The sequence below is a fragment of the Nocardia sp. IFM 10818 genome, assembly GCF_054655275.1.
Map to the genome: position 1 here is coordinate 1651488 of NZ_BAAHJH010000001.1, position 55242 is coordinate 1706729.

Consider the following 55242-nt stretch of genomic DNA (forward strand, 5'->3'; position numbering starts at 1 on the left):
CTGATCGTGATGCGCGCGGTAGTGCAGGCGTTCGCGTAGCGCGCGCCGCTCGGAGATGTCCTCCACCAGGATCAGCGTGTACCGCGGCTCCCCGTGATCGTCGCGGATGAGCGAGACATTGATATTCGTCCACACCGTGCGCCCGTCGCGATGCGGATACGCCTTCTCCATCTGGGCATTGTCGACATCCCCGCGCAGCACCGCGGCGTACAGCGGCCACATGCCCGGATCGTCCTCGGGATGGGCGAGATCGGTGACCTCCAGGGCGCACATCTCGGCCGGGGTGTAGCCGAGCATTTCCGCGAAGGCGGCATTCACATCGATGATGCGACCGGACATATCGGATAATCCGGTCCCAATTCCGGCCTGTGCGAACACCGCTCGGAACCGCGCCTCACTTGCCCGCAGTTTTTCCTGCACCCGCATGCGTGCGGTGATTTCGGCGATTCGCACGCTTTCCTGCTCGGCCAGCAACCATTTCCGGAAGGCGCGCACATAGCCGGCGGTGAACGCGCCCAGCAGTTCCGCGAGCCGGTCGGCCGGTATTGCGCCATCCCGGGCGAAGCAGGATCCGAGGACGGTGACGCTGCGGCCCAGCACCTCGTTGCCGACGAAATGCGCACGCGCCAGTTCCGCGCCCAGTTCGGCGACCCGGTCCAGGGTTGCGCCATCCCGCGCGGCCGCCGCGAAACCCGCGGCGAGCCGGGTCAGCAGGGCATGGGCCTCGGCCCGGCTCATGGGCACCACGTGATCGCGGACTCCGCTGTCGAGCGCGGCTGCCCACTGTTCGACCAAGTCGGCGTGCGGGCCGCCATGCTCCGGCCCACCCCCGGGATCCGACGCCATGGGGGTTGATGGTAGCCCGACCAGTCTCCGGCCGCGAACGCCGCCCTGCCGGTCCGGGTTGCGATACCATTGCGGCGCTTCATGATTGGCCGTGAAGTAGCTTGGTGCAGAAGGGTTGCGAAGCGATGACCAGACCGAGTTGGGCTCCCGAGGGCATCGATTTGGATCGCCCCAGTGCCTCGCGAGTGTACGACTACTTCGTCGGTGGCATGCACAATTTCGAGATCGATCGCGAATTGGCGCACATGATCGAGAAGTTCACCCCGAATGTCGCGGAGACCATGCGCGCCAACCGGGATCTGCTGCGCCGCTGCGTCCGGCATCTGACCGATGCCGGAATCGACCAGTTCCTCGATCTGGGCTCCGGCATTCCGACGGTCGGCAATGTGCACGAGGTGGCGCAGGCCCGGAATCCCCGAGCCCGCGTGGTGTACGTGGATATCGACCCGGTCGCGGTCGCGCACAGCCAGGCCATCCTGGACGGCAATCCGAATGCCGCCGTCATTCATGCCGATGTGGCCGAACCGGATTCGATCCTGAGTGCGCCGGATGTGGCGCGGCTGCTGGATTTCTCCCGCCCGGTGGCCGTATTGCTGCTCGGCGTCCTGCATTTCGTGCCGGACGAGGCCGATCCGGCCGGGGCGGTGGCCCGGCTGCTGGAGGTGTGCGCGCCCGGCAGCTATGTGGCGATCACCCATGCCACCGCCGATGGGCAGCCGCAGGAGGTGCTGGATGCGCAGAAGCTGTCCGGGCGGACCTCCACCGAGATCACGCTGCGCAGCAAGGACGAGATCGCGACGTACTTCCACGACTGGACGCTGCTCGAGCCCGGCTTGGTGCTGCTGCCGCTGTGGCGGCCGGAGAATCCGGCCGATGTCGGCGAGCATCCGGAGGTCTCGGGCGCCTTCGGCGGGCTGGCCCGCAAGGACTGATCGGCCCCGCGAGAACCTGACTGATCGGCCCGCGAGAAGCTAGGGCGCGATCAGCGGGATGCTCAGCTGCCGCAGCGCGCCGCCGGGTTCCAGCACCACGCTGTCATCGATATTGCCGATGACGACCGGAACGAATCCAGTGGTCTTGACGAGTTCCGCGACGCGGCACAGCGCCGCGGGATGGTCCCCGGCCATGGGGGCGACGATCCGGCCCAGCGAGGTGAGCGGGCCGGAACGGTACATCGGCGTGGTGAAGTTGTTGAAGGCCTTGACCAGCTGGGCCTTCGGCACCAGCTCCGCGACGATCGCACTGGTCGGCCGGCTGTCGGTGTCGACGACGGTGACATTGCCGTAGGCATCGCGTTCGAACGGGTTGGCCGGGTCGATCCAGATCTTGCCGTCGAGCGGCGGCAATTCCGCGGCGAGCGCCGCCAGCTGGTTCCACTGCACCGCGCCGACGAGCAGCGACGCGGCGTCGGTCACCTCGTCCACCGGGGCGGCCCGGGTATGGCGTAGTCCCCTGTCTGCCAGGGTCGCCGTCAGTTCCTCCAGGTGGCGGTTGGCGATGTGCACGGTGTGCCCGGCACGGTCGAACAGTCCCGCCAGGCTCAGGCCGATGAGGCCCGCGCCGAAGATACCCACATCCATCCCGCACCATCCCTCGGATCGGCGCCGGTTCGGTCTATACCAGTAAATACCCGGCAACCCCGTGCGTGGCCCCATTCGGAAAATCTCCGCCGGGTCGTGTCACGGGGTTGCGGGCGACAGTGCTCAGGCGTTGACGCTCACCTCCTCGGCGGTGCGGGCCGGGCGGCGGAAGGTCGCCACGGCAGCGGCGGCGGCCAGCACGGCGATGACGGCGGCCGACTGGAAGGCGGCGGCGAAGCCATCGGTGAGAGCCACTGTGTCACCGAGCTTTTCGGCGCCCGCAGCGGAGGCGATGGCGGTCACCGCGGCCAGGCCGAGCGCGGAGCCGATCTGGTAGCCGGTGTTCACGATGCCCGAGGCCAGCCCGCCCTCCTCCGGCGGCGCGGCGGAGATGGCGGTCTGCAGGGACGGGACGAACGCCAGGGACATGCCCAGGGCGGCGACCAGGGAACCGGGCAGCACGTCGATCCAGAAATTGCCGTCCGGGCGGATGAACGACAGCCAGGCCAGGCCGGCGGCCAGCACCAGCAGACCGGTAATGGTCATGGTGCGAGCGCCGAAGCGGGCGAACAACTTCGGGGACAGCGCGATCATGCCGGCCATGATGAGCGCGGTCATGGGCAGCAGCGCCGCGCCGGAGGGGAAGGCGGAGTAGCCGAGCACCTGCTGCAGGTAGAGGTTCAGGAAGAACCACATGGGCACCCACGCCGCGCCGAGCAGCACCTGGGCCAGATTGGCCGCGCCGAGGTTGGGGGAGCGGAAGATGGCCAGCGGCATGAGCGGATCCTTGCGGCGGATCTGAATGCCGACGAAGGCGATCAGCAGCAGGGCCGCCAGGCCCAGTACGCCCCAGGTCTCACCGGAGAGCCAGCCGGTCTGCGGCGCCCGGACCACCGCGAACACGGCCGCACCGAGGCCGAGGGTGGCCGTCGCCGCGCCGAGCAGGTCCACCGAGCCGTGCGGGGCCAGCGCGCCGCCGGGAACCAGGGCGGGGGCGGCGATCAGCGCCAGCAGGGCGATGGGGATGTTGATATAGAAAACCCAAGGCCACGAGGCGTATTCGGTAATGACCCCGCCCAGGAAGACACCGGCGGTGCCGCCCGCGGGCGCGGCCGCGCCGTATACCGCGAACGCCTTGGTCAGCTCGCGCGGATTGCCGCCGAACAGCATCATGAGCAGCGTCAGCGCCGAGGGCGCGATGAGCGCCGCGCCCGCGCCCTGGACGCCGCGCCCGATGAGCTCGACCGTCGCGGTGGAGGCGATGCCCGCCACCAGTGATCCGGCGCCGAGCACCGCCCAGCCGAGCTGGAAGATGCGCCGCGCGCCGAGAATGTCGGACAGCTTGCCGCCCAGCAGCAGCAGTCCGCCGAAGACGACCACGTAGGCATTGAAGACCCAGGACAGGTTCTCCTGCGAGAAGCCCAGGGCCGCCTGCATTTCCGGCAGCGCGACGCCGATGATCGAGGTGTCCATGATGACCATGAACTGGGCGAGGGCAATGAGGGAGAGGGCGATCCACCGTCGCGAGGACGGTGGCGCCGGGTTGGCGGTGGACATGTGAATCACTCCTTGGCAGAGGGAAATCCGGTCCCATTTGTATACCCATAGGGGGTATGTGGAAGGAATGCTCCTGCCCAGTGATTCATGTCATACCCTATGGGGGTATCTAAATCTCGGATGGTTCGGCGATGCTCGCATGTTCGGCCAGGGCGGCCGGTGTGGGCTGGTCGCCGGGTATGAAGGCGGGCAGCCCGACCGGTCCGTCGTACAGTCGCGCCTCGAGTTCCGGCGGCGCGAGGGCGGCGATGGTCCGCAGGGCGGCGGTATTCGTGGAGGTGTCGCGGGTGCTGCCCGAGATCAACAGGATTTGCCGAGGTGTGCTCACCCCGTGGGCAACATGCCGATGCAAGAGCGTATTTCACAGTGTTGTCTCAGTGAGTGAGAGTTACTGCAACACGAGGTGTCACTTTCTCTTGCTTTAGGTATGGTAACGATCATGCGCGCTGTCCCGGACAGTCGTTAACGCCCGGATTCGATTGCGCGACAACTGCATAAGGCGCGTTCGTGCAAGAAGGGCAGGCAATGATGACTGCGTACACCCACCGCATCGACGAAGCGGCGGCGGGAGCTCCGGGCCGGCTGCTGGCGGCATCGCCGATGGTCGCGCGGATGCTGCCCGGCCTGCGACTTCCCGCCCGCGCCTGGCGCATCACCTATACCTCCACCAATGGCGCGGGTGACCCGGTCGAGGTCACCGGCACCGTGCTGGTGCCGCGCGAACCCTGGCGGGGCGCGGGCCCGCGGCCGCTGATCGGCTTCGCCGTCGGCACCCAGGGCCTGGCCGACCGGATCGCCGCGTCCTCGTGGCAGCTGCGCTTCGGCGTGGAATACGAATCGCTGTTCATCCGGGCCGCCCTGCGCCGCGGCTGGGCGCTCGCCATCACCGACTATCCGGGACTGGGCAATCCGGGCACGCACCCCTATGTCATGGGCCGCTCACTGGGCCCGTCCGTACTGGACAGCATGCGCGCCGCGCGCCGCCTGCCCGCCGCCGGCCTGGACCCCGACGGTCCGCTCGGCATCTACGGCTACTCCGAGGGCGGCAATGCCGCGGGCTGGGCGCTGCAACTCCAGCCCGGCTATGCCCCCGAGCTCGAGCTCGCCGGTGGCGCGATCGGTTCCGTCCCCGCCGATCTGGAGGACATGATCGCCTTCCTGGACGGCACCCCCTACGCCTTCCTGCTGTTCTACGGTGTGCTCGGCCTCGACGCCGCCTATCCGGAACTCGATGTCCTGCAATACCTCAAGCCCCAGGGCCGCGCCCTGGCCGCACTCTTCCGCCGCACCCATGCCGCCGCGGCGGCGGTGCTCGGCATTGCCGGCGGCCTGGTGATCCCCACCCACGTCGACACCTTCTGCCACACACCGCCGTTCCAGGTCCCGGCCGTCAAGGCGCGCCTGCAGGAGAACAAACTGGGTGGAATCGCCCCGGCCGCACCGGTTCTGGTGGCCGGCGGCACCGCCGAGCAGATCATCCCGTTCCACCAGGCGGTGGCCCTGGCCGAGAGCTGGAAGGCCCTCGGCGCGGACGTCACCATGCACACCATGCACCGCCGCGAACACGTCACCGGCGCCTTCGCCTTCGCCGGACCCGCCCTGCGCTTCCTGAGCGAATGCCTGGAGCAGGCGCAGTCGAAGGATCTGCGCCGCCTCGCCTGACCGGAGCTCCCGCCCGGCCCCGCGTGGCGCCGAGCGGGAGAGTGGTTCAGGCGGCGCGGGTTTCGGCGAGCCGATCGTGGCGGCCGTAGCTGCGGTCGGGGCCGGTCGCCAGAACGGAGCGGGCCATCATGCGCTCGGTGGTGCGGCGGCCGAGGCGTTCGGCCAGGCGGGTCGCGCCGGGGATCAGGCGGCGGGGGATCTCGAGTGCGCCGTTCAGTGCGGCGGTGGCCAGGACGGCGGCGGTGAAGACGCGGCTGTAGGGCATGCCCAGGAAGTCGGAATTGGTGTGGCCCAGCAGGATTCGGCTGTAGGACACCGAGTACAGGGTGAAGGCGCGCCCGGCCAGCCGACCGGCCGGGCCGCCGCGGTCCAGGCCGTAGATGGCGGGCAGCGCGCCGACGAGCGCCTCGGACAGGGCGCGCGAATCCGCGTCCGGCTTGAATTCGTAGTCCGCCTGCAGCCACAGCAGCCGCCAGGTGTCGGTCTCGTCGGCGGGCAGGATCTCCGGGTCCAGGCCGATCACATGGCCGACACAGCGCCACAGATGGTAGACGGCGGCCTTCTCCTTGCGGGTGAACTGCAGCCCGAGCGCCTGGCAGCCGGCAATGGTGGCCAGCGAGAACAGCATGAGCGTACCCGCGGTGAGCGATTGGTTGATCGGGTGATCCCAGTTCGCGTAGTCCCAGTCCGCGCGGCGGTTCATGCCCGCGCGCACCTGGGCGTGCATGAGCCGCACCCGCACGGTGTTCTTGAAGCCGGGCTGGAAGCGGCCCATCCCGCCGGCCGCGGTCACGTCCATCCACCAGGTCGCGGTCTCGGCGACCCGGCGCGGGGCCATGTGCTCGGCGGACAGGCCGCCGGTGCCGATCAGCACTTTGTCCGCCCGTGAGGCCAGGTAGCCGCCATTGAGCGAGAACATGGACAGGGCCAGATTGGTCGCCCACGGGCTGACCCGGCCGCAGACCCGCGCGGCCAGGTCCAGCTTGGCCTGGTCGAGCCAGAAGGGCTGAGCATCGACGTGGGCGAAGAAGGCGCGCAGTTCGGTGGGTGCGTCCGGCACCGCGTCGATGCCGCGTTCCAGGGCGATCTCGAACAGTTTGCGGCCGTGGCCGGTGGGCAGGCGGCGGAACATGTCCACGACGGCGTCGGCGAGCGGATCGCCCAGTTCGGTGAACCGGCGATAGGCGTCGCGCTGTTCGGGCGTGGGCCGGATATCGCCGGGGGCCAGGATCTTCATGGCCAGCTTGAACATCGGCTCCTGGAAGACGACCGGTTCGGGCAACTGCTCGGTACGCGCCATTGCGTGCCTCCTGTTAGGCATCCCACTCTGGTGAATAGCTTCACCAGACTATTTGGTGATAGTCTTCACCAAAGTCGGCGGCATGGCAACAGGTGGTGGTGACATGGCATCGGACCGGGGCCGATATGCCGGACTGAGCGGCGATGAGCGGCGCGCCCAGCGGCGCGAGAAGCTGCGCGCGGCCGCCCGGGAGCTGATTGCCGAGCAGGGCCTGGCCGGACTCAAAGTGCGCGCGCTGTGTACCCGTGCGGGTTTGAACGATCGCTACTTCTACGAGAGCTACGCCGATACCGATCAGTTGTTGTTCGAGCTGGTGGACGCCCAGCTGGCCGAGCTCATGGCCGGACTGTTCGACGTCATCGCCAATGCCCCCGCCGATACCCGGATCCGCCTGCGCGCCGTCGTCGAGCACGGCGTCGCCGTCCTCGCCGACGATCCGGTGCGCCGGCGCTTGGTCGTCGAATTCCAGTCCGGTGACGAATTGCGCCGCCGGCGTACCGAATTGGTGGATCTGGCCGCCCAGACCATGCTCGCGCAAGGTCGTGAGCTCCTGGGCGACGAGGCCGTCACCGGCATGCATGCCGAACTGGCGGCCCGCACCATCGCGCACGGCGGGCTGGAGCTGATCACCGAATGGCTGCGCGGCGACCTCGCGATCGAGCGTGCCCAGTTGGTCGACTTCCTGGTCGCCATGATCATGACCGCCTCGGAGATCACCACCACCGTGCGCCGCGAAATGGCGGCCGACGGTTGCTGAGTCAGGCCTGTTCGGGGGCGGCGAGTTCGGCGAGCGCCGTCAGGGGTTCGTCGGGATCGAGTGTGAGCCCCCGGGATTCGGCCGTGGCGTAGAGCGCGCCCCAGGCGAACGCGGCCAGTTGATCGGCGAGTTCCTTGCCGCTGATCAACGGCTCGTTGAGCCAGCGCAGCACGCCGAGGCCGATCGCGCCGAGCAGTGCGTCCACGCTGTACTGGAGATGCTCCCCATCGGCGCCGCGGACCCGCAGAATGCCGGCGAGGAACTCGGAAACCGTATCGGACAGTGGGCGCCCGTCCTCGATGAAACGGGCCGCGCCATAGGCCGCGACCACGTGTGAGCTGACTATGAAGCGAAACAGGTTGGGGCGCTCGGAAACCAGATCGATATAGGCGGCCAGGGCCGTGTGGATGGCCTCGCGCGCGGAGGCGGCGGGGTCGAACAGCGGGGTGACGCGTTCGACGATCAGCTCCTGCACCCGGCCGCTCACCGCGGCCAGCAACTCGACCTTGTCGCCGAAGAAGCGATACAGCTTGGGGCGCGGTATACCAGCGGTTTTGACCACATCGTCGATGGAGAGATCGGGTCCGTGCTCGTCGATGGCGCGAATGGTGGCCTCGATGAGCTCGGCCCGCACCGAGGTGCGATGCGAATGCCAGCGGTCGTAGCGGGCATCACCCTTCGGGGCGGCCGGACGGTCGCGAGGGGGGTGGGAGGCCATGCGGCAGATTGTAATTCGATCCGATGCGGCGCACCCCTTGCCTATCTGTCTGGGACAATCCTACACTGGGACTCACATCGAACACGCAGTACTAGGTACTCAGTGTTGCATCAAGGATGGGCGAGATGGCCGGTACCGTTTTCAGCTACCCCAAGGCTCGGCGGATCAGATTCCGCTTCGAGCAACATGATTCGAACGACAAGTACTTCGTCGACGGCGATATGGTCTTCAGCCATTTCGTGGCCGGACTCTCGGGCGGTTTCCCACCCGGCGAGGAATCCTTCATCCGCTCGGTCCGCCGGGTGGCCGAGCAGATCACCGATCCGGACCTGAAGAAGCGGGTCAGCGGCTTCGTCGGCCAGGAGGCCATGCACGGGCAGGAGCACCGCCGGCTCAATCACAAACTGGTCGAAATGGGTTATCCCATCGAATGGATCGACACCGACAAGGCCAAGGACCGCGCCCGCTGGATCGAGAACCGGCTCTCACCGCTCGCGCATCTGGCGGCCACCGCGGCGGCCGAACACTACACCGCCGTGCTGGCGCAGCGAGTGCTCTCCAGCGACGAGATCCAGGCCATTCCGGCCTCGCCCGAATTCTGGAACCTGCTGAACTGGCACGCGCTCGAGGAACTCGAGCACAAGTCGGTGGCCTTCGACGTGTTCCGCGCCGTCGGCGGCACCGAGGGCACCCGGATCGGCGTGATGGCGGCGCTGTACGCGCTCACCATCCCGTTCACCTATGGCTCCCTGGCGATTTCGCTGGCCCGCGATCCGGTGGCGCGGCGGCGGCCGGTGCGGATCGCCCGCGAGGCGTATCAGCTGTTCACCGGCCCCATCTTCCGCGGGCTGATGGGTGAGCTGGCCCAGTACATGCGGCCCGGCTTCCACCCCGACGACATCGACACCACCGCGCTGCTCGAGCGCTGGCAGCGCGAGCTGTTCGGCGCGGACGGCGCGCTCGTCGACCACCTGAAGTAGGACAACTCCATCGAGAAAGGACCGACCAATGGCGATCGGTCAGGACACCGTGTCCCCCACCCCCTATCCGAAGGTGCGGCGCATGCGCTTCCGGTTCGGCCGGCCCGAACCCATGACCCACCACTTCGTCCAGGACGACATCCCGCTCACTCATCTGGTGGCGCTGCTCTCGGGCGCGTTCCCGCCGGGCGAGGAATCCTTCATCCGCTCGGTGCGCAAATTCTCCGGCGAGATCACCGATCCCGTGCTGAAGAAGCGGGTGGCGGGCTTCATCGGCCAGGAGGCCATGCACGGCAACCAGCATCGAGCCCTCAATGAGCAGCTCATCGAGATGGGCTTCCCGATCGTGCGCGTCTTCACCTTCGGCCCCGGCGCGCTGCGGGAGCGGGCGCTGATCATGGTCGAGAACCTGGTGCCGCGGCACGTGCACCTGGCCGTGACGGCGCTGGCGGAGCACTACACCTCGACACTGGCGAACCGGGTCCTCGGCAATCCGGATATCCAGGCCATCCCCGGCGACCCGGAGGTGTGGAACCTGTTGAACTGGCACGCTTTCGAGGAGCTCGAGCACAAGTCGGTGGCCTTCGACGTGTACCGCGCCACGGGCGGTTCGGAGGTCGTGCGGATCGTGCTCATGGCGGGCACCTACGCCTTCACCATCCCGGTCGTCTCGCTCGGCGTGGCCGCGTCGATCCTCAGTGATCCGCACAGCTGGCGGCCGATCCGGGTGCTGCGCGAATCGATCCGGCTGTATCGCGGCCCGATCGTGCGCGGGCTCATGAAGGAGATCCGGCCCTATATGCGCCCGGGCTTCCATCCCGACGACATCGACACCAACGCGCTGCTCGAGCACTGGCGGCGGGAGCTGTTCGGGGCGGACGGCGAGCTGCTCGATCGCATGGGTTGAGCGCGGCCGCAAACAGATTCGAGGAATGACATGAGCAGTGTCGTCGGCTGGGGTGCGCCCGCCGGGGGCCGGGCCGACCACGAGGTCATCGTGGTCGGCGCCGGATTCGGTGGCATCGGCACCGGTATCGCACTACAGCGCAAAGGCATCCACGACTTCGTGATCGTCGACAAATGGGATCGGGTGGGCGGCACCTGGCACGCCAATACCTATCCCGGTGTGGCGGTGGACATCCCGTCGTTCATCTACAGCTTCTCCTATGAGCAGCGCGGCGACTGGTCGCGAGTCTTTGCGCCCGGCACCGAACTTCGCGAATACGCCGAGAGCATGGTCGACAAGTACGGCCTGCGCGGCAAGCTGCGGATGAACACCACCATCGTGGCCGCGGACTTCGACGACCGGAACAGCCTGTGGCGGTTGACCACCGATGGCGGACGGGAGCTCACCGCGCGTTACGTGGTGCTGGCCGTCGGCGGGCTGGAGCGGCCGAAGATGCCGGATATCCCGGGTTTGCAGGACTTCGGCGGCGCGCTCGTGCACACCGCCCTCTGGGACCACGATGTGGTGCTGCGGGACAAGCGGGTGGCCGTCATCGGCACCGGCGCCACCGCCCTGCAGCTGATTCCGGCGATCGTGGCGGAGACCAGGCATCTCACCGTCTTCCAGCGCACCCCGATCTGGGTGTTCCCGAAGACCGACGCCGCCATCGGCCGGTTCGGGCGGCAGGTGCTGGGCAACAGGCGAATCCGATCGGTGCTGCGGCTGGCCGGGAACCTGGGCACCGAACTGGCCATGAGCGGAATGGTCGCCGGACCGCCCTGGCTCACCGAGACGGGCCGGAAGCTGGCGGAAATCCCGGTGCGGCAATGGATGCGGCGGCAGGTCGCCGATCCGGTGCTGCGCGAACGGCTCATGCCGAAATACGGTCTCGGCTGCAAGCGGCCCTCCATGTCCAATGACTACCTGAAGACGTTCAACCGCACCGACGTCAGCCTCGTCACCGAGTCCATCGAGCGCGTCACCGAGCGCGGCGTGGTCACCGCGGACGGGCGCGAGCACGAGATCGACGTGCTCATCTGCGCCACGGGCTTCAAGCTCTGGGAGCAGGGCGCGGTACCGCCGTTCCCGGTGCGCGGTCGCAATGGCAAGGACCTGCAACGGTTCTGGGACGAGCACCGCTACCAGTCGTATCAGGGCGTCTCGGTGCCGGGCTTCCCCAATGCCTTCACCATCACCGGACCCTACGGCTTCGTGCTCGGCTCCTATATCTGGATGATCGAGGCCACCGCCGCGCATCTGAGCCGGGTCATCGCCGAGTCGAAACGGCGGGGCGCCACCGAGACCGAGATCCGGCAGGAGGTCCACGACGAGTACTTCGCCGCCTGCCTGCAGCGGCAGCAGCGGAACTTCCTCTTCACGCCGGTGTGCGCGGGCTCCAATACCTACTACATCGACAATCACGGCGATTCCCCGTTCCGGCCGTCCACCCACGGCGAGATGTACTGGCAGAACCGTCATTTCGATCTCGACGTCTACCGCTACACCGTGGGCGCGCCCGTGCCCGCGCCCGCCGTGCTGTCGGAGGAAGCATCATGAAGGTCAATGACATCGAGCCGCGGCTGGTCGTGGTCACCGGGGCGGGCAGCGGTATCGGCCGCGCGGTCGCCCAGCGCTTCGCCCGGATGGGGGCGCAGGTCGTCGTCTCCGATATCGACAAGGACGCCGCCCTGGCGACGGTCGCCACCATCCAGGCCGACGGCCGGCGCGCCGTGGCCGCCCAGCTGGATGTGACCGATCCGGACGCGTGGGCGGCCTTCGCCCGGGACGTGCACGCCGACCACGGCGTCCCCGACATCCTGGTCAACAATGCCGGAATCCTGGTCAGCGGCGCCTTCCTGGATCTGGAGCCCGCGGATTGGGAGCTCCAGCTCAGCGTCAACCTGCTCGGTGTGGTCTACGGCTGCCGCACCTTCGCCCGGCTCATGATCGACGAGGGCCGCCGCGGCCACATCGTGAACATCGCCTCCGCGGCCGCCTTCACCCCGACTCCGGTCATGTCGGCCTACTCGGTGTCCAAGGCCGGGGTGAAGATGCTCACCGAGTGCCTGCGGTTGGAACTGGCGCCGAAAGGGGTTGGGGTGAGCGCCATCTGTCCCGGCGTGATCAATACCAATATCGGCGAGCACGCCGTCGCCGTCGGCGTCGATCCGGACCTGGTCGCCCGCGGCAAGGAGATCACCAGGGAGATCCAGGAATTCGCGGCCCGCCTGCCGTTCTCGCCGCTGAGCCCGGATCTGGTGGCCCGGGCCGTGGTGCGCGCGGTGCGCTACGACCTGGCCGTCGTCCCGGTGCGCGCCGAGGCCTGGCTGGGCTACTTCATGCTGCGCCTGGCGCCGGGCATCAATCGCCGTATGACACAACCCCTCTCGATGGAGCGCATCCAGGCGGCAGGTGAGTACCTACTCGGTAGGAGAGTGCCGGGATGAGCCGCGTCCACCAGATCAAGGTGCGCGAGGTCGTCGCGGAGACCGCCGATGCGGTCTCGCTGGTCTTCGACATTCCGGACGACCTCGTCCGCCGGTTCGCCTATGCGCCGGGGCAATACCTGACCCTGCGGGTGCCCAGCGAGCGCACCGGCTCGGTGGCGCGCTGCTATTCGCTGTCGAGCAGCCCGCACTGCGGCGACCGCCCCACCATCACCGTCAAGCGCACCGCCGGCGGCTATGCCTCGAACTGGATCTGCGACAACCTCGCGGCCGGCGCCCTGCTCACCGTGCTGGAGCCGGCCGGAAACTTCGTGCCGCGCAGCTGGAATCGCGATTTCCTGCTGTGCGCGGCAGGCAGCGGGATCACCCCTATTTTCTCGATTCTCAAGTCCGCGCTCGCTCTCGGCAATGGCAGGATCGTGCTGCTGTATGCCAATCGCGACCGGCAGTCGATCATCTTCGCCGCACAGCTGCGCGAGCTGATCCGCCGTCATCCGCGCAGGTTGACGGTGGTGCACTGGCTGGAATCCGAACGCGGCACTCCCACCGCGCGCGGCCTCGGGGCGCTCGCAAAACCATATCGTTGGTTTGATGTATACCTTTGTGGCCCACCGGGATTCGCTACTGCCCTCAAGAACGCACTGGCACAATTGCGGATACCCGAGCGTGCGGTCCGCGAGGAGGAATACCGCTCGCTCACCGACAATCCATTCGAGCACCACCAACCCGTGGCGGCTCCCGCGCCGGTCCCTGCGCGTCCGGCGGGCGACACCGCCACCGTGAAGGTCGAGATCGATGGCGAGACACACACGCTGCCCTGGCCGCGGCACCGGAAACTGCTCGATGTCCTGCTCGACCGCGGCATCGACGCACCCTATGTCTGCCGTGAATCCGCGTGCGGGACCTGCGTCTGCCGCGTCCGGCAGGGCCGCACTCGCATGATCATGAACGAGGCCCTGATCGACGAGGAGCTCGCCCGGGGCTACACCCTGGCCTGCCAGACCCTCCCGGAATCCGATGATCTGCACATAACCTTCGACGAATGAGCGCCGCGCCTGCGCGGCCGGACAACGAGGTTTGCCATGTTCACACTGCCCACCGGGATCAACGGCGCCGCCGATCCCGCCTTCGCTCCCGCCGTGCGCGCTTTCGCGCTGCTGTTCTCGCGCTATGTGCGCACCGGCGGCGCCCTCGCGGTCTACCTGCGCGGGGAACCGGTGGTGAACATCTGGACCGGCACGGCCGACGCCGCCGGCGAGATCCCCTGGGAGGCCGACACCGCTGCGCTGACGTTCTCCACCACCAAGGGCATCACGTCCATGGTCATCCACCGCCTGGCCGACCGCGGCCTGCTCGACTACGACGTGCCGGTCGCCGAGTACTGGCCCGAATTCGCCGACGGCGGAAAGCATTCCATCACCGTGCGCGACGTCCTGGCGCACCGCGCCGGACTGGGGGATCTGCGGCGGCTGCTCGACGATCCGGCCGATGTCCTCGATCACGCGCTCATGGAGCAGCGGCTGGCCGCGGCCACGCCGGACTGGACCCGCGGCCTGCCCATGTACCACGCGGTGACCTTCGGCTGGCTGCTCGGCGGTCTGACCCGCGCGATCACCGGCCAGGAGATGGAGGAGCTGTACCGCATCGAACTGGCCGAGCCGCTGGGCCTCTCCGGCCTGCACCTGGGCCGCCCGGCCGGCGCCGCCGCGGTGGCCGAGATGGTGGGCCCGGCGCTGTCCTTCACCGGCACCCGGCTGGGCCGGCCGCTGACCGCCGCCGTGACCCGCATTCCGGTGCTCGGCACGCTGATCAGCTCCGCCCACGTCACGGGCGCCGAAGCCGCCCTGCTCGGCCCCTACCCGGATTTCGGCACCGCCCGCAACGGCGCGGCCACCGGCGTTTTCAGCGCCGACGCCATTGCCCGGATCTACGCCCTCATCGCGGGCGACGGCGCCCTCGGCGGCCAGCGGCTGCTCGCCCCCGAAACCGTGCGCGCCCTCGATCGCCGCACCGGACTGAGCCCGGATTCGAATCCGCTGACCTTCTGGCACCTGGGCTATCACCCGTTCCCCACCTTGGGCGCGCCCCACGCCTTCGGGCACATCGGCCTGGGCGGCTCCGGTGGCTGGGCCGATCCGGATTCCGGTCTGGCCGTGGGCTTCGTGCACAACCGCCTGGATCTGTTCCGGCTGCCCGTGGACATGATCCTGACCTCGCTGCTGCTGCCCACCATAACCCGCTCGGCGGGCAGCTACGCGCGCCACGCCGCCGCCGTCGAGGCGGCCTGACCCGGCTCAGAGCGGCAGGCTCATGGGTCTTTTGCGGCCTGCCACCGAGGCCCGGAACGCTTCGGCGGTCTGCGGCACCAGCAGGGCCGCGACAATGGCCAGCGCCGGTCCGACGGCCATGGTGGCGAAGGCCGTCGTATAGGAGAAGTGATCGGTCACCACCCCGAAGGTGAACGGGCTGAGCGCACCCGCGAGCTGCCCGCCGAAGATGATCACCCCCGTCGCCGCGCCGATGTACGCGCTGGGCAGCGCCCGCAGCGGCACCGAGAAGGCGGGCATCATGGCCATGCCCGCCACCAGCGTCATGGCCGTGCCCGCGACGACGAACAGCGGGAAGTACTCGATGCGCGGCAGGATGAACAGCATCAGGGCGGTGAAGGCCATGGACGGCACCACGATCACCCGCGGCCGCCCGCCCAGGCGATCGGACATGCGCGCCCCGATCACCACGCCCGCCGCCGCGCCGAGCGTGGACGGCACCGCGGCGAAGGCGATGGCGGCGAAGGAGATTCCGCGATCCTCGTGCAGGAAGGTCGGCGTCCACGCCGTCACGCCCCACACCAGCACGTCGTAGCCGAAGAAGATGACGGCGAAGCCCAGGATGGCGGGGGAGAACAGCACCTTGCGCCGTTCGGCCGAGCTCAGGCCCATGGTGACGGGCTGCACGTCCTGGGTGAGCGGTTCCGGCATCCACTTGCGCCAGGCCAGGATGACCGCCACGCCGAGCACGGAGATGATCGCGAACATCCACCGCCATCCGATGGTCGGCAGCATGATGCCCGCGATCACCGAGGCCAGCAGGATGCCCACCGCGTTCGAGGAGTTCATCCATCCGGTCGCGGTGGTGCGCTGTTCGGGCACACTGCGTTCGGCCAGCGCCTTGATGGCGGCGGCCGGGAAGACGCCCTGTACCAGCCCGAACAGGAACCGCATGGCGAGCAGGACCGCGAAAGACCAGGCCACCGCGGTCAATCCGGTGAAGATCGACCAGGCGACGAGCCCGACCACGCCGACCCGCAGGGCGCCGTAGCGATCCGCCAGCAGCCCCGCCGGAACCTGAATGGCCGCATAGGCCACGAAGAAGATCGAGACCAGCAGCCCCTGCTGGGTGTGATCGAGACCGAGGTCCGCACCGATGGCCGGCAGCGCGAAATTGATCACGGTCCGGTCGATGTAGTCGACTACCCATGCCGCGAACAGCAGCATGACGGTGATCCGTGTCGTGCGTGGCATCCGTGCCCCTTCATCGAACGAGGCGTGGCGGAATGCCACGAAAGCCCCATGGCCCGAGGATATGGCGAACCACCGTTTTGCGTCCTCCCGCCCATTTTGGGGGCTAGCGGTTGCGATTCGGGCAACACCAGGGCAAATGTCGGCCAACTCCGCAGGTCAATGCCGCCGCCCCCGGTGCGTTGAACCGAGCGGGCGGGTGATCCGTTCTACCGGATGAGCTGGTCGTGATCCGGTAGCGGTCGATATGCCCGTGAGGGTGTTTCCGCGTCCGGGACAGCTACCCCGCCGGGTTTCCGCGGCAGGGTATTCGTGCGCCCAAATGTGCTGTCTATCAGCATATTTCGGGTAAGAACGTGACCCGGGACACATTGCCCGGGGGGTGAGAACCTAGATACCTTGTGAGCGATGTATCGCGCACAATGCAATTCGAAATGGGGGATCATGTCCGAACGCGGACCGGTGACCCGGACGGTCGCGGACGTCATCGTCGCGCGGCTGGCGGAGCACACCGATCACCTCTTCGGGGTGGGCGGTGCGAATATCGAGGACGTCTACGACGCGGTGGCGCGGCGGCCGGATGTCATGACGGGCATTGTGGCCAAACACGAATTCGGGGCCGCCGCCATGGCGGACGGATACGCGCGTGCCACCAACCGGCTCGGGGTGGTGGCCGCGACCTCCGGCGGCGGGGCGATGAATCTGCTTGCCGCGCTGGCGGAGTCGCACGACTCGCGGGTGCCGGTGCTGGCGCTGGTGGGGCAGCCGCCGACCGGGCTGGAAGGGCGCGGGGCGTTCCAGGACACCAGCGGCGGGCCGGGGCTGCTGGATGCCGAGCGGATCTTCGCGGCGGTATCGCGGTTCTGCGCGAAGGTCACTCGACTATCGGATCTGAATGCGCTGGACTGGGCCATCGACGCCGCGCTCGCCGGTGGACCGGCGGTCCTGCTGCTACCCAAGGACATTCAGGCCGCGAAGGTCGTGACCGCAGGGCACGGCGGGCAGGCAGGGGATGCGCCCCCGGCGGCCGTCGGCCGCGAGTTGCGCCGGCTATCGGCGGAATTCCGGTCGCACACACCCGGTCTGGTCGACTCGGCCGCCGGGCTGATCGCGTCGGCCGGTCGCGGACCCGCGGTCGTCATCGCCGGACCGGAGATCGCGCGGGCCGACGCCCGCGCGGAACTCGCGGCCTTCGCCGCGGCCCTCGACGCCTCGGTGCTGGTCACCCCGGATGCGAAAGACGCCTTCCCGAACGACGATCCGCGCTTCGCCGGAGTCACCGGGATCATGGGTCACCCGCACGTCCCCGGCCTGGTGGCCGAGTCCGCCCTGTGCGTGCTGGCAGGCGCGGCGCTGCCGATGACCGCGCGCGCCGGTTTGGACGATGCGCTGGCGGCGTGCCCGCGCGTGCTACACCTGGGTGACCAGGGACCCTTCGTCACACCGCACATCCGGGTTTCCGGGCCGCTGCGGCTGCGTCTGCGGGAACTCACTCGCCATCCCGGCGTGCCCGTGGCCGGGATCCACACGAGCCGGGGAGACTCCGGCCAAGAGCACGCCGGAATGACGGAGAGGTTCCCCGAGCTCGTTCCGCCGCCGGCGACCGGTCCGGGCGTGCGATATCGGGACGCTGTCACCGCCATAGCCGCTCGCCTGGACCCCGGCACCGATGTGGTCGCCGATGCCGGGAACACCGGCGCCGCAGTGGTGCACCACCTTCCGGTGCCCGAAGGCGGCCGGTTCCTCATCGCGCTCGGCATGGGCGGGATGGGGTACTCGTTCGGGGCCGGGATCGGATGCGCGCTGGGGCGCGGGCGGCGCACGGTCGTGATCGCCGGGGACGGTGCGTATTTCATGCACGGGCACGAGGTGCACACGGCGATCGAATATCAGGTCCCCGTCACCTTCGTCGTCTTCAACAACAACGCGCACGCCATGTGCGTCACCCGGGAACAGCTGTACTACTCCGGCGACTACACCTACAACCGTTTCGGGCCCGCGCGGCTCGGCGACGGCGTGGCCGCCATGTTCCCGGATCTGCCCGCCTACAGCGCGGCCACCCTCGCGGAATTCGAGACCGCGCTGGACAAGACCCGGATCGAGGCCGGTCCGGCATTCATCGAACTTCGGTGCGATCCCGACGAGATCCCGCCGTTCGCACCATTTCTGAAGGAGCACACCGCATGACCGAATCCGTGCACGCCGCACCCGTCGAGGTCCCGGACGTGGGGGTGCCGGGCGTCTACCGCATCGAGACCCTGGCCATGAAGGAGGGCATGCCGATGGTGCTGGACATGACCCGCGCCGTGTACCCGCACGACGAGATCTTCGGCGAGTACTGCACCGTCAACGAGTACATCGCCGCACCGCCCGACGAGGTGTACGAGTACCTGTCCGATACCCGCAGCCTGTGCGAATGGACCTACAGCATGCGGGGTTTCGAGCGCACCGGGCAGCCCGATCTGTGGGTGTCCGATGACCGGATCGGCTCGCACACCCGCATCTACACGCGCACGGTCGCCAATCCCGAGGCGCGCACGGTGGACTATCACTGCGCCTGGGATCAGGGCGAACACCTGTGGATGATCTACCTGATGCGGGTCGTGGACGCGCAACTGGTGCTCGGCAAGCCGGGATCGGTGGTGCTGTGGACCAACTGCCACCACCCGTTCTACGACGAGAACGGCTACCCGGACACCGCGCCGCCGGACCGCCCGGTGTGGGTCGGCGACTTCTGGCACCTCTTCGCCGCCGGGCATCTGCTGGAACTGCGCAATCTCAAAGCCATTTGCGAACACCGGCACGCCAACGGGCTGCCCATCAAGCCGGAATGGATGGTCTGACCATGAGCACCGTCAGCCTCATCGACGTCGCCGGGTACCTGCCCGAGAACATCGTCTCCGCAGACTATTTCGCGCAGTACGCGGATCCGGAGGACATCACCGCCAACACCATGTTCAAGGCCCCGAAGTTCCGCCGTCATATCGCGCCGGGGGAGACCCCGGCCGATATGGCGGAACGAGCCGTGGCTCCCATCCTGGCGCGGCAGGGCCGGGATGTGCTGGGCGACATCGACATTCTCATCGTGCACACCCAGCTGCCCGAGACCGGCATCGTCGGCAATGGCGGTGAGGTCGCCGCGCGGCTCGGTATCGAACCCGAATGGCTGATCGACCTGCACAATGGCGGCTGCGCGGCCTTCGTGCACGGCATGAAGCTGGCCCGGCAGCTGCTGCTGAGCACCGACGCCCGGGCGGCGCTCATCGTGACCGTGCAGAACGTGGCCGGTCAGGTGTTCACCCAGGAGCAGGTGCGCGGGAAACCGCAGGCCGCCATCCCGGGTGACGGCGCGGGCGCGGGACTGCTGGTGAAATCCGGGGATTCGCCCATTCTCGATATCGAGACCAGGCATCTGCCGGAGTTCGCGGGGCAGATGACCGTCATCGCGGATCCGCCGCGCCGCTACTGGGAGGCCGGCGCGGGGCAGATGCACGTCGGCTTCACCGAATCCAAGATCGCCAAGGTGCTCGGCCGCGGCAATCGCATCGTGCCCGAGGTCGCGCACGCGGTGTGCGGACGGCTGGGCGTCGCCTCCAGCGAGCTCGACCTGCTGGTCACCAATCAGCCCAACCGGGCTTTCCTGCGCAACTGGCGCGATGCGCTGCAGCTGCCGCCGGAGCGGCATCCGGACACCTTCGACGAGTGCGGAAACCTGTTCGCCGCGGGCATTCCGGTGACCTTCGACCGCGCGGTGGACGAGGGCCGGGTCCCGGCCGGATCACTGGTCATGTTCGCCGGTTTCGCGCACGCGGGCGATTTCGCCGCGGCCGCCGCCGTGCGCTGGGGCGGGCGCTGATCATGCGCCGCGCGCCCGCGCCGGCCCGGTTCGGCCATCGGCTCCAGCTCAACGAGAACCCCTACGGGCCACCGCCGTCCGTGCGCGCGGCGCTGGCGCACGCCCTGGCCTCGGCGAACCGGTATCCGGAATTCCTGCCGCAGCGGCTGCCCCGGCTCATTGCCGAACGGCTCGGCCTGGCGCCGGACCGGGTGGTGGTGGGTGCGGGGGCAACCGGGGTGATCATGCACATCGTCCAGGAGTTCGGTTCCGCCGGAACGCATGTCGTCATGGCCACGCCGACCTTCGACGGCTATCCCATCCTGACCGCCATGGCCGGCGGCCACCCGGTCGAGGTGCCGCTCACCGGCGACGGGCGGCAGGACCTGGCGGCCATCGCGCGGGCGGTGGACGAGCGCACCCGGCTGGTGGTGCTGTGCAGTCCGCACAATCCGACCGGAACTCTCATCGCCCCGGTCGAATTGGCGGCCTTCCTGCGGCAGGTGCCCGCCGGGGTGATGGTCGTCCTGGACGAGGCGTACGTGGATTTCGTGGTCGGCGCCGACCGCCTCGAGGTGGCGGCGCTGCTCGACCGCCATCCGAATCTGTTGGTGCTGCGCACCTTTTCGAAGGCGTACGGCCTGGCGGCGCTGCGGGTCGGCTACGCCCTCGGCGATCCGGAGACCATCGCACGAATCGCCCGGTGGCAGTTGCCCTTCGGCATGAACGCCCTTGCCGAGGTAGGCGTGCGCGCCAGCTACGAGGCCGAACCGGAGATCGCGGCGCGGGTGCGGACGATCGGCGAGCACCGGCGGCGGCTCAGCGCGGGACTGCGCGAGCTGGGCCTGTCGGTCCCCGACAGCCATGCCAACTTCGCGTACGCGACCCTGCCCGGCCCGGATATCGATCGGGTCGGAACCGCGTTGGCGGGCGCCGACATCCACGTCAAGCACTATCCGACCGGAATCCGCATTACCGTCGGGGACCGGGCGGCCACGGAGGCGGTGCTCGACGCCGTACGCAGTACAGTGCAGTAATGCACGAGAATCCGCCTGCTGGACCCGAGGGGCGCCGGGCCGGAGCGGACGAGGAGATCGACTACGCACTGCTGTCCTTGGGCGCGCAGCTGTGTTTCGCGCTGTACTCCACGTCGCGGTCCATGACCGCGGCGTACCGTCCGTTCCTGGACGCCATGCATCTCACCTATCCGCAGTATCTGGTGCTGCTGGCGCTGTGGGAGCGCCCGGGCATCACCATGAAAGAGCTCGGCGAGCACGTCCACCTCGACTACGGCACCGTCTCGCCGCTGGTCGGCCGCCTGCAGACCCGCGGCCTGGTGGAGAGCGTGCGCAGCGAGGTGGACGCGCGCGCGGTCATCCTGCGCGCCACTCCCGCCAGCGAGGAACTCCAGCACGCCGCACAGGACATGATCCGCACCGTGCTCGATCGCGTCGGCATGTCGCTCGAGGATGTGACCGCGCTGCGCGATCGGGTCAAGGCGCTCGGTCTCCGCCTCGACGCGGTCGTGGCCTCCGCCCGCGCGCGCTAGCCCACGGCGGTTCCGAGCGCTTGGTCGGCAGTGCTCCTCGTCATTCCGGTTGGGACCTCTGCCCACACGCCCGGGTGGGCGGGCGCACATTTCGTGGCCCGTTGTAATGGTCCCGCGCACATTGTGATCCAGAGCGCACCATCGGAGCATTGTGGCCCGGACCGGAAACCGCCCGGCCCGTCAGTGTGCCCAGAGAGGTCGTCAGCAGATGGTTTCCACCACGGTTGCTCCCCGCGAATTCGACGTGCCGGTGTCCTACGCACTGGCCGAGGATGCGGCGCTGACCGACGTCGTCGACGATCTCGCCGCGAATTCGCCTGATTTCGTGGCCTTCCGCACGCCGGGGGACGGCGGCTGGACCGATATCACCGCCGCGCAGTTCGCCGCCGAGGTGCGCGCGCTGGCCAAGGGCATCATCGCCTCGGGCATCGAGGCCGGCGATCGCGTGGCCATCATGGCCGCCACCCGCTACGAGTGGACGCTCATCGACTACGCCATCTGGACCGCCGGCGCGTGCACGGTCGCCATCTACGACTCCTCGGCCACCGAGCAGGCCCGCTGGATCCTCGAGGACTCCGCCACCAAACTGCTGCTCGTCGAGAACGACCGGCACGCGGCCACCGTCGCGACCATTGCCACCCCCGATCTGCGCGAGACCCTGAGCATCGACGCGGGCGCGGTGGCCGAGCTCGTCGAACGCGGAAAGTCCCTCGGCGACGAGGTTTTGGCCGAGCGCCGGGCCCGGGTGCGCGCCGCCTCCCCGGCCACCCTCATCTACACCTCCGGCACCACCGGGCGGCCCAAGGGCGTGGTGCTCACCCACGCGAACCTGCTCTCCGAGTCCGCCTCCGGCAAGATCGCGCTGCGCCATCTGATGAAGGAGGGGCAGTCCACCCTCATGTTCCTACCGCTGGCGCACGTCTTCGCGCGCGCCATCGCGGTGGGCGCGCTGAGTGCCAAGGTCACCGTCGCGCACACCGCCGACTGGACCACGCTGACCGACCAGTTCGCCGCCTTCCGGCCGCACTTCATCCTGGCCGTGCCGCGCGTGTTCGAGAAGGTCTTCAATGCCGCGAAGCAGAAGGCCCACGATGCCGGCAAGGGCCGCATCTTCGATCTCGCCGCCGATACCGCCATCGCCTGGAGCGAGGCCCAGCAGACCGGCGGCCCGGGTCTGGGGCTGCGCGTCAAGCACGCCGTCTTCGACAAGCTGGTCTACTCGAAACTCCGTGCGGCCCTGGGCGGTCGCTGCGAAGGCGCGGTCTCCGGCGGCGGTCCCCTCGGCGCGCGGCTCGGCCACTTCTTCCGCGGCGTGGGCATTCCGGTCTTCGAGGGCTACGGCCTCACCGAGACCAGCGCCGCCATTACCGTGAACACCGCCACCCACATGCGCGTCGGCACCGTGGGCCTGCCCATCGAGGGCAATGCCGTGCGCATCGCCGAGGACGGCGAGGTCCTGCTCAAGGGCAATGTGGTCTTCAACGGGTACTGGAAGAATGACGCCGCCAGCGCGGAAGCCCTGTCCGACGGCTGGTTCCACACCGGCGACCTGGGCGCGCTGGACTCCGACGGGTTCCTGTCCATCACCGGCCGTAAGAAGGAGATCATCGTCACCGCCGCCGGCAAGAACGTCTCCCCGGCCCCGATGGAGGACTCGCTGCGCGCGCACCCGCTGATCAGCCAGTGCATGGTGGTCGGCGACAACAAGCCGTTCGTGGCGGTGCTCATCACCCTCGATCCGGAAACCCTGCCCGGCTGGAAGCAGCGCAACGGGGTGGCCGCGGAGACCGCCATCGACGCGCTGATCGATCACCCGGCCCTGCTGGCGGAAATCAATGCCGCCGTGGCCGATACCAATGCCAAGGTCTCGAAGGCAGAGGCCATCAAGAAGATTCGCATCCTCACCACGGACTGGACCCAGGAGACCGGGGAACTCACCCCGAAGATGTCGCTCAAGCGCGCCGTCGTGCTGGAGAAGTACGCCGCCGAGGTCGGCGCCATCTACGCCTGACGCGCACTCCCGCCGCCGAAGATCCGGTGCGCTTCCAGCGCCAGCTGGATCTCGGTGGCCGAGCGGGGCGAGGTGAGGCGGCGGCCGGTGAGGGTCGCGACCCGATTGAGGCGCAGGCGCACCGTATTGCGGTGGCAGAACTGGGCCGCCGCGATGGCGGACACCTCGCCGTCGTGGGCGAACCAGGCGCGCAGGGTGTCCAGCAGGGTCTCGCGATCGTGCGCGGGCAGGGCCAGCACCGGGCCCAGCACCGTGCGCGACAGCGCGGTGGCGACCTCGGGCGACCCGGCCAGCAGCACCGGGAGCAGCGCGTCGTCGTAGCGGAGGACCTCGCGGGAGCCGGGCTGGGTTGCGGCGCAGGCCAATTCGGACTGCCGCAGCGCGGCCGGCGCCTCGGTCAGGGTGGGGAAGGGTGAGCTGATGCCGACCCGCCCGATGGCGCGCTCGGAGAGGATGGCCAGCAGCCGCTGTTCGGTGAATCGCGGTGTGAGAACCACGATTCCGACCTGCCCGACGGCCCGGACCCGCCATGCCGAGGAGACGCCGAGCACCGAGAGGGTCTTGGCGATCCCCGGAAGGGCTTCCGCGGCTTCGGCATCGGTGGCCGCCACGACCGCGTAGGTGCCCTGCGGCGGGAGGCCCAGGGTGCGGGCGCATTCCCAGAGGCGGGCCCCTTCGACCTGGCCGGTGAGCAGCGCGTCCAGCGCGGCGTCGTGGGCGCGGGCATCGCGGCGCAGCTGTTCGGCCACGGCCTCCTGATAGCCGGCGGTGAGGGCCTGGGAGTAATCGTCGACCAGCTGCCAGACCTCGGCGGCGGCGGTGAGCAGCGCCCGATTGTCATCCGGATCGTCGCGGGTCTCCGCCAGCAGCTCGTCCCAGACCACGCCGGAGCCGATGCGATAGGCGCGCAGCACCGCGGGCAGCGGCACCCCGATCTCGGCGCGGCGGTAACCGGTGTCCCGGGGCGTCGAGGTGTGCACGCCGGGTTTCCCGGCGAGAAAGCCGAGCACGGCGGAGAGATTGGCCTTGTTGGACCGGCGCAGCTCCTCCCGCTCCACCAGGCGCAGTTCGCCGTAGACGGGCTCGACCTGCTCGATTTCGGTGACCACCCGGTCCACCACCTCGTCGAGCCGGTCGAGGAGGGCGGTGCAGGCGCGGACCATGAAGGCGCCGGTCCGGGGGTATTCCATGGTCCGATGATCACATATCGGCTGTTGACGGCCCGCCAATGTAGGTGTAACCATGAGGTACATCTAAATTGCTGTCTCTGGAGAGGCCCTGACAATGACGTCGGCACCCGTGAAGACCGATCCCGTGGTCGCGCTGGCTCGGCAGTACGCCGAGAAGCTGCTCCTGCTGTCGCAGGGATCGGTGGACAAACATTTCGATCCTTTCACCGATATCGATTGGGACAACCCCGATTTCGAGGTCGCCGCCGATGACCCGCGCTGGATCCTGCCGAAATCCGGCGATATGTTCGGCCGCCATCCCTGGTATCTCGCACTGCCGGACCGGCGCAAGATCGAGATCGGGCTGTGGCGGCAGGCCAATATCGCCAAGGTGGGCCTGCAGTTCGAGACGCTGCTCATCGGCGGCATGGTGCAGCACACCTTCAAGCTGCCCAATGGTTCGCCGGAGTTCCGGTACTGCACCCACGAGGTCATCGAGGAGTGCAACCACACCCTGATGTTCCAGGAGATGGTGAACCGCATCGGCAAGGATGTGCCGGGTATGGGGCCGATCCTCAAGCGGCTCACCTATGTGGTCCCGCCGCTGGCCGCGCTGTTCCCGAATCTGTTCTTCATCGCCGTGTTGTCGGGCGAGGAGCCGATCGACCACATCCAGAAGGCCATCCTGCGCGCCGGCGAGGAGGTGCATCCGATCATGCGCGGCGTCATGGCGATTCACATCGCCGAGGAGGCGCGGCACATCTCCTTCGCGCACGAGTTCCTGGAACATCATGTGCCGGAGTCGAATCCGCTGAACAAGTTCGTGCTGTCGCTGGCCTTCCCGATTGTCATGTGGATCGGCGGGCGGGCCATCATCGTGCCGCCGCGGGCCTTCTTCCGGGAGTTCGGCATCCCGGCGGCGGTGCGCCGGGAGGTCTTCTTCGGACTGCCCGATTCCAAGGAGACCTTCGCCGGGTATTTCGGCGACGTGCGGGCGCTGGCCAAGCGGATCGGGCTGATGAATCCGGTGGCCAAGCAGGTGTGGAAGGTGCTCGGCATCGACGGCCCGGTCACGCGGTACCGCTCCGAGCCGGAGCGGGCGGGTCGCGCCCGGGCGGCGTAGCCGGTCAGGTAGACGTAACCTGGAATAACATGTAATACTCGGTGCGGCCGGACGCCGGTGTCCGGCCGCGACCAGACGAAGCGAGTTACCTCAATGACGCGGCATGTCGACGTACTGATCATCGGCGCGGGCCTGTCCGGTATCGGCATGGCCTGCCATCTCACCAAGGAGCAGACCGGGCGCAGCTACCTCATCCTGGAGCGGCGCACCGCCATCGGCGGGACCTGGGATCTGTTCCGGTATCCGGGCATTCGCTCCGACTCCGATATGTACACCTTCGGCTTCGGCTTCCGGCCCTGGCACGGCACCAAAGTGCTGGCCGACGGACCGCACATCCGGCAGTACATCGAGGACACCGCCGCGGAGTACGGCGTCATCGACCATATTCGCTTCGGCCGCAGGATGACTCGTGCGAGCTGGTCCTCGGAGCGGGGGCTGTGGACCGTCGAGGCCGTCGACGAGCGCACCGGCAAGACCGAGACCTACACCAGCGACTTCGTGGTCGGCTGCACCGGTTACTACGACTACGACAACGGCTATCGCCCGGAGTTCCCCGGTGAGGAGAACTTCCGCGGGCGGATCGTGCACCCGCAGCACTGGCCGGAGGATCTCGACTACACCGGTAAGAAGGTCGTCGTGATCGGCAGCGGCGCAACCGCCATCACGCTGATCCCGGCCATGAGCAAGGACGCCGCGCACGTCACCATGCTGCAGCGCTCGCCCACCTACATTGCCGCGCTGCCCGCCGACGATCCGGTCGCGGTCGGCCTGAAGCTGGCGAAAGTGCCTGCCGCCCTGGCCTACAAGGCCGGACGCGCCCGCAATATCGCCCTGCAGCGGGCCAGCTACCAGCTCTCGCGCACCAATCCCAAACTGTCGCGCAAGCTCATGCTGGCGGCGGTGCGGGCCCAGGTCGGCCCGGGCATCGACATGAAGCATTTCACCCCGAGCTACGACCCGTGGGATCAGCGCCTGTGCGTGGTGCCCAATGGCGATCTGTTCCGGGTGCTGCGCAGCGGCAAGGCGTCGATTGCGACCGATCACATCGACACCTTCACCGAGCACGGCATTCGCCTGCGCTCGGGCGAGGAGCTCGAGGCCGATATCGTCATCAGCGCGACCGGCCTGACCGTGCAGATGCTCGGCGGCGCGGACCTCGAGATCGACGGCGAAGTGCAGCGGACTCGGGACCTGGTGGCCTACAAGGGCGCGCTGCTCGGCAATATCCCCAACTTCATGGTCGTGCTCGGCTACACCAACGCCTCCTGGACACTGAAGGCCGATCTGGCCGCCGAATACTTCTGCCGCCTGCTCAATCACATGCGCGACAACGGATACACCGAGGTCGTCGCGGTTCCCGAACCGGGCGACAAGTCCGAGGCATCCCTCATGGGCGGGGCGCTGACCTCCGGCTACATCCAGCGCGGCGACGGCGTCATGCCCCGGCAGGGCACCCGTGGGCCGTGGATGGTCATCAACAACTACTTCCGCGATCGCGCGCTGCTGCGCAAGGGCGCGCTGGAGGACGGCATCCTGCGCTTCGGCCGCGGTGCGCGGCGGGCCGCTCCGGAACCGGCCGAAACCCGGTCCGCCTGAACCGCTTCCAAGATCATGCCAGTTTCCGGCTTGCTGGACCTTTCGGACAGGTTCCGGGGCTCGGAGGATGGGATGATGACGATTGCGCCGACTCCAGTTCAGTTTCCGGCCATCGCCCGGGAGATGTTCGCGCCCGCGGTGACCTATCTCAATACGGCCAGCTACGGGCTGCTGCCGAAGCCCGGCGCCGCCGCCCTCGCCGAGGCCGCGGAGCGGCAGTCCCGGGGCGACCTCGACATCCTGGTCGATGATCTGGTCCACGAGTGCCGGGTCGCCTTCGGTGAGCTGACCGGATTCCAGGCGCACCAGGTCGCCACCGGCTCGCAGGTCTCGCAACTGGTCGGGCTGGTGGCGCAGAGCCTGCCCGCGGGCGCGGCCGTGGTCGTGCCCGAGAACGAGTTCACCTCGGTGATCTGGCCTTTCCTGGTGCGGCCCGACCTGGATGTGCGCACCGTGCCGCTGGCGGAGCTGGCCGCTGCGGTGCGCCCCGGCGTCGCCCTGGTGGCCGCCGCGGTGGCGCAGTCCGCCGACGGCGGTCTGGTGGACATGCCGGCCGTGGTGGCCGCGGCGCGCGCGTGCGGGGCGAAGGTGCTGTTCGATCTCAGTCAGGCGGCCGGCTGGCTGCCGGTGCGCGATACCGGCGCGGACTGGGTGGTGAGCGTCGGCCACAAGTGGCTGCTGGGCCCGAAGGGCATGTCCTTCCTGGCCGGGACCGATGCCGCGCTGGACACGCTGCGCCCGCTGGCCGCGGGCTGGTACTCCGGCTACACCCCGCTGGAGACCTGCTACGGCGCGCCGCTGCGGCAGGCCGAGGATGCCCGGCGCTTCGACGTGTCGCCGGTGTGGTCCATTCTGACCGCGCAGCGGATCGGCCTGGATCTGGTGCGGTCGATCGGGATCGAGGAGATCCAGCGGCACGATGTGGCGCTGGCCCGGCGGTTGCAGGCGGGACTCGGGCTGCCGCTCGGGAATTCGGCCATCGTGTCGGTCGAGGTGGCGCCCGGCACCTTGGAGCGGCTGCGGGCCGCGCAGGTCACCGGGTCGGTGCGCGATGGCCGGCTGCGGCTGGCCTGCCACCTCTACAACACCGAGGCGGATATCGACCGGGCGCTGGAAGTGCTGACCGCGTAGCGGTTTCGGCCGGGCCGGACTACCGGGTCAGACGGGCTGGAATCCGGCTCCGACGCCCTTGCTCGCGTTCACGACCGAGCGGACCGCGTCGAACGATACGGCGATGACCGGCGTATGCAGTGGATTGTTGCCGTCGGTGCAGCTGAAGCGCAGCACCCGGGTGTCGTTGATCAGCGGGCCGGAGACCATGCCCACCAGCCGGTCGCCCACCGTGAGCGGCCCGCCGGAATCGCCGTAGCCCGAGCACGCCTGATCGATGAACCCGTACGGGCTGGAAGCCCAGACCAGCCCGCAGGCGCGTCCGCTGGTGCGGCCGTTCTGGCAGACCACATTCCCGGCGGGCGGGGGTTCTCCGATGCCGGCGATGGTGGTGCCGCCCACCGTGCGCAGCGGCGTGACCGCGCCGGCGTCGAATTCGATGACCGCGTAGTCGAGTTGGGCATCCGAGGTCACCACGACTCCCACCACGCCCGCATCCGGGAATTGCTCACCCGAGACCGGGGTGCCCGCTTCGGCGCAGTGCCCGGCGGTGAACCCGACCAGGCGGCCCGCCCGGTCGTAGCCGATGGTTGTCAGGCTGCATTTGGCGCCGCCCCCGAGCACGATGCCGGATCCGCCCCCGAGCGCCGCCGGCGGACCGGCCTGAGCCGGTGCGGCCGGGAAAAACCCGACCGTGGCGGCGACCACGGCGGGAATCACCCACCGGGTGAATCCGAGCATCTGGAACCGTCCGTCCGTCTCGTCCTGGAGTTTGCGTCCAGTTTGCCAGCCCTGCGATAGGACCCGCACCCGGATCATTGTTCGTAGTGCAGGCTACCCAGGACTGGTGGATCGAATCGGCCGGTCGGCGCACTCGTGGGATCCGGTCCCGCGACGGTACCGCTACTCCCCTCCCGGTAGCGGTACCTCGCGGGCAGGTCATCCGGTCGGGCTCACGATCAGCAGCACGACCGTCACCGTGCAGGTCGCGGCCGTGATCGAGGCCATGGCCCAGCGGGAGATGTGCCGGCTCCCGGTCCGGATATTGGTGAGGCTCGAGGCCCGGAACTCGCCGCCGCGCCGGGAGTAGCCCTCGGCGAAGGCCGGATCGCCGCGCCGCAGGTCGTGCCCGTACCAGGGCAGGAAGTGCAGGCTCCAGGGCGTGCCCGCGTCATCGGTGAGGCCCAGCCGCAGCCCGGTGCGGGAGCGGACGGGCGCCAGCCGGCCCGCGATGCGCGCGATCGGCGTCGAGCGCGAACGCGCCGCCGTGTGCACGCAGCCGGCCGCGGCCAGCACCCCGCCCAGCGTCGCCGCCATGACCGTGCGGGGCAGCGGCGGAATGGCCTCGAGCACCAGCAGGAAGGTGGCGAGCACGAACCAGAACGGTTGCAGCACCCGCATTTCCATGGGGACGGGGTCCGTGGTCACGGTGCCGACGAGGCTGGACCGGCGGCGCAGATATCGGGGTGTGGCATCGGCGTACATGGTGGCCCCGGCGTCGAGGGTCAGGGGCGGACCGGCGCGGTGGCGCCGCGCCGGTGCGACCGGAAATGGGCGTAGCCGGGGCCGTGCCCGCCGCGGTGCAGATCGCGCTGCGCCACTCGAACCGACAGGCGCACAACCACTTCCCGCAGCGAGATGCCCAGCTCGGCGGCGTGCACCGCGGCCATGGCCAGGGCCTGTTCGCTGTCGGCCGGTTCGGGATCGCTCAGGATTTCGTCGAGGGCCATACCGCTGATGGCCTGCTCGCGGGTGAGTTCGCGCTCCGACAGCCAGCTCAGAATCCAGACGTCGGTGGAATCGATTGCGCACACGGCGATTTCGGGAGTCAGGTCACTGGAGATCGACCAGGGCGTGATGGTGAGGGCCATGGGGTGCGAACACCTCCTGCTTCAGAAGGGCCTGTGCCATTAATGCTAGGGCACGACACTGATGACTGAAAGCGAGTATTTGTGTCGTGCAAAGCCATTGAAAATCATGATGTGCTCGAAAAGTATCAGTGAAGATACTCGGTATCGTGAATATGCTTGTAGATACGCAGATTGGCTCAGGATTTCGGCGCAAGAGGCGAGTGTCAAGCTCTTGACAAACGTCCAGGAGGGATCAAGGTCCTTGTCTTGTAACGCTGTTCGGGGTCCTATCCGAACCAATCGGAAAACTCTCTCTAGTTATGTGGCACGTTTGACACCTCATGCTTAGGATGGGTCCGGCATGACACGTTCTGGGCGCAGAGATGCAGATGGATGGGAGACGCAGCATGTCCCGCTCGGCCTCGGACGGTGAGCAGGTCGGCAAGCTGGTGCGCCGGCTCCGCGAGGAGCGCCGCCTCACACAACAGGCACTGGCCGACCAGACCGGCTGCTCGCGCAGTCTGATCCAGCAGATCGAAAACGGTACTCGCGTACCACCTCTCGCGCTCCGGGAGCGACTCAGTTCGGTGCTCGGTGAGCGGCTGCCCACCGCCGGCACCGAAACCGACGCCGATCTCGCGGGCAGTGAACTCCGGATGCGCTTCAGCATTCTGCTCGGCAAGGATCCGGCCGCGGTCGAACGCGTGCTGACCATCGCGGAGAGCATTGTCAATGCCAATGCGGCGCGTGCGGAGGTCGCGCCGCTGCGCTTCATCGCCGAACGCCAGCTGGAGCGCGCCGAGGAGGTGCTGACCCAGATTCCCTCGGGCAGCGCCACGGTGTGGGAATGGAACACCATCAATGACTGGCTGGCCGTGCTGGGCCGCGCCCAGCAGGCCATTTGCGCCATTCACACCGCCGACCTGGGCACCATCAGCGGCGATGTCGGCGATGAGTACCACGCCGAAATTCTGCGGCTGGCCGGCGCCGGGGTGTGGGTGCGGCGGTTGTATGTTCTGGACGATATCGCCGATGTCGAGTCCTATGAGGACAAGCTCTGGCAACAGGTGCGCGCGGGTGTGGAAACGGTACTGGTCAATCGCCGTTTCGCGAGCAACGCGCAAAGCATGTTGATCGTCGATGAGAACTATGTGGCAACCGGCGAATACGATTACGCCCGCCGGGAACGGGTCGCGACCCGTTTCTCCGCACTGAAGCACGATATTCAGTTCGCACAGACCAGGTTCAACAAACTCTACGATCTCAGGAGCGTCGGAATGGCCCTCGTGGTCAACGACATCGCCGCCCTGCCGCAGCTGGCCGCGTTCCAGCGGCTCGGCCAGGACGACTGTCGCAACCTGTTCCGCACCGCGCTGCGGCAGGCTTGGAACGACGAGGGTGAGCCGCCCGTCGAAGGCGATCACCCGTGACCGAATCCCAGGCACGGCTGTGCCCGGACCCGGTGCGCATGACGACCCGCTCCGATGAGCGTAAGAAGGCCGCCCGCGCTTACCTCGGCCCGGCCCCCCGGTTTCCGGGCCTTCGGACGCCCGCCTATCGCGGCGTCATCGACGCCTACCACGGCGAGGCCGGGGTGCCGATGGACGAACCCGCCGCCGCCGCGCTCACTGCCGCATGGACGGAGCTGATGACGCGGACGCAGCCGGAGGAGTACCTCGACGGTGCGCTGTACGACAAGAAGCAGCCGGTGGTGCTCCGAAAGCTGGCCGCGGAGCAGCTGTTCCGGCGCTTGTCGGCGCCCGCGCCGGAACTGGCCGGGGTCCCGATCGATCTGTCCGAGGTCATCGTGTGCCCGTACTCGAGCACCGTCCTGCTGGAAGAGGCGGTCGCCACCATCGCCCGCCCCGGCGGGGTGCTGGTGTGCCCGGAGGGGTACTACAAGAGCGCCAGTGTGCATGTGGCCAAATACGATCTGCGGATGGTCGCCAGCGCGGCGACGCCGGATGCGCAGTTCAAGATAGATCCGCGGGCGCTGGCCGCCACCCTGGAACATCATGCGCGCCAAGGGGATCTGTGCGGCGTGCTGCTCACCCTGCCCGGCAATCCGGTGGTCGCGCGGTACTCCGTCGACGAGCTGATCGAGATCGGCCGGGTGCTGATCGAGGCGCGGGTGCCGGTCATCTGCGATATGTCCTTCGATCTGCTGGTGGACGATCACATTCCGATCGCCGCCGTCACCGTGCCCACCGCGGACGGCCCGGTCCGGCTCTACGACCACGTGTTGACGATCACCGGTAATTCCAAGGCGTACAACGCGTTCGGGCCCTGCAAACTGGGCGCGGCCTGCACCGGCGACAAGGCGTGGCTGGCGCGGGTCCGCAACCGCCTGCAGGTCGCCTGCCAGCGCGAGACCACGCACCTGGTGCGCGCGACCATCGAGCACACCACCGAGGAGTACCTGGCGCGCAACCGCCGCACCATGCGCGACCAGATCGACCGCGCCTGCGCGCTGCTCGACGGCATCAACACCCGCGCCGGTGCGGAACTGCTGCGCCCGCTGGGCGCCCGGCAGGGCATGTTCCTCACCGTCGAATTCGAGGCGGCGCTGCTGGCCGCCGCCGGGGTGCGCACCAGCTCCGAACTGGAGGACCTGCTGCTCACGGTGGCCGGAATCGATTGCGTCGCACTGGATCGCACCGGATCACCGCGCCCGGCTGTACGCCTCAACGTGGTGGCTCCGCGCTTCGGCCCCGGCCGCGAGGACCCGGAGCTGATCGGCGAGCTCTTCGACCGGCTCGAATGCCTGGTGCTGCGCATGCGCGACGGCCTGCGCTATCGAGACGCCCTGCTGGAGAGACGGATTCCCGAGATGGCGGCGGCATCGTGATCGTCGGGGCGGTGCGCGAGACCGCGGCGGGCGAACAGCGCGTCGCGCTGACGCCCGATGACGTGGCGCGGCTGTCGGATCGGGGCGCGGCAATCGTGGTGGAGCGCGGCGCGGGCGCCCGCGCCGACTTCAGCGATGCCGACTACGCCGCCGCCGGAGCCGATCTGGTGCCCGGCCCCGAGCAGGTCTTCGACCGCTGCGATGTGGTCGCCTGGGTGAAACCGCCCGCCTACGACCTGGATTCGATGCCGCTGCGGCCCGGCCAGGTGCTGATCGGCTTCCAGGACCCGGTGCAGCGCGGCGATCGCATTGCCGCGCTGCGCGCGCGGGGCGTGGAATCGATTGCCTTCGAACGCATGTCGTACGACGCGCAGGCGGCGCAGCCGGATCCGCTGTCGGCCATGAGCCGCATCGCCGGCGGCGTCGCCTACCGGGAGGGTCGCGCGAAGCTGCCCGAGCGGGTCCGCACGCGCCGGGTCCGGGTGCTCGTACTCGGTTGCGGCCAAGCCGGACTCGCGGCCATTGCCGAGGCACGGGCCTGGGGCGATGAGCCGCCCGTCGCCATTGCCCATCGCGCGGAGCACCGGGCGACGGCCATGGCTCACGGCGCCCGGGACTGCCTGGTGCACCCGAGCCCGGCGGCGATCACCGGCTTGATCATCGACATGGACCCGGAACTGGTCATCTGCGCCGCCGGACAGCGCGGCACGCACGCGCCGCGACTGCTCGACCACACGGCTCTGGCCGCCCTCACCGCGGGCGCGGTGGTCGTCGACCTGACGGCCAAGGCGGGTGGCAACAGCGTGGCCACCGTGGCGAACTCCACCGTGCACCTGGACAATGGCGTGCTCGTCACGCATCGGTCGAACTACCCGTCGGCGGTGCCGCACACGGCCAGTCGCGCCTATGGGGCCGCGACCGCCGCCGCCATCCAGGAACTGCCGCCGCTGCGGAGCGGATTGGACTGGTCGGGCTTGCGGAATTGACACGGTAGGTCCTTAGGCTGGCGCAGGAAGTCATGATCGGAGCGATCGCGACGTCCTACTGTTTGAAATGCCCGGTCTGACCGGGATATCGGATACGAGGTCCGGTGGATGGCGCCTCCGCACCATTCACCGGACCGCCGGTCTCGGTTGAAAAAAGATCGCCGAAGATTCGCTGTATTCCCGGACCGGGGTGGTTCGATGTCCTGGTGGACCAGCGCACGGACCTTCGAGGCGCCATTGGCGGCCTCCTGCCGGAGTTGACCGAACTGCTGGAGCAGTTCGTCGCCATCCCGTCGATCGCCTTCCCGGACTATCCCGAGGAGAATGTGCGGCGCGCGCACGACCTGGTAGCCGAGGAATTGCGCAAATCGGGTGTCAGCGACCTACAGGTCTTGAACCTGCCCGATACCTCGCCCGTCGTGTACGGGCGGATTCCGGCCCCGCCGGGCGCGCCGACCGTACTGCTCTACGGGCATTACGACGTGCAGCCGTCCGGAGACGAAAGTCTTTGGCATACACCGCCGTTCACGCCGACCATGAAGGACGGGGCGATGTACGGGCGCGGGGCCGCCGACTGCAAGGCCAATGTGGTGGCGCATATCGGCGCGCTGCGGGCCTTCGGCGGGAAACCGCCGGTCGGCGTCACCATCGTCATCGAGGGGCAGGAGGAATACGGGTCGGCCTTCGACGACTACCCGGCGGAGAAGCCGGAGCTGTTCCAGGCCGACGCGCTGCTCATCTGCGATGCCGGCAATATCCGCGCGGGCACGCCCACCCTGGTGACCGCTCTGCGCGGCGTGGCCGATGTCTTCGTCGAGGTGCGCACGCTCGCCGGCCCGGTGCACTCGGGCCAGTTCGGCGGCGCCGCGCCCGATGCCCTGCTGGCGCTCATGGCCGCGCTGACCACCTTGCACGACGAGGACGGCAATGTGGCCGTCGCGGGCCTGCGCCGCGACACCTGGACCGGGGCCGACTACACCGAGGCCGAATTCGCCGAGATCACCGGCATGGCGCCGGGAATGCCCTTGCTCGGCACCGGCCCCATCGGTGAGCGCATATGGTACGGCCCGGCCATCACCGTCATCGGACTGGATGCCCCGCCCACGAAAACCGCTGCCTCCGCGGTGGTTCCGTACGCGCGTGCATATCTGAACGTGCGCGTGCATCCGGAACAGGATCCGGCCGAGGGGCAGCGGGCCGTCATCGAGCACCTGCGCAAGGTCAAGCCCTACGGCATCGAGCTCACCGTCACCGGCGGTGATGTGGGCGCCGGATTCGCCGCCGCCACGAACGGTCCCGCGTACGCGGCAATGCGCGAGGCCATGGGCAGGGCGTGGGGCGCCGAGGTCGTCGATTCGGCCATGGGCGGCTCCATTCCGCTGACCAATGCGATGGCCGCCGCCAATCCGGGGGCCGAGGTGCTCATGCTCGGCGTCGAGGATTCCCAGTGCAATATGCACGGCTTCAATGAGCGAGTCCTGTTGAGCGAGTTGGGCAATGTGGCGCTCGCGGAGGCCGAGTTCTTCCAACTCTTCGCGGACAGGATGCGCAAGTGAGCGATGCGACAGCGGTAGCGGATCCGGCGCCGGCCCGGCACGAGAAGAAGCGCTCGTTCCCCTCCACCTACACCATCCTCGCGGGTGTCAGCCTGGCGGTGTGGCTGGCGGCCTTCCTCATTCCGGCCGGTGCGTACAACCTGGACGACCAGGGGCGGCCGATCGCGGGGTCCTATCACCGGATCGAGCACACCAAGAGCTTCGTCGAGCGGCTGCGGGACCTGTTCCTCGCGCCGATCAACGGCCTCTACGGCGTGCAGGACGCGCAGACCGGGCAGGTCGGCCCGGATATGTCCGGTGAGTTGTACGGTGCGGCAGCGGTTTTCCTGTTCGTGCTCGCGGTGGGCGCGTTCATTACCGTGGCCTTCGCGACCGGGGCTCTGGACGCGGGAATCGGCCGGTTGGCCTACAAGCTGCGCGCCAAGGCCTTCCTGCTCATCGTCGGCATCATGGTGGTCTTCGCCATCGCGGGCACGGTGGAGGGCTTCGCGGAGGAGACCCTCGGGTTCTACGCACTGCTGGTGCCGCTCACCCTCGCCCTCGGCTACGACCGCATGACCGCGGTCGGCGCCATCATCTGCGGCGCAGGCATCGGCGTGCTGTGCTCGACGGTCAACCCGTTCGCCACCGGCACCGCCTCCTCCGCGGCCGAAATCCCCATTGGCGACGGCATTGTGCTGCGTGTGGCCATGTTCGTGGCGCTGACGGCCGTCACCGTCGGCTATGTGCTCTGGTACGCCCGCCGGGTGAAGAGCGATCCGGACAAGTCCTGGTCGGGCTGGCTGCCCGGGGACCGGGAGGTGAAAGCCGAAGAGCACGAACCGGATCCGATGACCGGGCGGCAGATCGCGGTGCTCTGGCTGGTGGCGCTCACCTTCGCGTTCATGATCTTCTCGATTATTCCGTGGGCCTCGGTGATCGCCGGTCCGGACGCGAAATCCTATCCATGGCAATTGGATTGGTTCTTCCCGGAGCTGACCGCGCTGTTCCTGGTGGGCGCGGTGGTGATCGGCCTGGTCGGCGGTCTCGGCGAGGGCAAGATGTCGGAGTCGGTCGGCAAGGGCTTCGGCGATTTCGTCGGCGCGGGCATCGTCATCGTGCTCGCGCGCGGCGTCACCGTCATCATGAACAACACCCAGATCACCGCCACGGTGCTGCACGCCCTGGAAGGCGTGGTCACCGGGACGTCCTCGGCGCTGTTCGCGGTCGGGATCTTTCTGGTGAACGTCCCGCTCGCCTTCCTCATCCCGTCCACCTCCGGACATGCCACGCTGGCCATGCCGATCATGGCTCCGCTGGCCGACTTCGCCAATGTGCCACGGTCATTGGTGGTGACGGCCTGGCAGTCGGCGTCCGGCTGGGCCAATCTGGTCACGCCGACGACCGCCGTCGTGACCGGTGGCATCGCCCTGGCGAAGGTGCGCTACGACCGGTACGTCAAGTTCGTCGCACCGCTCATGGCAATCCTGTTCGTCCTGATCTGCGTCTTCCTGGCCGTGGCGGCCTGGATCGGCTGAGCCTCAGGACAGGTGCACCGTGCTCAGGACAGCTGCACGACGGCCGTGGCCCGCCCGAAGATCTTGCGGCCGTTGTGCAGTGCGGTGAGCGCGACGGTCGCGGTGTGCGCATCGGGATCCACGGATTTGACCCGGCCGCTGAATTCGACGCTGCTGGGCCGGTCGTCGGCCACATAGACCGGGCTGGTCATGCGGACGCTGTACTGCCGCAGCGCACCGGGATCGCCCAGCCACGAGGTGATGAACCCGGCCCCGTAGGCCATGGTCAGCATGCCGTGCGCGACCACCCCGCGCTCCAGCCCGAACAGGCGGGCGGCGTCGATGTGCCAGTGAATGGGATTCGGATCCTCGGCCACCCCGGCGTAGTGCACCAGATCGCCGAGCGCCACGCTGACCGTGCGGCCGGGTAGCTCGTCCCCGGCCGCCACCGAATGCAGGGCGCGGGCATGCGTGCTCCAGTGCGCGCCGACGGCGGGCCGCCAGGTGGGGAGCTCGATCAGCCGTTCCCGCGGCGGCTGCGGCCCGCTGCGCACGATGCCGGCCAGCAGCGCGGTGGTCCCGGTGTCCGCGGCGACCCGCCCGGAGCGGGCGATGAGGCTGGTGCGCGTGGTGACCACGGCCTCGTCGAGCTGGTTGGTCACCGCGATCTCGATGACCAGCAGATCGCCGCCGAAGGCCTGCCGGAACGAGTGCAGCGACAGATTGGCGGTGAGCCGGTCGCCCACCACGATCGGGCGGTGGAATTCGTAGACCTGGTCGGTCTGCACCGAGGCGGTGAGGTCGTAGCCGGCGAGGATCTCGGTGAGCGCGCGCCGGGCCATGCCGCCGAGCAGGCAGGTGAAGGTGGGCGAGGCGGTGGTGGCCGCGTAGCCGAAGTCCTTGGCGGCCTGATCGTTCCAATGGATCGGATGGAAATCCTGCACCGCCCCCGCGTACTCCCGGACCTTCTCCCGGCCGACCTCGTAGAAGTCGTCCACCCGATATCGCCGGCCGACCACCGAGCGCGCATGGGCCGCCGGATCGAATGGCGTTTCGAAGCTGGTATCGATGCTGCGCACGTGTCCGTCCCCTCGTTCAGGCTTCAGGGTGAAGGCGGCCGTCCCAATTTGAAGCGGCTGCTTGGTTATCGGGATCGATCGCCGAACCGTATCCGTGTGAGGCCCCTTCCGGGGCGGAAATCCGGTTGGTCATAGCTCTGCTCTATGGGTGCATCGACCCGAAGCCGCTACCGGACAGCAACCGATAGGCGAAAAGTAAGGGGTGACCGAATTCCCGAGGAAACCAGGACACCATGTACACCTTGCTCTTCGCACTCGTTCTGCTGTGCGTGCTGGCGGTGGTCCGCGACCGGCCGCGCCGGTACGCCATGTCGCTCTGCTCGGCGACCCTCGCCCTGTCCGTGCTGGCCTTCCTGCCGCACGTCATCGACCACCGATTCAGCCTCGGCCTGTAAGCCGACCATCCAGGAGAAAGCTCCCATGACCACCTTCGCGATTCCCGCCACCGAAACCGGCCGCGGTACCACCGAGTCCGCCGCCACCGGCCTGTCGCATCGGCTCGGTCTGTGGTTCGCGCACCTCTATGTGATCGGCATGTGCGCCACCCTGGCCGGCGCCTACACCTTCCAGTTCGGCCTCTGGGAGTATCCCTGCCCGATGTGCCTGATGCAACGAATGTTCTTCCTGCTCAGCGCCATCGGACCGGTCTGGATCATCGTCCGCTCCCGCACCGGGACGGTCACCACCCGGGAATTCGCCACCGGCTGGGGCTGGGCCGTGCTCGCCGCCGTACTCGGCAGCTTCGTCTCACTCGCCCAGGTCCTCATGCACATCGCGCCCGATGACCCCGGCTACGCCGGCGCCCTGTTCGGCTTGCACCTCTACACCTGGGCTTTCATCACCTTCGTCGCCGCCGTGATCGCCGCGGGCATCATGCTCTTCCTGACCCAGTTCACCGAACCCGGTGTGGTGGCCGCCACCTCCAAGGCGCTGGCGCGGGCCGCCAGAATCACCCCCGCCATCCTGATCGCCTTCGCCGCCACCAATCTGATCGCCTGCTTCTTCCTGCAGGGCCTGCACTGGAAGATGACCGGTGACCCCACCGGCTACCAGTTCTTCACCGACCTCGGTTGGTGAACCGCCGGCAAAGCACCGCTCGCCGCACCGGAATCCGGTGCGGCGAGCGCGGTCGTGTCCGGTCAGGCGGTCGCCGCGTCCCGGACCAGTGCGGTGTCGGCGAACTGTTCGAAGCGGACGATCAATCCGCCGCGCACCGTGAAATGGTGCGCCACACGGACATTCAGGGGCTTGCCGGTGTCCTTGTGGGTGGCGGTGTAGCGGGCCAGCACCACGACGTGTTCGCCGTCGACGATGTAGGTGTCGTCGTGGGCGGTCCAATCGGACCAGTCGGCGCCGAGTTTCTCCATGACGTTCGAGGTGACGCCCTGCGGGGTGCGATAGGTGCCCGCCAGCGGGAATCCGGCCATCTCGGTCCATTCCACATCGGAGGCGAGCGTCTGCCGCAGCGCCGCCAGATCGCCGGCGGCCGAGGCCAGGTACTGGCGGCGGACCACGGCGGCGGGGGAGTGGTCGTCGATCGTGTTCAGCCCCATGTCATCTCACCCTTCGCGACCTTGGTGCCCAGGCTCGCGGCCAGCTGCAGGCCGTCGGTCGGATAGGCGGCCAGCAGGGTGGCCTCCGCGGCGGCGGCATCGGGGGAGTCGGCGACGGCCTTCTCGAACAGGCGCAGGTAGTCGCGGGTGTGATGAATGGCGGTGAGGTCCGTGGGCGTGCCGGCGAGGCGGTGGCCGGCGGCCACGAAGGCGGGTTGCAGCGCTTCCAGTTCGTCGAGGGCGCGGATCCAGGCGGCGCGCTGCGCCACGGTCGGCGTATCGGCGGTCCACACGTGCAGGCCCTCGAAGAGCAGAACGCCGCCGAGGACGGCGCGCCCGGCCGGGTCGTAGACGTACCAGGCGCGGTCGCCCAGTTCGGTGCTGCCCCGGCGGATTTCCAGCGTGACGCCGTCCACGGTCAGGGTGGGCGCGGTCAGCGGCGTGATGTCCACCAGCCGGGTGGGCAGGTTGGTCCCCAGTCGCGACCACGCCTGCAACTTGCCCGCATAGCTGGCGCGGATGTGCTCGATCACGTCGACGGGTGCCAGGAACGTCGCTTCCGGGAAGGAGTCGGCAATGATCTCCGCGCCGAAGTAGAAGTCCGGATCGCCGCCGGTGATCAGCACGGTGGTGAGCCGCTTGCCGGAGTCGAGCACCTCGGCGACGATGCGGTGTCCGTCGGCGCGGGTGAACCCGGCATCCACCACCAGGGCCTCCTGCGGACCCGTCACCAGCACGCTGGTCTTGTTCAGCGAGGAGTCGGCCGAATCGATGATGCGGTACTCGAGAGCGGTCATGGTATTTCCCTTCCAGCGAGTCGTTCAGGTCATTTTGTGGCCTTCGAGATCGACGTTAGGGCTGTGAGCAGCGCTTTTCACGGTCGATGCTGGACGTATCATGGTGAAAATGGGACAGACCCCGCAGGACGCCATTCGCGCGGTCCGCTATGCGCCGCCACCCGGGGTGACCGGGGAGATCGAGCTCACCTCCCTGGCCCGCATGCGCGAGCGCGGCGGGCCGGACGAGTTCCGGACACCGCAACGCCTGGAATTCGATGTGCTGATCCGTATCGAGAACGGTACGGCCGTGCACACCGTCGATTTCACCGAGTACCGGCTGGGGGGGCGACCTGCTCTGGATCCGGGCCGGGCAGGTGCAGCAGTGGGGCGCCATCGCGGCTATCGACGGGCCGGTGCTGCTGTTCACCCCCACCGCCGTCGACCCCGGAACCCGGGAGCTCATCCGATCCGCCGGAGTGGTCACCCCGAACCACTGGCCGTCCGCGGCGCTGGCGCGCAGTGCCGCGGGCCCGGTGCTCGACGCACTGCACGGCTCCGGCGCGGTCCCGGATGAACTGCCCGGCACCGGTCTTCGCGATGCCGCCCGCGTCCGGCTGCTCTGTGCCGCGCTCCTGCTGCTGATGACGGCCGTGCCCGCGGGCGGCGGCCGTCATGCGCGGCCGACGCGGGAGGCGTTCATCTGGTTCCGCGAAGAGCTGGAGGTGGCCTTCCGCGCCCGCCATCAGGTCGCCGATTATGCCGCGCGGCTGGGCTATTCGACCCGGACCCTGAACCGCCTGGCGCGCGAGAACACTGGGCTCAGCGCCAAGCAGATGATCGACGAGCGCATCGTCCTGGAGGCCAAGCGCCTGCTGGCCCACGGCCGGGACCCGGTCGCGCGCATCGCCGATCAACTCGGCTTCGACGACGCCTCCAACTTCTCCAAGTACTTTCAGCAGCGGGCGGGCGTGACCCCCATGGCCTTTCGCGAGCGCACCCGGACCGGTGTCAGCTGACGGGCCGCTCGCCGCCCGGTTCGACCAGCGTGCGCCAGGCCAGTTCCAGCTGCGCGGCCATATCGATGCCCGGATCGATCAGCCAGCGTGACTGCAAACCGTCGGCGAGGGCCAGGAACATGGTGGCCGTGGCCTCGGGATCGAGGTGCGCGGGCACCTCGCCGGTCTCCTGTAAGCGCCGCAGGAAGCGGACGAAGCCCTCGGCGCTGCGCCGGTAGTGCTCGCGCATGTAGTCGTGGGCCGGGTGGCGGGGATCGGCCGCGGCGGCCTGCATGTGCGTGAAGAGCTCGATCAGCCCGGGCACCCGGGCGTTGCGGTGGATGATGCCGATGAGAGCCTCGGGCGTGGGCTCGCCGGCCGCGGCGGCCGCATCGATCTCGTCGCGCTTGCGCAGGATGGCGACGAACAGCTCTTCCTTGGACCCGAAGTAGTGCAGCAGCCCGCTCTGGCTCAGGCCGACGGCCGCCGCCAGTTCGGCCACCGAGGTGGCGAGAAAGCCCCGTTCGGCAATGGTTTTCAGCGCGGCCTCGAGGATCTGCTCGCGCCGCTCGATGCCTTTGCCGTAGGGACCGCGTTTCGCCACCGTCCGAGTGTAAGCACTGCCGGGGCGGCCGTTGCCCTCGAAAACCGAGCGTTGTACGGTTTTCGATATGAGATGCCGTCGCCGCAGTCTTGCCCTCGTCGCCCTCGCCGTCGCCGCCGCGCTCGCGCAGACCGCCGCACCCGCGTCCGCCGCGCCGGAACCGCCCGCGCGGGTCGCACCGCTCGGGGACGACTTCCTGTGGGGCGTGGCGGCCTCGGGCTTCCAGTCCGAAGGTCATGCGCCCGACAGCAACTGGACGCGCTATATCGCGGAGGGGAAAACCCCGGACCCGTACCGGGATTCGATTGACTTCCACTCGCGGTATCGCTCGGATATCCGGCTCGCCGATGAGCTGGGCGTGGGCGTCTACCGGATCGGCGTCGAATGGGCGCGGGTGCAGCCGCAACGCGGTGCCTGGGACGAGAACGGGCTGCGGTTCTACGACGACGTGCTGAGCGCGATCACCGCCGCGGGCATGCGCCCCATGATCACCCTCGACCACTGGGTGTACCCGGGCTGGGAGGCCGATCGCGGCGGCTGGACCAACCCGGGCATCGTCGCCGACTGGCTGGCCAATGCCCGCGTGGTCGTGGATCGCTTCGCGAAATACGACCCGCTCTGGGTCACCTTCAACGAACCCGTCATGTACATGGCGAACGAGATCATGCACGGCGGTCTGCCCGCGACCGCGCTGCCCGTCATGCGGGAGCGGATCGGGCAGGCGCACAACGACATCTACGACTACATCCACCGGGTGCACCCCGGCGCGATGGTCACCAGCAATGTCGCCTATGTGCCCGCGGCCGAGGACGCGGTCAACGGCCCGCTCATGAGCGCCATCGCCGGCCGGCTCGACTACATCGGCATCGATTACTACTACGGCATGTCACCGGACGACCCGCGCGCGATCGGCCCGGAGCTGTGGAAGAACACCCTGCAGCCCGAGGGCATCTACTTCGCGCTGCGGCACTATTCGCGCGTGTTCCCGGGCAAGCCGCTCTATATCGTCGAGAACGGCATGCCCACCGAAAACGGCCTGCCCCGCCCGGACGGCTACACCCGCGCCGACGACCTGCGCGACACCGTGTACTGGATCCAGCGCGCCAAGGCCGATGGCATGAACGTCATGGGCTACAACTACTGGAGCCTCACCGACAACTACGAATGGGGTTCCTACACACCCCGTTTCGGCCTCTACACCGTCGACGTGCTGACCGATCCCGCGCTGACCCGCCGCCCCACCGACGCGGTCCCGGCCTATACCGAGATCACCCGCGCCGGCGGTGTTCCCGCGGACTACCGGCCCACCCGCGCCCCCAAGGACTGCTCACTGGTCGATGCTCTCGACAGCTGCCTCGACGGCGTAGCGGTACCGCGCTGATCGGCGCGAACAGAGCGCCGGGAACCCGCGGCTCATCAGGACACGGGTGACCCGGGGATCGCGCACCCCGTCCGTGGACGGGGTGCGCGGTCGTTTCAGCGCAGGGCCGGCAGCACTTCGCGCTCGAAGAGTTCGATGCCGGAGGTGTCGTAGGCGGCCTCGGGGAAGTTGAAGATGGAGTACGACAGGCCGAGATCACGGACGCGGCCGATCCGTTCGACGATCTGCTCGGGTGTGCCGACGGCGGGGGAGGTGCGGAACATGGAGTCCACCCAGCCCTTGGCCGTTTCCGCGCCGGCGACGGGGGCGAGGCGGTCGATCAGGGCGGCGAGGCGCTGTTCCACCTCGGCCTCGGTGGCGCCGACGACCGCGTTGAAGTTGGCGCTGCGGGTGATGGCGTCGAAATCGGTGCCGACCTCGGCGCAGTGACCGCGCAGCAGGTCGGACTTGCGGGCGAACTCCTCCGGCTCGGCCGAGAAGTTGGTGTACCGCGCGTATTTGGCCGCGATGCGCAGCGTCACCTTCTCGCCGCCGCCCGCGACCCAGATCGGAATGCCGCCCTCCTGCAAGGGAAGCGGCCGCACAATGGCCCCATTGACCTGGTAGTGCTTGCCGTCGAGGGTGGCCGAGCCGGTGGTCCAGGCCTGCTTGAAGATCTGCACGCCCTCGTCGAGCCGGGCCAGGCGCTCACCGGCGGGCGGGAATCCGTAACCGTAGGCGCGCCATTCGTGCTCGTACCAGCCGGCGCCGATGCCCATCTCGACGCGGCCGCCGGAGATGAGGTCGACCGTGGCGGCGACCTTGGCGAGATAGGCCGGATTGCGGTAGCTGATGGCGGTACACATCTGACCGAGCCGCACCCGCGAGGTGGTGGCGGCGAAGGCCGACATGAGCGTCCACGCCTCGTGCGTGGCCTCCTCGGTCGGCACCGGCACGGTGTGGAAGTGGTCGTACACCCAGAGCGACTCCCAGGCGTCGTTGTCGTCGGCGCGCTGGGCGAGACCGCGCATCACGTCCCACTGTGCGGCCGGGTCGATCCCGACGAGATCGAGCCGCCAGCCCTGCGGGATGAAAATGCCGAATCGCACGAGTTTTCTCCTGTCGTCCGTGAATCCCGAGCTTGTGGCTCAGGGGGTATCGGTGGTCGGGGCGGGTAGGTCGGTGGGGGAGAGCACTTTCCGCAGCGCGGACGCCACGGTGTCGAGTTCTCCGCTGTCGAGTCTGCCCCCGAAGCGGCGTTCGATGCCCGCCACATAGTGCGGAGCCGCCGCGCGGAAGCGGCGGCGGCCCTCCTCGGTAATGCTGACGAAGGCCGAGCGCCCGTCGTCAGGGTTGGATTCACGCCGAACCAAACCCTGTGCTTCCAATTCGGTGACCAGCCGGCTCACCCGGGTGCGGCTGAGCACCACCCGCTCGCCCAGATCGCTCATCCGCAGCCGTTGCGGTCCATCGAGCTCCAGCAGGACGTCGTACCAGCTCAGCGGCAGTCCGGTGGCGCGGCGCAGTTCGGCGTCGAGTTCGGGGACCAGCCTGGCGTGCACCTGGAGCAGGGCGGCCCAGGCGCCGACGGCGGGATGGGATCGGTTCGGCACGCCTCGATCATAGCCACTTGCGTGCGCGCGCACGTAGTTGATAGCGTGCGCACGCACATAAATTCGTGCCAGGAAAGGAAATCCCATGACCGCGTTGATCACTCGCGACGAACTGGCCAAGGAGATCGAGGCCGGATCGGTCATCGTGCTCGATGCCCTCGGCGGCGAGTACTACGCCAGGCAGCATCTGCCCGGCGCACTCGCCCTGGTCGAGGCCGAGGTGGAAGCCCGGGCGCCCGAACTGCTTCCGGACAAGACCGCGGCCGTCGTCACCTACTGCAGCAATGCGGCGTGCCCGAACAGCCAGAACGTGGCCACCAGGCTGGAGCGTCTGGGCTACACCAATGTCCGCAAATACCGTGACGGCATCGAGGATTGGGCCGGGGCTGGGTTGCCGCTGGAGAGCTGATCCATTGTCCCAGACACGTTAGGATGGCGGTCAGTTCCTGTTCTCTCCTTCGAACGCAAAGGGCTCGACGATGAGCACGATCGAACTGACCGCACCCGACGGCCCCATCGAGGCGCTACTGGAAGTCCCCGCCGGGAACGGGCCGTGGCCGGGCGTCGTGGTGCTGCACGACGGGACGGGCATGGGGGCGGACGTGGCCCGGACGACCCGGATGCTCGCCGACCACGGCTACCTGGCCATCGCCCCGAATCTGTTCTCCCGCGGCCGGGTTCGCTGCGTTCCGAGCATGATGCGCGAGATCATGGGCAACCGCGAAGGGCAGACCACCCGGGACATCCTCGCCGCCCGCGAGCACCTGATCGCCGACGGGCGGTGCACCGGCGGCGTCGCCGTCGCCGGATACTGCCTGGGCGGCGGCTTCGCACTGCTGGTGGCTCCCAAGGGTTTCGACGCCGCCGCACCCTTCTACCCCTCGGGCCGCGGCAACTACGAGGAGTTCCTGCGCGGCTCCTGCCCGATCGTGGCCAGCTACGGGGCCCTCGATCCGCTCAACCCGGGCCGCGGGCGCAGGCTCGAGCGCGTGCTGACGGAGTACGGCATCGACCACGACGTGAAGACCTATCCGGGGGTCACGCACTCTTTCGCCAATCAGTTGCCGGTCGAGCCACTGCTGCGCGTCACCGGTCTCGGCTACAGCGAGGAGGCGACCGCGGATGCCTGGTCGCGCATCTTCGCCTTCTTCGAGACCCACCTGTCCGCCGGCCGCCCGCCCGGCGAGCAGACGGTGTGACCGAACCGCGGCCGGGTCAGGCGTTGCGGCCGCGGGCGACCAGCGCGAGGCACCCGACCACCGCGGCCGCGAGCGCCAGGAACATCGCCGGATAGCCGAGACCGGCATCCTCGTGCAGCACCGCCATGATGGCGGGCACGGCGAAGCCGAGGTAGCTCACCGAGTAGAAGACGGCGGTCAGGCCCGCGAGGTCGTCGGGGCGGGCCATGCGCTCGATTTCCACCAGCCCCGCGACCAGGCCGATGCCGTAACCCGCGCCCAGCACCATGGCGGTGGCGAAGGCCAGCCAGAGCGACAGGGTGGCGGAAGCCGCTGCGGCCAAGGCCATTCCGGCCAGCACCAGCGCCAGCGTCAGGACCGGGAGGCGGATGGTGCCCGGGCGGTCCAAGCGGCGGGCGGCGGATTGGATGCCGAAACCGCAGCCGAGGGTGACGACGGTGATCAAGGCCGAGAAGGCGATGGGAGCGCCGTGCACCTTGGGCATCATGAGGGTCGGCATGATGGCGTAAGCCGTTGCCGAACAGGCGAACAGCCACAGCGCGACGGGCAGCACGATAAGCCGGAAGCGGCGGTGCGCGATGGCCGGAATCTTCAGATCGTCCACGAGGCGGCCCGGGCGCGGTTGGGGGACGGCGGTTTCCGGCGTGCGCAGCAGCCACATCGCGGTGGCCAGGCACAGCGTGACATTGATCAGGTAGGGCAGTGTGCCCGGCCACGGGCCCCACTGCGCCAGCACACCGGCGACGCCCGCGCCGATGCCGAACCCGGCGGTCAGGCTCATGGCGGAGCGGCGAGCCCCGGTGCCGGAAGCGGTTTCGGGCGCGAACGGCGGTGAGGACAGCTCCTTGAGCCAGCTGCTGCCCACCGCCATGGCGAGGCCCAGCGCCACGCCGCTGAGCACGCGGCCCGCGGAAAGCATTGGCACGGAGGATGATCCGAAGGCCAGCAGCAGCGATCCGGCGGCCGCGATCAAGGGAGCCGGGCGCATGAGCGGGCGGCGGCCGTAGCGGTCCGACAGCGGACCGCCGATCAGCAGCGCCGGAATGATGCCGAGCACGTACTCGAACAGCAGCAGATCCACGGTGGCCAGCGGCAACCCGTCGCGCTTGTACATCACCAGCAGCGGAGTGAATTCGTTTCCGCCCCAGGCGATCGCGAAGATGGCCGCGGAGACGGCCGGCCAGGCGCGGGTGCGGGTGCGGGTGCGGGTTCCGGTCGCCGGGCTGCCGGCGACGGCCGGGGCGGCCATTACAGTCCTCTCAATTCCACACCGTGCACATGCGTGAGGTGCTCGGCCAGGGCGGCCGCGAAGCCGGCGGTGTCCCCGGCCTCGATGAGATCCGCCAGGCGGGTGTGCTGGTCGATGATGCGCGCGGTGTCGATGGCGCCGTGCCGCAGCGCGACGCTGTTCATGCGCCGCTGCCGTTCCCGCAGCGAGTCGTAGAACCCGGCCAGTAGCGGATTGCCCGCGGCCACCACGAACTCGCGGTGGAAATCGGCGTCCACCACCGCGAACTCGTCGAGGTCGCCGGCCGCGGCCAGGGTGCGCTGCTTGTCGAGCGAGGCCCGCAGCGCCTTCATGACGGCTGTCCGATCGGTCTGCGCCAGCACGCGCACCGCGCCGGTCTCCACCGTGTACCGCGCCTGGGTCACGTGCTCGGCCTCGTGCGAGGGCACCGGCACCACCAGCGCGCCGCGCTTGGGGTAGAGCTTCATCCAGCCCTCGGTCTCCAGCCGTAGGAAGGCCTCCCGCACCGGGGTCCGCGAGGTGCCCAGCGCCTCGGCGATCTCGCCCTCGCTGATCAGTTCGCCCCCGGGCAGGGCCCCGCTCAGGATGCGTTCCTTGACCTCGCGGTAGGCGCGCTCGGCGGCTGAATACGTCTTAGACACAAGTTGCATCCTAGGCACGTACCGCACGGTATTCACTGGACTGTGGTCGGCTTCACCCGCGGCGGGAACTGCGGTAGCCTGCCTGCACTTGCGTCGGGCGCCGGGTTCCGGCGATGATTCTCTCTACTGGCGCTGCGCCAATACGTGAGCGGCGCCGAATGACAGACATGGAGGTCCGCATGACGACTGAAGCCGCCCCGCCGCTGCACGAGATCATCAACGGCGCGATGGAGGCCACCATCCCCGTCGTGCACAACATGGGTGTCAAGGCGACCGAGGTGCGCCCCGGCTATGCGGCCACCACGGTGCCGGCCGCGGGCAATGGCAATCACTTCGGCGTGATGTACGCGGGCGTGCTGTTCACCGTCGCCGAGGTGCTCGGCGGCGCGCTGGCCATTGCCAGCTTCGATACCGCCAAGTTCTTCCCACTGGTCAAGGACTTGCACATCTACTTCCGCAAGCCGGCCGCCACCGATGTGAAGGCCGAGGCCACGCTCGCGCCGGAGGAGATCGCCCGCATCGCCGCCGAGGCGGAGGAGCAGGGCAAGTCCGACTTCACCCTGAAGGCCGTCGTCACCGACGCCAATGGCGTGGTGGTGGCGGAGACCGAGGGTCTGTACCAGCTGCGCGCCCACGGCAAGTAGGCCAAGGAGGCCCTGTCATCGTCTTGTCCCGTCGTTCCGGCGTGCCTGTGCACGCCGGAACCACAGAGTGTTGCTGTCGACCGGGCCGCGCGCTCAGCCGATCGGCAGCTGCGGCACCTGCACCTGGGGCATCGCGGGCAGCTGCGGCACCGAATCCGGCGTCACCGGGCTGAGCACGATCCGCCCGGTGCATCCGGTTCCGGCGCTGCCCGGCCATTCCGGTGACGACACCTTGAAGTTCAGGACGCCCGGCCCGGGCACCCCGAGATCCACGGTCGTGGTCACCGGCCGGTAGGTGTCCGGCAGCGCCACCGACGTGCCGGGCAGCTCGATGACCGCACCGTCGGTGAAGTTGTCCGAGGTATTGATCTCCAGCGTGGTCGGCACTCCCGACCTGGCCAGCAGTGTGGTCTTGCCGCACTTGCCCTTGGCGAAGTCCAGCACGATGCGCTGCGCGGGTTCCGTCGCGGACGCACCGGGCGCGACGAGCGCACCGGCCAGTCCCAGCGCGGCGGCGGTCAGGGTGACGCGGCGGAAGTAGCGCTTCGACACGGTTTTCACTGGCAACGAGCCCCTCTCCATTGGTCACGTACGGCTTCGATCGCCGACATCATGCCGTGGCCGGGGCCCGGACGCTCCGCAGACGCGCGGAACGGATCAGCAGAGGTTGTCGCGCAGGCAGGCGAGCAGCAGCAGCGTGACATCCGCCTTGGGCGGGGCGGTGGTGCGGGGCCGCAGGGCCAGCGGGATCTGCGGGAAGTCGGCGGTACCGGCGGCGCCCAGCTGGGTGGCGGAGCGGAAACCGTAACGCTTCCAGGCGATCTCCTGGACCTTCGGATCCTGCAGGGCCGTGATGAGGCGCTGCGCCTCGGCGGTGAGAGCCAGGATCGGATTGCTGTTGAAGATGGTGGGGTCCGGATACAGCATGCGGGTGCCCGCCAGCAGTGCGTCGGTGGCCGATTTGTTGTCGCGGTAGGCGGAGAGCTGTTGCAGCACTTGGTTTTCGTAGCCCGCGTAGAGCGAGCTGGCGCCCTGGATCAGCCATTCCCGGAACCCGCCGTCGGAGCTCTCCGATTGCAGGCCCTGCGCGTCGTAGAGGCCGCGCACGGTGGGCAGCCCGGCCTTGGCCTCGGCGAGGGTGGGCGGGGAGAAGATATCGCCGGAGGCGATGATGGTGAGTTCCAGCTGGGCCAGGGTGAAACCGGAGTTCGAGGTTTGCGGATCGGTGCTGGTGATGCGGATCGGACCGGCCAGGTTCTGCGCGCCGAGGGCCTCCCACTTCTGTTTGGGCAGCACATACTCCAGCAGCAGCCGCTCGAGCTCCACGATGTAGTACGAGTTGTCGCGCTGGGCGATGATGCCCGCGCGCAGCAGGGCGTCGGTGGCGGCGGGACCAGCGTAGATGACCTCGGGGGATTCCAGCACCGATTCGGCGCGATAGTCCGGGAAGTCGCCGGTATCGTGCGTCTGCTCGAACACGCTGCGGGCGCTCGCCGACGACGGCCACAGGCAGCCGATCTGCTGACCGCGCAATTGATCGGTGGGGATCTGCACCAGATCGTAGGAGCCGCGCTTGTCGAAGCGCACCTCCAGCCGGTAGTCCTCGCGCAGGATGCGCTGCACCTCGGGATCGGCCATGAGCGAGGACTTTTCGGAACCGCCCAGACAGGTCAGCTTGGTAATGGCGACCGGGGGCTCATTGGCGTCCCGGATCACCACGACGCCGACGGCGATCGCGGCCACGGCCAGCACGATCGCGATCAGCAGGGGCAGGCGGGATCTGTTCATCGGTCCTCGATCCGGGGCAGCGGTGGGGGAGAGAGCAATTCCAGATGCGCCAGCGCGGTGAAGAACGACTCCACGTTCGCGCCGCGCAGCTGCTCGGCGCTGTGCTCGGCGAACGCCTCGAACCCGGTGAGCACCTGGCGGCCGTGCGCGAGCAGCGCCGCCGCGTCGTGATAGCGGCCGGGGCGATTCTGGATCTCCAGATACCGCTCCAGCACCGCTTCGACGCTGCCGAGGTAGTCGTCCAGCGCACGATAGGTCGTGGAAAGGCTTGCCGGATCCACCGTTTCGGTGCGGGCCAGCAGCACGGGGACGGTATCGCAGGCCCGCAACAGCGAGGCGCGGGTGTGCACATCGGTGACCTGGCCCGCGAGTCGGGCCACCCGCGCATTCGACTTCTGCACCCGCTGCCGCAGCTGCCGCCGCGCCCGGGCCGACGATATCGACTGCCCGGCAAGGGAAACGATCACGGCCGCGCCCGCCGCGACGAGCGCCGCGCCCAAGGCGGAGCCCAGCACGGCGTAGAGCCCCAGGAACGAGGCGACGAGGACGACCAGCGCCGCGATCAGGACGGAATTGCTCGGCAAGCGGGCTCCTACCGGTACCCGGTGGCCTGGCGCAGGGCCGCGACCATATCGTCGGAGGTGAAGTACGAGCCGCCGGTGCGCTCGGCGATCTGTTTCAGCGCATCGGCGTTGACGCCGTCGCCGAAGCCGATGGCCACGACCGGAACACCGGCACTGGCAATGGCATTCGCGCTGCCGCCCTCGGTGTCCATGCCATCGGTCATGAGGATGACCAGGCGCTTGCGATCCACGTCCGCGGAGCCGTTGAACTGGCGGGCGGCGGCGTCCAGGCATCGGTAGATGCCGGTCTCGCCGTGCGGGGAACGGTCGCGGATGGTGGCGCGCAGGGTCTGCAGGATCTGCTCGGAGTCGCCGTTCAGCCAGGGCGTGCCGGTCGTGACGGCCTCGAACAGCTGGATGGAGGTGCGGTCGCGCGGGCCGGTCCGCAGGAAGTACTTCTTGGCTTCGACCGGATCGAAGAGCAGGTCGGCGGCGCGTTGCACGCCGTCCCAGCCGCCATTGTCGGCCATGCTGCCGGAGGCGTCGATGCAGTAGACCAGATCGGTGGGGGTGCGGTACTCGGTCTGGTACTTGTCCAGGGCGGCGTCGATGACCGCCGTGGCGGGGAAGGTGATGGGCTGGCCGGGCAGCGTGGCTTGAATGCCCCAGTCGGCGTTGAAGACCGCGCGCGGTGCGTGGGGCAGCGACAGGCCGATGCTGGTGATGGGCCGCCGGCCCAGTTCCGTCAGCCGCTGCTGGGTGTCGGCGGCGAGCAGGAAGTCCTGCAGCTGCTGGAAGTTGCGCAGCTTGTCCGGGTTGTCGCCGTGCGGGAAGAAGCCCAGCGGTGCGTCCGAAATGGCCAGCACGCCTTTGGGATACACCACCTTCAGCGGCTCCTGGCCCGCGGCTGCCAGCTCCTTGTTGCGCTCGATCACCAGATCCTCGTAGGTGAACAGCGTCTTGCACTCGGCGGAGGCCAGGCATTCGTCCATGAGCAGGCCGGTCGAGGGCGGCGTGCGGGCGAAAGCGCGGGCGAAGCGGGTGATTCCGGTGCGCACCGGTTCGGAGTCGAGCTGCTCGCGGGTGAGCGGCACGCCGGGGCCGTTGCCCGCGAAGTAGTTCAGGTAGCCCAGCAGAACCGTGGCGCCGGAATTGGATTGGGTCGGGTTGGTCATCCACGCGGTGGTCTTCTTCGCCTCGACGGCGGCGAGGATTTCCTCGATGCCGACCTCGCGGCCGGAGAAGCCGAGCTTGTCCAGCTCGGATCCGCGCCCGGCGTAGACCAGCGGGGTGGCGAACATCGGCCGCACCTCCCGCAGCCGGTTGCCGGTATCGCCGAGCTGCTGGAAGACGCTGCTGGCGAACCAGAATGCGTCATAGGGCGCATCCCCGGATTGCAGCACCCGCGCCTGATCCACCGAGCCCAGCTTGGACATGGTGCAGGTCAGTTTCCGCTCCCGGCACCACGGTCCGACGATCTGCTCGAACACCGCCTCGTGCTCGGAGCCCGCCACGAAGTTCAGCACGTCCGCGCTCGGATCGTATGCGGTGACCCGGCTCGGGTCCTTCTTGTCGTCGCCGCTGCAGCCCGCGATCACGGCCGCAAGTGTGAGCAATACCGCGACAAGCACTTTCGTGCGCCGGACGGGCAATGTGGCGCCACCTTCCCCTCGATGCCCGCAGCCTAAACAGGGCAGCAGGGAGGTTGGGTGAACAGTCGGTGACCGCCGGAGGAACCCCTGCGAATCAGTGGGAGATGGGCGAATCCGAGTGCAGCAGCGGCAGCAGATCGGGACGTTTGGGGACCCGGGCGTCGCCGGAGGAGCGGCCCTGCAGGCGATGAATGGCCCACGGCACCAAGGCGGTTGCCACCCACCGCAATTCCTCCGCGAGGGCGCCGAGCAGATCGTGCTCGGGCAGCGGCGGGGTCAGCGGCAGCGTCCAGGCGTCGGAGCTGCCCGGCAGCCGCAGCGCGTGCGCGACGGCATCGGCGATGAGCTGATGCCCGAGCGGGCTGGCGTGCAGCCGATCCGCGCTCCACAGCCGCCGGTCGGCGACCACCGGGTGATGCCCGGTCTCGGCGACGATCACGCCGTAGCGGTCGGCGGCCGCCCGCATCCGCGCGTTCATGGCGTGCACCCGGCCGCGAATCGGCCGGGTGAGCGGAATGATCCGCCCGACATCGGGAAAGGTCAGCGTCACCACGGTCGCGCCCCGCGCGGTGAGGGCGGCGAACATGGCGTGCAGGTGCTCGGCGACCTCGTCGGCGTCGAAGCCGGGCCGCAGCAGATCGTTCATGCCGGCCATGACGGTGACCAGATCCGGCCGCAGCGCCAGCGCCGCGTCCAGCTGCTGGGCCCGGATCTGCCCGGCCAGCTTGCCGCGCACCGCCAGATTGGCATAGCGCAGCTCCGGATTGACCACCGCCAGCCGCTCGGCCAGCCGGTCGGCCCAGCCGCGCAGGCCGGTCAGATCGTCGCCGTCGCCCACGCCTTCGGTTTGACTGTCGCCCAGGGCGACATAGCGGGTGAACATGCCGTCGCGCATGATGAATCGCCTTTCGGTGACTGTGCACAGATCATCACCGATGAACCGCCCACGCGGGCAGTGAAGTCGCCCGAAGTTCACTCCATCGCAACTGGAGACCTGTCAGTCGTTCGCGAGCCGGACCAGCATCTTGCCGGTATCGGCGCCCGCGCAGGGTGATTCGCTTGCCGATTGCCAGCGGCAGCCGGCGGGGCCCGGCCGGGAGCTCGACATCGTTGTAGACGGAGCTGGCGCCGCACAGGGCGACCCGGCCGAACCGGTTCATGGCAGGCAGGGCGGCATCGAGGTGATCGCCGCCCACATTGTCATATCGATGCTCCTTCGAGGGCTTTCGGGTGGAGCCCCGCGAGCAGGGCGTCCGAGGTGCGGCGCAGCAGATCGGCGCGGCCCGCGCCGAGCAGGCCGCAGGCGGCGGCCAGCAGGATTGCGGCGGTGTCCTCGGCATCGGGCCGATCCGCCGCGGTCAGCGCGCCGGTGAGCAGCGCGCGCAGGTCATCGGTGAAGCGGCGGCAGATATCGCCGCAGAGCCGGGCCTGTTCGTCGAGCAGCTCCGCGGCGTGCGGTGATTCGGCGAACGGGCCGGAGGCCAGCTCGAGCTTCGCGGACAGGATGGCGAAGACGCGCTCCGGCAGCGGGACGTCCGCGGCCGCCGCCGCGCGGGCGCGCCGCAGCGCCCCGTCGTGCAGCCGTGCGGCGACCTGCCGCACGGCATCGTCCTTGTTGCGGACGTACTGATAGACGGCCGACCTGGAAACGCCTGTCTCCGCGGCGATATCGTCCATGGTGGTGCGCCGCGCCCCGTAGCGCAGCAGACAGCGCAGGGTGGCGTCGAGCACCTCGGCGGTCCGGTCGGCCATCGCGCTCAGAGCGCCTTCAGCAGCTCCGCGGCCAGCGGGGCGGAGGAGGCCGGATTCTGGCCGGTGTACAGGTTGCGGTCCACCTCGATGTGCGGCGCCCACGGCTCACCCGCGCGGAAGTCGGTCCCCAGGGCGACGAGGCGGTCCTGCAGCAGCCACTTGGCCTTGTCCGCGAAACCCGCGATGGTCTCCTCGGCATTGGTGAAGCCGGTCACCCGGTAGCCCGCGAAGGGGGAGTCGCCCCCGGCATCGGCGGTGGCCAGCAGGGCTGCCGGTGCATGGCAGACGACGCCGAGCGGCTTGCCCGAGGCCAGCGCGGCCGCCAGCAGCC

Annotated in this window: 56 protein-coding genes (2 of these 56 running past the window's edge); 30 read left to right on the forward strand and 26 right to left on the reverse strand. The window is 68.8% G+C overall.

What is annotated here, in order from left to right:
* A protein-coding gene (locus ACYQ5L_RS07295) for a diguanylate cyclase domain-containing protein (RefSeq protein ID WP_459956488.1) crosses the window boundary here: on the reverse strand, nt 1-846 show its 5' portion. 534 nt of this gene lie to the left of the window's left edge; only the first 846 of its 1380 coding nucleotides appear in the window; its start codon is at nt 844-846; its stop codon lies beyond the left edge, outside the window.
* Between the two features lie 125 nt (nt 847-971).
* On the opposite strand from ACYQ5L_RS07295, the gene ACYQ5L_RS07300 reads away from it, so the two are divergent.
* Nucleotides 972-1778: an SAM-dependent methyltransferase gene (locus tag ACYQ5L_RS07300; RefSeq protein WP_459956490.1), complete on the forward strand. Its 807-nt coding sequence runs from the start codon at nt 972-974 to the stop codon at nt 1776-1778.
* Nucleotides 1779-1817: 39 nt separating this feature from the next.
* On the opposite strand, the gene ACYQ5L_RS07305 is transcribed toward ACYQ5L_RS07300, so the two are convergent.
* From ACYQ5L_RS07305 to ACYQ5L_RS07315, 3 genes are all read right to left on the reverse strand, one after another.
* A complete protein-coding gene (locus tag ACYQ5L_RS07305; RefSeq protein ID WP_459956492.1) occupies nt 1818-2426 on the reverse strand; it encodes an NADPH-dependent F420 reductase in 609 nt (202 codons plus the stop codon).
* Nucleotides 2427-2549: 123 nt separating this feature from the next.
* Nucleotides 2550-3983: an MFS transporter gene (locus tag ACYQ5L_RS07310; RefSeq protein ID WP_459956494.1), complete on the reverse strand. Its 1434-nt coding sequence runs from the start codon at nt 3981-3983 to the stop codon at nt 2550-2552.
* A gap of 109 nt (nt 3984-4092) precedes the next feature.
* A complete protein-coding gene (locus ACYQ5L_RS07315; RefSeq protein ID WP_459956496.1) occupies nt 4093-4311 on the reverse strand; it encodes a hypothetical protein in 219 nt (72 codons plus the stop codon).
* Nucleotides 4312-4508: 197 nt separating this feature from the next.
* Here ACYQ5L_RS07315 and ACYQ5L_RS07320 point away from each other — a divergent pair, with 197 nt between their 5' ends.
* Nucleotides 4509-5645, forward strand: coding sequence for a lipase family protein (locus ACYQ5L_RS07320; protein ID WP_459956497.1), 1137 nt, complete (start codon nt 4509-4511; stop codon nt 5643-5645).
* Nucleotides 5646-5691: 46 nt separating this feature from the next.
* On the opposite strand, the gene ACYQ5L_RS07325 is transcribed toward ACYQ5L_RS07320, so the two are convergent.
* Nucleotides 5692-6945: an oxygenase MpaB family protein gene (locus ACYQ5L_RS07325; protein ID WP_459956499.1), complete on the reverse strand. Its 1254-nt coding sequence runs from the start codon at nt 6943-6945 to the stop codon at nt 5692-5694.
* Between the two features lie 103 nt (nt 6946-7048).
* Between ACYQ5L_RS07325 and ACYQ5L_RS07330 the strand changes: the two genes are divergently transcribed.
* Nucleotides 7049-7702 carry a TetR/AcrR family transcriptional regulator gene (locus ACYQ5L_RS07330; protein WP_459956502.1) on the forward strand — a complete coding sequence of 218 codons (654 nt, stop codon included), beginning with the start codon at nt 7049-7051 and terminating at the stop codon, nt 7700-7702.
* A gap of 1 nt (nt 7703) precedes the next feature.
* On the opposite strand, the gene ACYQ5L_RS07335 is transcribed toward ACYQ5L_RS07330, so the two are convergent.
* Nucleotides 7704-8420, reverse strand: coding sequence for a TetR/AcrR family transcriptional regulator (locus ACYQ5L_RS07335; protein ID WP_459956504.1), 717 nt, complete (start codon nt 8418-8420; stop codon nt 7704-7706).
* Nucleotides 8421-8545: 125 nt separating this feature from the next.
* On the opposite strand from ACYQ5L_RS07335, the gene ACYQ5L_RS07340 reads away from it, so the two are divergent.
* Genes ACYQ5L_RS07340 through ACYQ5L_RS07365 form a run of 6 tightly spaced genes read left to right on the forward strand, consistent with a single transcriptional unit; the run spans nt 8546 to nt 15081 of the window.
* Nucleotides 8546-9400, forward strand: coding sequence for a metal-dependent hydrolase (locus tag ACYQ5L_RS07340; RefSeq protein ID WP_459956506.1), 855 nt, complete (start codon nt 8546-8548; stop codon nt 9398-9400).
* Nucleotides 9401-9428: 28 nt separating this feature from the next.
* Nucleotides 9429-10307, forward strand: coding sequence for a metal-dependent hydrolase (locus ACYQ5L_RS07345; RefSeq protein WP_459956508.1), 879 nt, complete (start codon nt 9429-9431; stop codon nt 10305-10307).
* A gap of 30 nt (nt 10308-10337) precedes the next feature.
* A complete protein-coding gene (locus tag ACYQ5L_RS07350) occupies nt 10338-11903 on the forward strand; it encodes a flavin-containing monooxygenase (protein ID WP_459956509.1) in 1566 nt (521 codons plus the stop codon).
* Nucleotides 11900-12793, forward strand: coding sequence for an SDR family NAD(P)-dependent oxidoreductase (locus tag ACYQ5L_RS07355; protein WP_459956511.1), 894 nt, complete (start codon nt 11900-11902; stop codon nt 12791-12793). Before ACYQ5L_RS07350 ends, ACYQ5L_RS07355 begins: the two co-directional genes overlap by 4 nt.
* A complete protein-coding gene (locus ACYQ5L_RS07360) occupies nt 12790-13839 on the forward strand; it encodes a 2Fe-2S iron-sulfur cluster-binding protein (RefSeq protein WP_459956513.1) in 1050 nt (349 codons plus the stop codon). The genes ACYQ5L_RS07355 and ACYQ5L_RS07360 overlap by 4 nt, the downstream gene beginning before the upstream one ends.
* 36 nt (nt 13840-13875) lie before the next feature.
* On the forward strand, nt 13876-15081 hold the full coding sequence (locus ACYQ5L_RS07365) for a serine hydrolase domain-containing protein (protein WP_459956515.1): 1206 nt from the start codon (nt 13876-13878) through the stop codon (nt 15079-15081).
* A 6-nt stretch (nt 15082-15087) separates the two neighbouring features.
* Here ACYQ5L_RS07365 and ACYQ5L_RS07370 read toward each other — a convergent pair whose 3' ends face one another.
* The gene (locus ACYQ5L_RS07370) at nt 15088-16314 is read right to left on the reverse strand and encodes an MFS transporter (RefSeq protein WP_459956517.1); all 1227 of its coding nucleotides are present in this window, start codon (nt 16312-16314) and stop codon (nt 15088-15090) included.
* 441 nt (nt 16315-16755) lie between these two features.
* On the opposite strand from ACYQ5L_RS07370, the gene ACYQ5L_RS07375 reads away from it, so the two are divergent.
* From ACYQ5L_RS07375 to ACYQ5L_RS07400, 6 genes are all read left to right on the forward strand, one after another.
* Nucleotides 16756-18498, forward strand: a complete 1743-nt coding sequence (locus ACYQ5L_RS07375) for a thiamine pyrophosphate-binding protein (RefSeq protein ID WP_459956519.1) — start codon at nt 16756-16758, stop codon at nt 18496-18498.
* Entirely contained in the window at nt 18495-19154 is a 660-nt protein-coding gene (locus tag ACYQ5L_RS07380) for an SRPBCC family protein (RefSeq protein WP_459956521.1), read from the forward strand. The genes ACYQ5L_RS07375 and ACYQ5L_RS07380 overlap by 4 nt, the downstream gene beginning before the upstream one ends.
* A gap of 2 nt (nt 19155-19156) precedes the next feature.
* A complete protein-coding gene (locus ACYQ5L_RS07385) occupies nt 19157-20167 on the forward strand; it encodes a 3-oxoacyl-ACP synthase III family protein (RefSeq protein WP_459956523.1) in 1011 nt (336 codons plus the stop codon).
* A 2-nt stretch (nt 20168-20169) separates the two neighbouring features.
* Nucleotides 20170-21183, forward strand: coding sequence for a pyridoxal phosphate-dependent aminotransferase (locus tag ACYQ5L_RS07390; protein ID WP_459956525.1), 1014 nt, complete (start codon nt 20170-20172; stop codon nt 21181-21183).
* 122 nt (nt 21184-21305) lie between these two features.
* Complete coding sequence (locus ACYQ5L_RS07395) at nt 21306-21695, forward strand: MarR family winged helix-turn-helix transcriptional regulator (RefSeq protein WP_459963346.1); 390 nt, start codon at nt 21306-21308, stop codon at nt 21693-21695.
* A 208-nt stretch (nt 21696-21903) separates the two neighbouring features.
* Nucleotides 21904-23706, forward strand: a complete 1803-nt coding sequence (locus tag ACYQ5L_RS07400) for an AMP-dependent synthetase/ligase (protein WP_459956527.1) — start codon at nt 21904-21906, stop codon at nt 23704-23706.
* Here the strand turns inward: ACYQ5L_RS07400 and ACYQ5L_RS07405 are convergent.
* Complete coding sequence (locus ACYQ5L_RS07405; RefSeq protein ID WP_459956529.1) at nt 23697-24896, reverse strand: PucR family transcriptional regulator; 1200 nt, start codon at nt 24894-24896, stop codon at nt 23697-23699. The genes ACYQ5L_RS07400 and ACYQ5L_RS07405 overlap by 10 nt on opposite strands.
* An 88-nt stretch (nt 24897-24984) precedes the next feature.
* Here ACYQ5L_RS07405 and ACYQ5L_RS07410 point away from each other — a divergent pair, with 88 nt between their 5' ends.
* The 3 genes from ACYQ5L_RS07410 (at nt 24985) to ACYQ5L_RS07420 (ending at nt 28725) form a co-directional block, all read left to right on the forward strand.
* Nucleotides 24985-25998: an AurF N-oxygenase family protein gene (locus ACYQ5L_RS07410; protein ID WP_459963347.1), complete on the forward strand. Its 1014-nt coding sequence runs from the start codon at nt 24985-24987 to the stop codon at nt 25996-25998.
* A gap of 93 nt (nt 25999-26091) precedes the next feature.
* Nucleotides 26092-27594, forward strand: coding sequence for a flavin-containing monooxygenase (locus ACYQ5L_RS07415; RefSeq protein WP_459956531.1), 1503 nt, complete (start codon nt 26092-26094; stop codon nt 27592-27594).
* Between the two features lie 75 nt (nt 27595-27669).
* On the forward strand, nt 27670-28725 hold the full coding sequence (locus ACYQ5L_RS07420; protein ID WP_459956532.1) for an aminotransferase class V-fold PLP-dependent enzyme: 1056 nt from the start codon (nt 27670-27672) through the stop codon (nt 28723-28725).
* A gap of 27 nt (nt 28726-28752) precedes the next feature.
* On the opposite strand, the gene ACYQ5L_RS07425 is transcribed toward ACYQ5L_RS07420, so the two are convergent.
* The 3 genes from ACYQ5L_RS07425 to ACYQ5L_RS07435 all read right to left on the reverse strand — a co-directional run bounded on the left by ACYQ5L_RS07425 (nt 28753) and on the right by ACYQ5L_RS07435 (nt 30575).
* Entirely contained in the window at nt 28753-29514 is a 762-nt protein-coding gene (locus ACYQ5L_RS07425) for a chymotrypsin family serine protease (RefSeq protein ID WP_459956534.1), read from the reverse strand.
* 129 nt (nt 29515-29643) lie between these two features.
* The gene (locus tag ACYQ5L_RS07430; RefSeq protein WP_459956536.1) at nt 29644-30189 is read right to left on the reverse strand and encodes a hypothetical protein; all 546 of its coding nucleotides are present in this window, start codon (nt 30187-30189) and stop codon (nt 29644-29646) included.
* Nucleotides 30190-30209: 20 nt separating this feature from the next.
* Nucleotides 30210-30575, reverse strand: a complete 366-nt coding sequence (locus ACYQ5L_RS07435; protein ID WP_459956538.1) for a hypothetical protein — start codon at nt 30573-30575, stop codon at nt 30210-30212.
* Between the two features lie 386 nt (nt 30576-30961).
* On the opposite strand from ACYQ5L_RS07435, the gene ACYQ5L_RS07440 reads away from it, so the two are divergent.
* From ACYQ5L_RS07440 to ACYQ5L_RS07460, 5 genes are all read left to right on the forward strand, one after another.
* Nucleotides 30962-31984 (forward strand): helix-turn-helix domain-containing protein, encoded by a 1023-nt coding sequence (locus ACYQ5L_RS07440; protein ID WP_379202688.1) that lies wholly within the window; start codon nt 30962-30964, stop codon nt 31982-31984.
* Nucleotides 31981-33402, forward strand: coding sequence for a pyridoxal phosphate-dependent aminotransferase (locus tag ACYQ5L_RS07445; RefSeq protein ID WP_459956540.1), 1422 nt, complete (start codon nt 31981-31983; stop codon nt 33400-33402). The genes ACYQ5L_RS07440 and ACYQ5L_RS07445 overlap by 4 nt, the downstream gene beginning before the upstream one ends.
* A gap of 11 nt (nt 33403-33413) precedes the next feature.
* On the forward strand, nt 33414-34388 hold the full coding sequence (locus ACYQ5L_RS07450; RefSeq protein WP_459956544.1) for a Rossmann-fold NAD(P)-binding domain-containing protein: 975 nt from the start codon (nt 33414-33416) through the stop codon (nt 34386-34388).
* Between the two features lie 206 nt (nt 34389-34594).
* Complete coding sequence (locus ACYQ5L_RS07455; RefSeq protein ID WP_459956546.1) at nt 34595-35944, forward strand: M20/M25/M40 family metallo-hydrolase; 1350 nt, start codon at nt 34595-34597, stop codon at nt 35942-35944.
* The gene (locus ACYQ5L_RS07460) at nt 35941-37461 is read left to right on the forward strand and encodes a YfcC family protein (protein WP_459956548.1); all 1521 of its coding nucleotides are present in this window, start codon (nt 35941-35943) and stop codon (nt 37459-37461) included. Before ACYQ5L_RS07455 ends, ACYQ5L_RS07460 begins: the two co-directional genes overlap by 4 nt.
* 23 nt (nt 37462-37484) lie before the next feature.
* On the opposite strand, the gene ACYQ5L_RS07465 is transcribed toward ACYQ5L_RS07460, so the two are convergent.
* Nucleotides 37485-38519 (reverse strand): fused (3R)-hydroxyacyl-ACP dehydratase subunits HadA/HadB, encoded by a 1035-nt coding sequence (locus ACYQ5L_RS07465; RefSeq protein WP_459956550.1) that lies wholly within the window; start codon nt 38517-38519, stop codon nt 37485-37487.
* Nucleotides 38520-38752: 233 nt separating this feature from the next.
* Here ACYQ5L_RS07465 and ACYQ5L_RS07470 point away from each other — a divergent pair, with 233 nt between their 5' ends.
* Both ACYQ5L_RS07470 and ACYQ5L_RS07475 read left to right on the forward strand, forming a co-directional pair.
* A complete protein-coding gene (locus tag ACYQ5L_RS07470) occupies nt 38753-38914 on the forward strand; it encodes a hypothetical protein (RefSeq protein ID WP_459956552.1) in 162 nt (53 codons plus the stop codon).
* A gap of 25 nt (nt 38915-38939) precedes the next feature.
* Complete coding sequence (locus tag ACYQ5L_RS07475; protein ID WP_459956554.1) at nt 38940-39596, forward strand: disulfide bond formation protein B; 657 nt, start codon at nt 38940-38942, stop codon at nt 39594-39596.
* A gap of 62 nt (nt 39597-39658) precedes the next feature.
* On the opposite strand, the gene ACYQ5L_RS07480 is transcribed toward ACYQ5L_RS07475, so the two are convergent.
* Both ACYQ5L_RS07480 and ACYQ5L_RS07485 read right to left on the reverse strand, forming a co-directional pair.
* Nucleotides 39659-40072, reverse strand: coding sequence for a nuclear transport factor 2 family protein (locus tag ACYQ5L_RS07480; protein ID WP_459956556.1), 414 nt, complete (start codon nt 40070-40072; stop codon nt 39659-39661).
* Complete coding sequence (locus ACYQ5L_RS07485) at nt 40063-40869, reverse strand: MBL fold metallo-hydrolase (RefSeq protein WP_459956558.1); 807 nt, start codon at nt 40867-40869, stop codon at nt 40063-40065. The genes ACYQ5L_RS07480 and ACYQ5L_RS07485 overlap by 10 nt, the downstream gene beginning before the upstream one ends.
* Nucleotides 40870-41225: 356 nt before the next feature.
* On the opposite strand from ACYQ5L_RS07485, the gene ACYQ5L_RS07490 reads away from it, so the two are divergent.
* The gene (locus tag ACYQ5L_RS07490) at nt 41226-41867 is read left to right on the forward strand and encodes a helix-turn-helix domain-containing protein (protein ID WP_459956560.1); all 642 of its coding nucleotides are present in this window, start codon (nt 41226-41228) and stop codon (nt 41865-41867) included.
* Here ACYQ5L_RS07490 and ACYQ5L_RS07495 read toward each other — a convergent pair.
* Nucleotides 41860-42450 carry a TetR/AcrR family transcriptional regulator gene (locus ACYQ5L_RS07495; protein ID WP_459956562.1) on the reverse strand — a complete coding sequence of 197 codons (591 nt, stop codon included), beginning with the start codon at nt 42448-42450 and terminating at the stop codon, nt 41860-41862. The two genes, ACYQ5L_RS07490 and ACYQ5L_RS07495, sit on opposite strands and share 8 nt — an antisense overlap.
* Nucleotides 42451-42517: 67 nt before the next feature.
* On the opposite strand from ACYQ5L_RS07495, the gene ACYQ5L_RS07500 reads away from it, so the two are divergent.
* Nucleotides 42518-43831, forward strand: coding sequence for a family 1 glycosylhydrolase (locus ACYQ5L_RS07500; protein ID WP_459956564.1), 1314 nt, complete (start codon nt 42518-42520; stop codon nt 43829-43831).
* 95 nt (nt 43832-43926) lie between these two features.
* Here the strand turns inward: ACYQ5L_RS07500 and ACYQ5L_RS07505 are convergent, their stop codons facing one another.
* The gene (locus ACYQ5L_RS07505; RefSeq protein ID WP_459956566.1) at nt 43927-44919 is read right to left on the reverse strand and encodes an LLM class F420-dependent oxidoreductase; all 993 of its coding nucleotides are present in this window, start codon (nt 44917-44919) and stop codon (nt 43927-43929) included.
* Between the two features lie 39 nt (nt 44920-44958).
* A complete protein-coding gene (locus ACYQ5L_RS07510) occupies nt 44959-45423 on the reverse strand; it encodes a MarR family winged helix-turn-helix transcriptional regulator (protein ID WP_459956568.1) in 465 nt (154 codons plus the stop codon).
* 85 nt (nt 45424-45508) lie between these two features.
* Here ACYQ5L_RS07510 and ACYQ5L_RS07515 point away from each other — a divergent pair, with 85 nt between their 5' ends.
* Together ACYQ5L_RS07515 and ACYQ5L_RS07520 are read left to right on the forward strand one after the other, a co-directional pair.
* Entirely contained in the window at nt 45509-45832 is a 324-nt protein-coding gene (locus tag ACYQ5L_RS07515; protein ID WP_459956570.1) for a rhodanese-like domain-containing protein, read from the forward strand.
* Between the two features lie 70 nt (nt 45833-45902).
* Nucleotides 45903-46622 (forward strand): dienelactone hydrolase family protein, encoded by a 720-nt coding sequence (locus ACYQ5L_RS07520; RefSeq protein WP_459956572.1) that lies wholly within the window; start codon nt 45903-45905, stop codon nt 46620-46622.
* Between the two features lie 16 nt (nt 46623-46638).
* Here ACYQ5L_RS07520 and ACYQ5L_RS07525 read toward each other — a convergent pair whose 3' ends face one another.
* Entirely contained in the window at nt 46639-47871 is a 1233-nt protein-coding gene (locus tag ACYQ5L_RS07525; protein ID WP_459956574.1) for an MFS transporter, read from the reverse strand.
* Entirely contained in the window at nt 47871-48521 is a 651-nt protein-coding gene (locus tag ACYQ5L_RS07530; RefSeq protein WP_459956576.1) for a GntR family transcriptional regulator, read from the reverse strand. The genes ACYQ5L_RS07525 and ACYQ5L_RS07530 overlap by 1 nt, the downstream gene beginning before the upstream one ends.
* Before the next feature lie 170 nt (nt 48522-48691).
* Between ACYQ5L_RS07530 and ACYQ5L_RS07535 the strand changes: the two genes are divergently transcribed.
* Nucleotides 48692-49156, forward strand: coding sequence for a PaaI family thioesterase (locus ACYQ5L_RS07535; protein ID WP_459956578.1), 465 nt, complete (start codon nt 48692-48694; stop codon nt 49154-49156).
* A 93-nt stretch (nt 49157-49249) separates the two neighbouring features.
* Here ACYQ5L_RS07535 and ACYQ5L_RS07540 read toward each other — a convergent pair whose 3' ends face one another.
* The 7 genes from ACYQ5L_RS07540 to ACYQ5L_RS07570 all read right to left on the reverse strand — a co-directional run.
* Nucleotides 49250-49717 (reverse strand): hypothetical protein, encoded by a 468-nt coding sequence (locus ACYQ5L_RS07540; protein WP_459956580.1) that lies wholly within the window; start codon nt 49715-49717, stop codon nt 49250-49252.
* A gap of 96 nt (nt 49718-49813) precedes the next feature.
* Nucleotides 49814-50944, reverse strand: coding sequence for a hypothetical protein (locus tag ACYQ5L_RS07545; protein ID WP_459956582.1), 1131 nt, complete (start codon nt 50942-50944; stop codon nt 49814-49816).
* Nucleotides 50941-51528 carry a hypothetical protein gene (locus ACYQ5L_RS07550; protein WP_459956584.1) on the reverse strand — a complete coding sequence of 196 codons (588 nt, stop codon included), beginning with the start codon at nt 51526-51528 and terminating at the stop codon, nt 50941-50943. The genes ACYQ5L_RS07545 and ACYQ5L_RS07550 overlap by 4 nt, the downstream gene beginning before the upstream one ends.
* Before the next feature lie 8 nt (nt 51529-51536).
* Nucleotides 51537-53105 (reverse strand): VWA domain-containing protein, encoded by a 1569-nt coding sequence (locus ACYQ5L_RS07555; RefSeq protein ID WP_459956586.1) that lies wholly within the window; start codon nt 53103-53105, stop codon nt 51537-51539.
* Between the two features lie 148 nt (nt 53106-53253).
* Complete coding sequence (locus ACYQ5L_RS07560; protein ID WP_459956588.1) at nt 53254-54054, reverse strand: SGNH/GDSL hydrolase family protein; 801 nt, start codon at nt 54052-54054, stop codon at nt 53254-53256.
* A gap of 305 nt (nt 54055-54359) precedes the next feature.
* Nucleotides 54360-54911, reverse strand: coding sequence for a TetR/AcrR family transcriptional regulator (locus tag ACYQ5L_RS07565; RefSeq protein ID WP_459956590.1), 552 nt, complete (start codon nt 54909-54911; stop codon nt 54360-54362).
* A 5-nt stretch (nt 54912-54916) separates the two neighbouring features.
* On the reverse strand, nt 54917-55242 hold the 3' end of the coding sequence (locus tag ACYQ5L_RS07570) for a type 1 glutamine amidotransferase domain-containing protein (RefSeq protein ID WP_459956592.1). It continues 367 nt past the right edge of the window; the window shows 326 of its 693 coding nt (coding positions 368-693); its start codon lies off the right edge, out of view; it ends in the stop codon at nt 54917-54919.

Bases quoted from the DNA above. Each gene is read 5' to 3' on its own strand.
- ACYQ5L_RS07300 (WP_459956490.1), top strand. From the start codon at position 972: ATGACCAGACCGAGTTGGGCTCCCGAGGGCATCGATTTGGATCGCCCC.
- ACYQ5L_RS07305 (WP_459956492.1), bottom strand. From the start codon at position 2,426: ATGGATGTGGGTATCTTCGGCGCGGGCCTCATCGGCCTGAGCCTGGCG.
- ACYQ5L_RS07310 (WP_459956494.1), bottom strand. From the start codon at position 3,983: ATGTCCACCGCCAACCCGGCGCCACCGTCCTCGCGACGGTGGATCGCC.
- ACYQ5L_RS07320 (WP_459956497.1), top strand. From the start codon at position 4,509: ATGATGACTGCGTACACCCACCGCATCGACGAAGCGGCGGCGGGAGCT.
- ACYQ5L_RS07325 (WP_459956499.1), bottom strand. From the start codon at position 6,945: ATGGCGCGTACCGAGCAGTTGCCCGAACCGGTCGTCTTCCAGGAGCCG.
- ACYQ5L_RS07330 (WP_459956502.1), top strand. From the start codon at position 7,049: ATGGCATCGGACCGGGGCCGATATGCCGGACTGAGCGGCGATGAGCGG.
- ACYQ5L_RS07335 (WP_459956504.1), bottom strand. From the start codon at position 8,420: ATGGCCTCCCACCCCCCTCGCGACCGTCCGGCCGCCCCGAAGGGTGAT.
- ACYQ5L_RS07340 (WP_459956506.1), top strand. From the start codon at position 8,546: ATGGCCGGTACCGTTTTCAGCTACCCCAAGGCTCGGCGGATCAGATTC.
- ACYQ5L_RS07345 (WP_459956508.1), top strand. From the start codon at position 9,429: ATGGCGATCGGTCAGGACACCGTGTCCCCCACCCCCTATCCGAAGGTG.
- ACYQ5L_RS07350 (WP_459956509.1), top strand. From the start codon at position 10,338: ATGAGCAGTGTCGTCGGCTGGGGTGCGCCCGCCGGGGGCCGGGCCGAC.
- ACYQ5L_RS07355 (WP_459956511.1), top strand. From the start codon at position 11,900: ATGAAGGTCAATGACATCGAGCCGCGGCTGGTCGTGGTCACCGGGGCG.
- ACYQ5L_RS07360 (WP_459956513.1), top strand. From the start codon at position 12,790: ATGAGCCGCGTCCACCAGATCAAGGTGCGCGAGGTCGTCGCGGAGACC.
- ACYQ5L_RS07365 (WP_459956515.1), top strand. From the start codon at position 13,876: ATGTTCACACTGCCCACCGGGATCAACGGCGCCGCCGATCCCGCCTTC.
- ACYQ5L_RS07370 (WP_459956517.1), bottom strand. From the start codon at position 16,314: ATGCCACGCACGACACGGATCACCGTCATGCTGCTGTTCGCGGCATGG.
- ACYQ5L_RS07375 (WP_459956519.1), top strand. From the start codon at position 16,756: ATGTCCGAACGCGGACCGGTGACCCGGACGGTCGCGGACGTCATCGTC.
- ACYQ5L_RS07380 (WP_459956521.1), top strand. From the start codon at position 18,495: ATGACCGAATCCGTGCACGCCGCACCCGTCGAGGTCCCGGACGTGGGG.
- ACYQ5L_RS07385 (WP_459956523.1), top strand. From the start codon at position 19,157: ATGAGCACCGTCAGCCTCATCGACGTCGCCGGGTACCTGCCCGAGAAC.
- ACYQ5L_RS07390 (WP_459956525.1), top strand. From the start codon at position 20,170: ATGCGCCGCGCGCCCGCGCCGGCCCGGTTCGGCCATCGGCTCCAGCTC.
- ACYQ5L_RS07395 (WP_459963346.1), top strand. From the start codon at position 21,306: ATGACCGCGGCGTACCGTCCGTTCCTGGACGCCATGCATCTCACCTAT.
- ACYQ5L_RS07400 (WP_459956527.1), top strand. From the start codon at position 21,904: ATGGTTTCCACCACGGTTGCTCCCCGCGAATTCGACGTGCCGGTGTCC.
- ACYQ5L_RS07405 (WP_459956529.1), bottom strand. From the start codon at position 24,896: ATGGAATACCCCCGGACCGGCGCCTTCATGGTCCGCGCCTGCACCGCC.
- ACYQ5L_RS07415 (WP_459956531.1), top strand. From the start codon at position 26,092: ATGACGCGGCATGTCGACGTACTGATCATCGGCGCGGGCCTGTCCGGT.
- ACYQ5L_RS07420 (WP_459956532.1), top strand. From the start codon at position 27,670: ATGACGATTGCGCCGACTCCAGTTCAGTTTCCGGCCATCGCCCGGGAG.
- ACYQ5L_RS07430 (WP_459956536.1), bottom strand. From the start codon at position 30,189: ATGTACGCCGATGCCACACCCCGATATCTGCGCCGCCGGTCCAGCCTC.
- ACYQ5L_RS07435 (WP_459956538.1), bottom strand. From the start codon at position 30,575: ATGGCCCTCACCATCACGCCCTGGTCGATCTCCAGTGACCTGACTCCC.
- ACYQ5L_RS07440 (WP_379202688.1), top strand. From the start codon at position 30,962: ATGTCCCGCTCGGCCTCGGACGGTGAGCAGGTCGGCAAGCTGGTGCGC.
- ACYQ5L_RS07470 (WP_459956552.1), top strand. From the start codon at position 38,753: ATGTACACCTTGCTCTTCGCACTCGTTCTGCTGTGCGTGCTGGCGGTG.
- ACYQ5L_RS07475 (WP_459956554.1), top strand. From the start codon at position 38,940: ATGACCACCTTCGCGATTCCCGCCACCGAAACCGGCCGCGGTACCACC.
- ACYQ5L_RS07480 (WP_459956556.1), bottom strand. From the start codon at position 40,072: ATGGGGCTGAACACGATCGACGACCACTCCCCCGCCGCCGTGGTCCGC.
- ACYQ5L_RS07485 (WP_459956558.1), bottom strand. From the start codon at position 40,869: ATGACCGCTCTCGAGTACCGCATCATCGATTCGGCCGACTCCTCGCTG.
- ACYQ5L_RS07500 (WP_459956564.1), top strand. From the start codon at position 42,518: ATGAGATGCCGTCGCCGCAGTCTTGCCCTCGTCGCCCTCGCCGTCGCC.
- ACYQ5L_RS07515 (WP_459956570.1), top strand. From the start codon at position 45,509: ATGACCGCGTTGATCACTCGCGACGAACTGGCCAAGGAGATCGAGGCC.
- ACYQ5L_RS07520 (WP_459956572.1), top strand. From the start codon at position 45,903: ATGAGCACGATCGAACTGACCGCACCCGACGGCCCCATCGAGGCGCTA.
- ACYQ5L_RS07525 (WP_459956574.1), bottom strand. From the start codon at position 47,871: ATGGCCGCCCCGGCCGTCGCCGGCAGCCCGGCGACCGGAACCCGCACC.
- ACYQ5L_RS07530 (WP_459956576.1), bottom strand. From the start codon at position 48,521: ATGCAACTTGTGTCTAAGACGTATTCAGCCGCCGAGCGCGCCTACCGC.
- ACYQ5L_RS07535 (WP_459956578.1), top strand. From the start codon at position 48,692: ATGACGACTGAAGCCGCCCCGCCGCTGCACGAGATCATCAACGGCGCG.
- ACYQ5L_RS07545 (WP_459956582.1), bottom strand. From the start codon at position 50,944: ATGAACAGATCCCGCCTGCCCCTGCTGATCGCGATCGTGCTGGCCGTG.
- ACYQ5L_RS07560 (WP_459956588.1), bottom strand. From the start codon at position 54,054: ATGCGCGACGGCATGTTCACCCGCTATGTCGCCCTGGGCGACAGTCAA.
- ACYQ5L_RS07565 (WP_459956590.1), bottom strand. From the start codon at position 54,911: ATGGCCGACCGGACCGCCGAGGTGCTCGACGCCACCCTGCGCTGTCTG.